We start from the raw sequence: 57671 nt of genomic DNA, 5'->3' as shown, positions 1-57671 counted from the left end.
GTTTTATATCACTCCAAGCCCATTGTTTTATTGGCTCATAAGTGATGTAAAACAACCATGAACCACATCCTATTAACAATGCTAATATTGCTAATGATGTTGTATCTTCCGTCATGCTGACACCCCCTTTTCTAACCAATTAAAGAATGCATCCCTTGGAACCACCTTCTTACGCCCGATTTTCACTAACGGGAATCCTTTTTGATCCATAATTTCGTAAGCTGTCCTTTTCGCTACTCCCAATATTTCTTCTAAGTGTGTTACGTTTAACATAATTGGATAATCTGTACTATCACTAGTAACTGGAATACTATCTAACTTTTCTGCAGTTGTTTGCCTTTCATCTTCTTTATTGAATTGAAGTAACTCAATAGCCTCCCAAAACTCTTCATCCTTCCAACCCTTTTGAGCTGAAAACTTTGTAATTGCCAACGCGATTTGAACTGTAGAATTTTTCATTTTTTTATATCTCCCTTTCTTTTTATAAAATTTTAATTTTATCTATTAAGAAATATAATCATCTAAAATATTTGGCCGCTCAGATGGATACCATCCTGCGATAAATCGCATAGCATTTTGATAATATTTTCGTGGGATTTTATCGTATTTAGCTACACCGAAATGTCTTTTTAGCGCCCCATAGATTCCTTGATACGATGCATTATCATAACCTTCTTCTTTTAGTTCAAATACACGACGTTTTACTTTTCGTTGCACAGCTTCCTTGTTTTGCTCAGTAAGCCAAATCTCATTATCTACAAGATGTTTCACTTTATTCATTTCTTCTTCAGCTTGATCCTGACGTAATTTAAGTTGTTTTAGTTCTGTCATGCTGTGTATCACTGCATCTTCAATACTAATTGGTTGTTGCTGAATTTTTTGGATATGTTCTTTCATCCGTTTGAATTCATTTAGAAACTTAATTTTCATTTTCATTGCCTCTGGCGTTATGTAGCTCATTGCAACAATCGCAAATGCATCTTCTGTAAGATTGAACTTTGGATACCATTGTTTATTTTGATAATGCTGGTATTGGGTGTGCTCAAAGTTGAGCTGCCCCCATTCAGTTTCATTTGCTTCATTCAATTTTTCTAACTGGACCTCAACATCTCGAATTACATTTTTATGTTCTTTTCCAAACATTTGAGCCATCGTTAAACTATCTGTAACCACTTGATTTCCTTCCATAAAAACAAACTCACTTACTGGATGTTGCACATCATGTAATTGATTCATTTTTTCCTCCTTTATTTAAATGATAAATTTTTTATCATTAAATGCCGAAAAATAATCAGGAAACAATTCTTTAACACTTATGTTAAATACATCCTGATACTTAACCATTATATCTGGTCTTGGTATATATCCACCTTCAATCTTTCGAACATAAACCGTTGATATACCAATCTTTTCAGCTAATTGCCTTTGTGTGAATTTCATCTTTTTTCTTTCGTTTCTCAAGATGTTATTCATTTAACCACCTTCCATTTCAACTCGCGTTTCTTTGTTGACTTCAGTATAAATGATAATTTTTTTATCGTCAACAGATTTTATAAATTTTTTATCATTTTTACAAAAAAGGGTTTAAAGTGATAAAAATTGTATCTATAATATAATTAAGGATTTACTGAGAGGGGAAAATTTAAAATGACTTTTGGAGAAAAACTAAAACAACTGAGGGGCAAGCGTACACAAGGCGATGTAGCTAACCTGTTAAACATATCAAGAGCAACATACTCACACTTAGAAAATAACAGAATTGAACCTAGTATGACTGTATTGAACTCCATTGCAGATCTTTTTTGTGTTTCAACCGATTACTTATTAGGAAGATCTTCAGACCCACGTTTAACTGAACAACAAGATAAGAAAGCTGATGAAATGGCTAGAAGATTTATGGAATTGGTAGCTGACCTACCTAAAGAAGAACAAGAAAACGCATGGAAACAAGCGGCCATGTACGTGAATTTCACTAAAAATCAAAAATAATGTACATCATAAAAGAAGCTAACTACTCAGTTAGCTTCTTTTAATTTCTCTTCTTCATATGTATGAGAAGTGATTGCTTCTAAAATCTCTTCTGGGTTAGTTCCCTTGTTTTCTAAAAGCCACTTCACCATTAATTCTTTTGCTATTTTCTCTTTAATCATTTCAAATTCCCCCTACATCCCTTTAATAATTGTATTTTTTTGGGATTAATTCTGTTTTTATAAATTCTACAAAAAACAGAATATCTCCAGAAACCACGAATGCGACCACCCTTTGAAGGATGATCGCATTCTTTATATCATATATTTAATATCCAAGTATTACCAGCCACCTGGGTCCTGAGAATATAAAGCTATAGTTTGTTTAGCTTCTGTTTCCGTTTGTTTTTTTGCTCATTTGGCACATTAGAAGAGTTTAATAAAAATCCTCCTAATATAGCTAACATAGGTATAATCTTTAAAAGTTTTTTCAATTGTAATTCACCTACCTTTAATGATAATTATACCATTTTTTCAAGATAAGCCCAAGTATTGTTTTGGTATTTGGGCATAAAAATGATCACCTTTAGAGATCATAATATCTAAAGCTTCTTTCATTATCGTAATTCTATCACTTTCATTATCTTGTGCTAAAGCTAAGTAAACAGTTTGTATTCCAGACAGGAATCCATTTTTTTCCTTTAACTTGATTAACATTAATTTACCTTCTTGTTTATATCCTTGTTTTATTTTTAAAAAGGCAATTTCAGCTTCATCTATTTCAACAATGGAAAATAACTCTTTCATGTTATAAATCTTCAAAAATGCTATATTTCGAAGAATCATTTCTCTTTTCTCTTTAATACCATGAAAATCACCTAAACCGCTCAAAGTTTCATATGCCTTAAGAAGATACTGTTTAGATGTTTCATAATTATTAGAATCCAATATATAAGATTCTCCTAATTTAAAGTAAGCAATAGCTTTAGGTAAAATGAAAAATGAATTTTTTTCACATTCATCTAATATCTCATAACATAGCTTACGCGCTTTTTCGATTTCATTATTACGAAGACTCAATACAGCATGAGCTTCTTTATATCTTACACCAAGTGTACTTTGAAAAAAATTATTGGTAATTGCTAAAATATTCGAATCAATTTCAGACATTTTCTCAGCAATTAATTCATGGTTTCCTGATTGATATAATGTTTGACAGAGTATTAAATCTACTAATGTTTTCATTTCTGTACATGTTGTTTTTTTATTTTTCTCTCTCATTAGATTATAAAATTCTAATAGCTTTATATCTTTAGTAAATCTTTGATGAATAAGTTCATAAATTGTTGAAAATTCCTTATTAAGGGATGTTTTGGAATTCCCCTCTTCATCCACCAGGATTTTCAATGTACCAAAATCACCCTTTAAAGTTAAATATTCCATAATTTCTCGCTTGCTTTTAGGTTTAGGATTAGCAGCTCTCATATATTCACATACAAATTTTCTCTCTGTTTTAGTACCTCGATTTAATAAGGATAGCGATTTAGTAAGGTAAGAAAAACGCATTTTTCTTTTACCTTTAAAAATCGCTGTAACACCACTTGGAGAAATTCCCCATGACAAGGCAAGTTGCGTGTTATTAATTCCAGCAGAGTACAATTCTTTCTTTAAAACATTAAGAAAATCATTCATTTCATTTGTCCTCCTTATGGACAAAAAGACACGTAAACCCCATTTTGTTACATATAAAGGAAAACGCGCCACTGTTAATCTAAGATGTGTTATAATTATGTAAGAGATCCGCGACAATGTTCCCTAGTCAGGTAGGGGCAGTGTAAGAAAGTGTTCCTAGCACTACTTACACCGTGGGTCTTTTTTACGTCCGTTTTATTATTATTATTATCATAATATCACAAAAATTAGTAAATTCAGTCATATAGTTATCAGACAATTATTGAGAAAGTCGAGAAACTGTTCTGTAACAACGTTTTTTATGTTCAACAGAATGAAATATGCAATTTTACATAACACCAAACAAATTCCCTATATGAATATTTTACCACCAAACAAACGTTTGTCTATATATTTTTTAAAAGTTTGTAAAAATACCGATTACAAAATTAAAGGTCAGGATATCGACCAATTATGGTATAGTAATAAGGCGATTATTATACTCAAACTATGAAAACTACAGTCGGACAAAACATTAAACGTTTACGTAGGTCTTTTGATTTAACGCAAGAGCAATTATCTGAGCGAACAGGTTTATCACGCGGACAAATCAAGAATTGGGAAACCGACCGTCATGAACCTGACCTTGAAAGTTTAAAGATACTTGCATCGTATTTTAACACATCCACAGACACTCTTCTTAATTTTGAGAACAGAAAAGAAGATGCGTTATTGGAATTATTATTCAATGATATCCAAAGAGCTTATGAGGAGCTTGATGGGCGTCAACAAGGTCGTTTTGCAAAACAGGTTTCATTATACGTGAAAATGTTACAAAACAATAAAGACATACTATGATTTGATTTCATCATAAAAGAAATCATTTCCAATTTCAAATTGTAAAATATTCATCTTTTTACAATTTGAGTAAGAGGGCAATTTGCTCTCTTTTTTTATTTGTCCATTCGACATAATATGACAATGACTTGATATTAAATTTGATATGCTGACCTTGGAAATCTTATATTTTATTTAATTGGAGGATATTCATTATGAAGAAACAGTTCTATAAACATTGGTGGTTTTGGCTAGTGGCTATTCTTGTTATAGTTATCTTTATAAATATCGTTGCAAATAATAGTAAAATTAAATCTGTCAGCCAAGACGCTAAAGTAAATGAATCTGATGAAGAAGTAAGCAAAATTATAGATGCTGGAAATTACAGATTACATAACGCGGATAACGAAACACGATTTATTTATTATGATGACGCTTCATTTAGTGACAACTTTGATGGATTTAAATTCACACTAAATCCACTTGCCGTTTCTAACAAGATGAAAACTGATAATGGGACCGATGTAGGATCTGTAGGAACTGCATTTGTAATTGACAATACTTCCAAATCAAAATTTATCTTTGATACAAATAAAATTAAAGTTTCAACCAGTCAAGACAACATACTTAGAATACCAGTTAAAGGGAATTTTATTAATCAAACCGAATTTATGCCTGGAGATAAAATAACAGATCCTACTAAAGGAGTTATTTCATTCTTTGATTCTTCCCAAAGAAATTTAGAATCTATTCAATGGGTAATATTCTCATTTGAGATTTCAAAAAAAGATGATAATAACAAAACTCTGAAAACAAAGCAATACCATATTAAATTTAATATAAATAACCATTACAATGACCCGAATTCAGAGAAGAAAAATACTAGTTCCACATTATCTAGCAAAGGGAATCGTTCTAATCCGATACCTATTAATGAAGTAGCAACAATTAATGATTTAATCCTAAATAGTGATGGTGGCACCTTCAAAAAATTTAATACAAAAGTAGAATTATCCATACTTGAAGTTATTCGAGGCGATCAAGCTTATCAAATATTAAAAAAAGAAAATCAATTCAATAAACCTGCACCTGAAGGAAAAGAATGGGCATTAGTAAAGGTTAAAGGAAAAGTTGTTGATTCAGAAACTCAAGATTATGAATACTTCTTATCTGACATGAATGTAAATTTAGTCTCCAATGATGGTCGAGTATACAATCGCGAATTATCTGCCGTTACTCCTAATCAATTACATCAAAAATTATATAAAGGCGCTGAGGGAGAAGGATACATTTCACAAGTAGTTGATGTTGGGGATGATTTCAAAATTCAATTTAACACTCATGACAGTAAGAAAATATTCTTTAATTCTAAATAACTTTTAACAACATATTGATTTGATTCATATTTCTCAACAAACTGTATAGATAAATATGGTAAAATTATATTTGCGAGATACATATTATTAAAATTAAAGTGGTTATCAAGTCGTATGAGGGCACCTTAGGGTGTCTTTTTTTTGTTAAAATACTGATTTTATTGAATAACATTAAACATACAACTTACAACATAATAATTCAACACTCCTATTATTAAACTCAAGCTGGTTTAAGTTCGTGGAAGAAGGTACTTTATAGGTACCTTTTCTTTTTTGTACATATAGAAAGAATGCCACTAAAAACTACTAACATCGTATTTATAAAACATTATTTTGTAAGACAAAATCGAGAAAAATTGGTAGACTTAGTATAATAGCTGTCAAATAACTGAAAGGAAACATAGTATGGGGAAAAAGGTTATATTGAATTTCGATGAATCAGGCAATATGGGGCGAAAAGGTAGATATTTTACTATTGCTTGTGTAGAGATGGAAAGCTCTACAAAACCCTTAACTAACGTTATGAAAAGAGCAGTATTGAAAACAAAAAAGACCTTTTCAGAATATCAAAATGTAAACGAAGTTAAGGCAAGTGATTCTACGCCAATAATAAAAGATTATATCTTACAGAAAATAGCCTCCAAAGATATAAAGATAAGGTATATAGTTGCAGATTTACTGCATGTAAAACAAGAATTAAAAGATGATGAGAATTTACTTTATAATTATTTGTTGCAATTTGTCATTTTAGGTGTAGTAAAAGGACAATCAGAATCTCTAAGCGAATTGGAAATAAATCTTGATAAGAGAACTATTAAGGTAAAGTCTACAAATTCTTTCGCAGAATATATTAAGACCAAATTAAATTACGAAATGGATTTAGGATTGAAAATTTCAGTTAATTATATTGAATCCCAAAATTCTTATGCCATTCAAGCTGCTGATTTTGTAGCAAATGCAATTAGTACAAAATATGAATACCAATATTGTTACTATTATGACCTATTAACAGAAAAAATTGAGCAAAGTGAAAAATTCCCAAGAGTAAATTTTGGTCGAGAAAAAATTATATAATGCTAAATAATATTGAATCAAGATTGTTTACAAAAATATATAAATGCGGTATATTATAAGCAACAATATAACTTAAGTGCGCGTAAACCCTCTAATTACGTGTAACAACATCTTATACATAAACTACCTGTAGTGGTAGTCGTGTTAAAGGTAGCGCACTACCCATTGACTACAAGAGACCTGCATAAACAAGGTCTTTTTTGCATATAATAAGACTGACAGTGTAAACCCTGTAAAAACGTGCGCAAAGACAAGGCGCATAAACTATTTGTAAAATAGTCGTTTTATGGGTAGCTGTCATTAAAAAACAAAAAACGGAAAAACCCTACATATACAATGTATTTAATTTATAATTCATCACAAAGGCACTCATTTGAGTGCCTTTTCTCTTTCTAATACTGGAATTATTTATGTCATTGAAATACTATTAATCCAAGGAGGTATGAATGATGAAAGGATATTTTAGAAAACGTGGTGAAAAGTGGTCATTTACAATTGATATTGGACGCGATCCGCTCACAGGTAAAAGAAAACAAAAAACAGTATCAGGCTTTAAAACAAAGAAAGAAGCCGAAAGAGCATGTAATGAGCTTATTCATCAATTTAATACCGGGAGTCTAGTTGATGATAAAAATCTTACTCTTAGTGAATATTTACAGGAGTGGCTTGAAAACACAGCTAAACAACGAGTGAGAGATACTACATTTATCAATTATAGACGAGCTGTGAACAGTAGGATTATTCCTGTAATTGGTTCGCACAAACTGAAAGATTTAAAACCTCTACATGGACAACGATTTGTCAAATCACTAATCGATGAAGAATTATCTCCTAAATATATTGAATATATTTTTATCGTTTTAAAAGGGGCATTAGAAGATGCTGTTAAATGGGAACTTTTATATAAAAACCCGTTTGAACATGTAGAAATCCCTCGTCCACGAAAAGTGGTCAATAATACGTGGTCAATTGAGGAGACAAAAACATTCTTAACATATGCTAAATTTGACAATCCTATTTACTATCATTTATTTTTACTTGCACTTAATACTGGCATGCGTAGAGGTGAATTACTAGGTTTAAAGTGGAAAAATGTAGATTTAGTTGAAGGTAAGATCAGTGTGACGGAAACTCTAATTTACGATGAATTAGGATTTCGATTTACAGAACCAAAAACATCGGGTTCTAAACGATTAATTTCCATTGACCAAAGCTTATGTAAAGAGTTGAAAAGTTATAAAGCAAAACAAAATGAGTTTAAATTAGCTATCGGTAAAGCTTATGAAGATAATGACTTAGTTTTCAGTAGAGAAGATGGTCGACCAATCTATCCAAGAACACTAACTACTGTCTTTGAAAGGTTTATAAAAACAGCACAAGTGCCTAAAATTAGATTCCATGACTTACGACATACTCATGCTACACTTCTTCTTAAATTAGGTATTAATCCGAAAATCGTAAGCGAACGATTAGGACATAATTCCATTAAGACCACATTGGACACCTATAGTCACGTTACGTTAGATATGCAAGAAAGTGCCACTATAGCACTAAGTGAGGCGTTAAAATCATAAAAAAATTGTTGATGTGGTCAAATTGTGGTCAACCCCATCAACAATTACTATCAAACCCCTATATATTAAGCTTTAACCAAGCTACACACTCCACATGCGTCGTATGCGGGAACATATCAACAGGTTGTACTTCCTGTGTTTTATATCCGCCTTCTTCTAATACTTTTAAGTCACGCGCTAATGTTGCTGGGTTACATGATACGTATACGACGCGGTTTGGCTTCATGTCAATGATTGTGTTTAGTAATGCTTCGTCACAGCCTTTACGCGGTGGGTCTACGACCATTGTGTCAGCAATTACGCCTTCTTTGTACCATTTTGGAATGACTACTTCTGCTTCTCCTACGCCAAATTCAGCGTTTGTCATGTTGTTTAGTGCTGCATTTCGGTTTGCGTCTTCAATTGCTTCTGGAACGATTTCAACGCCGTACACTTTTTTCGCTTTTTGCGCTAGGAATAACGAGATTGATCCGATTCCGCAATAGGCATCGATTATTGTTTCGTTACCATTTAATTTTGCGTATTCTAACGTTTTATCGTATAGCACTTTCGTTTGTTCTGGGTTTACTTGATAGAATGAACGTGCTGAAATCGCAAATTTAATGTCACCGATAAAGTCATAAATATATTCTGATCCGTACAGTACTGTCGTTTTATCTCCGAAAATTACATTCGTACGCTTCGTATTTACGTTTTGAACAATCGATTTTACTTCTGGGAATTTCGCTGCAATTTCTTCAATAATTGCTTTTTTGTTTGGTAGTTCTGCTGTACGTGTAATGAAGACAAGCATAATTTCCCCTGTTACTTGTCCGTAACGAGCCATTACGTGACGAAGTGTTCCTTTGTTACGCTCTTCGTTGTACGCAGTGATACCGTGCTTTTCACAAATACGTTTTACTTCTTGAATTAATGTATCGTTTTCTTCTGCCTGAATTAAGCATGATTCCATATTAATGATGTCATGCGTTCCTTGACGATAGAAACCAGCTACAAGCCCACCTTCACGTTCTCCGATTGGTACTTGTGCTTTATTGCGGTATACCCACGGGTTCTTCATACCAAGTACAGGATGAACAGGAACATCGCCTAGTCCTCCGATGCGCTGCATAACGTCACGTACTTGCTTTTCTTTCGCCTGTAATTGTCCTTCATAAGTTAAGTGCTGAAGCTGACAACCGCCGCACTGGTTATATACCGGGCACTCTGCATCTTTACGATATGGACTTTCTGTATGAAGCTTCATTAAACGACCAAATGCAAAGTTTTTCTTCACTTTAATAATTTTAATTTGCGCTTCTTCACCTGGTAATCCGTTTTTAACGAAAATAGGATAGCCCTTTACTTTCGCAACACCGGCACCATCATGTGTTAAATCTTCAAATACTACATCTATAAACTCGTTTTTCTCAACTGGTGGCGTCATTTTAGTACTCATTTTCCGACCTCTCTTTTTCATAACACTGCGTTACATTTTATCATACTTATATGGTCTTTTTCTATTGGAAGAAAAAAAGCTATTGACGATACTTCTCTGTTAATGTTACGCTACTACTAATTTAATACGGACGATGTTACCTCATATATACTTGATAATATGGATCGAGAGTTTCTACCCGGCAACCTTAAATTGCTGGACTATGGGGAAAACTAATGAATATTAGCCTATGCGTAAAAAAGGACTCATATTGATTAGCTTTCTCTCATAGATGAAAGTGAATCCATATGGGTCTTTTTTTATTTTTATTTTTCTAAAAGGTCAGACATCTTACGTATGACATAAAACCTCGTTCTTTTATTTTTAGTAATATAACGAACGTTTTATGTACAAACTTTATACGAACTTCTGAAAGGGGCAACTACATGCAATATGTAATGAGCATTATCGGTATTCTTGCCGTGTTAGGTTTATGTTTTGCTTTGTCAAACAACAAAAGTAAAATCAACTTCCGTGCAATTGCAATTATGATTGGTTTCCAAATTTTAATCGGTTGGTTTATGTTTGCTACAAAGATTGGTCAACAAATCATTATTTTCATTAGTAAAGTTTTCAACAAACTAATTAAACTTGGTACGACAGGTGTCGATTTTCTCTTTAATGGAATTCACAGAGATTTTGTCTTTTTCTTAAACGTATTATTAATTATCGTATTTTTCTCAGCACTACTTTCAATCTTTAGTTATTTAGGTGTTTTACCATTCATCGTTCGTGTTGTCGGCGGTGCAATTTCAAAAATTACTGGTTTGCCACGCGTTGAGTCATTCCACGCAGTAAACTCTGTATTCTTCGGTTCAAGTGAAGCGTTAATCGTCATTAAAAACGATTTACAGCATTTCAATAAAAATCGTATGTTTATCATTTGTTGTTCTGCGATGAGCTCCGTTTCTGCTTCTGTTACAGCATCATACGTAATGATGTTAGATGCAAAATACGTACTAGCAGCTCTTCCGCTAAACTTATTCTCAAGCTTAATCGTTTGTTCGTTATTAACACCAGTTGATACGAAAAAAGAAGATGAAGTGATTCAAAAATTTGATAGAACTCTATTCGGAGACAGCTTTATCGGCGCAATGATTAACGGTGCGCTTGATGGTTTAAAAGTAGCTGGTATCGTCGCCGCATTAATGATCGCCTTTATCGGTGTGATGGAAGTTGTAAACTACGTAATTAGTGCAGCTTCAGGCGCAATGGGACATGCTGTTACTTTACAACAAATCTTCGGTTACGTACTTTCTCCATTCGCATTCTTAATGGGTATTCCAACTCAAGATATTATCCCAGCTGGTGGTATTATGGGTACGAAGATTGTTTTAAACGAGTTTGTAGCAATCCTTGATTTAAAAGACACAGCTACAACATTAGCTCCACGTACAGTTGGAATCGTTACAGTATTCTTAATTAGCTTCGCAAGTATTAGCCAAATTGGTGCAATCGTTGGTACAATCCGTGCCCTTTCTGAAAAACAAGGAAGCGTTGTTTCTAAATTTGGTTGGAAAATGCTATTTGCATCAACACTTGCTTCTATTTTATCTGCAACAATCGCTGGATTGTTTATTTAATAAAAAATCACCTTACTTTAACGAGTAAGGTGATTTTTTTGATTCTTTATGAAATCGAACGGAATTCGACTACTTCCTCGTTACTAATAAGTTTTCCTTCGTGTATGCCTTTTACTGAAATAACCATAACAGATTTATCTTCTCCTTCAAGCTTTCCTAAAGAGAATAAATAGATTAAATTTTCTTTTTGTAACATCCATTGTTTGCCATTTACTCGACCTAATATTCTTTTTTCTGAAGATGGCTTTATTTCTCCAACATACTGACATTCTCCAAAAGAAGTTTTTATTATATTCTTCTCTGTATCAATTACTAGATGCTGGAATAGTTCTAGGTTTCTACTTGAAACAATTTCAATTTCATGGTTACTTTTTTGCTTAAATTGAAGTTTTCCATCACTTGTATTAGATAAACTACTATTCTCAACGGCGTTTCTAAAAAAGTTATATTCTTCTTCTGTAATACCAAAGTTAGGATGATACGGCTTCACCTGTTTATCTATATGCCCTGATATATAGTTTACGTACCACTCTTTATCATTCTTTACATGATCACTCATCTTTTTAGTAATAACCTCTACTTTTTTACGTGTATCACGATCCATCTCTAGTGTCATAATATCCGCCGTCACTTCCGCATTCATAAGATGCGATGGAATATACTCTTCCACACTATTTGCTTTACTCACTTCACTTTGACAACCAACTATAAATAGCGATATGAAAAAGATATATATTATTTTTTTATATTTCATTTCTATTCTCCACTCCATACATTATTCTTACTTAGTTTTATAGCGGTTTTTATTATAGTATAAAATCTTTATATTTTAATAAAATCCATATCTGTATGCAAAATTGCATATCAATAAGTCTTCTTCTTACTTTAAAATTAGCTTAAATTACTTTCCAAATTATACAAATAACAAGTCTAAAATGTTATAATTTTCAAAAAACATTGGAGGATATTATGAAAGCCCACGCAATTTTCGATTTCTTACATTTACTAGTCTTAACCCTAAAAAGCTATTATGTATGGGGAATGCCTATCTATGTCTTTATTATTCCTCTTATCTTTGTAGTCGGTTATATTATTATTAATTCTAATAAGAAACAAAAAAATACATCTATTCAAAGTCACTAATCTATTACCTTAATAGCCTCCTAAAAATCATATTCCCCTCATTTTCTTCAAATGATATGATGAACAAGGGTATATCCCCACCACTCTTATAGCGGTGGGGATTTTAATGTCAATATGCAACATACTACACAATAGAAGGTGATTTTCATGAGAAAATACGCAGCAATTGCTTTATGTACGTCTGCCATTCTAGCAGGCTGTAATACTAACAATGTAAGTCCAGAACCTAAAAAAGAGAAAACGGCTCAAGGGATTAAGAAACAAGAAGAGACTGTGCAAGAACAAGGTAAAGTCTCATATAATGCAATTACACACGAATCTACAAACACAAGTATTCATATTACAGACATAAAAGATTCTTTAAATGAAGTACAATATAAAATTTGGCGCACAGCTGATGGAAAGGAACGTGCTAAACCTTTTTCTTCTAAAGAAAAGGAGGAACAATTTACACTTCCTTTTGATATCAAGGAATTTGAAGGAAAACGCGGTGAGTTCCAAATTGAAGCAACAGGAATGAAGGAAGATGGGGAAACAATCCCGCTTACGAAATCTACTATTACTTTCGAACAAAAGGTTCCTGTTCTTATGTATCACGCAATTGATGATTATCATGGTCAAGGTATTAAAGACTTATTCGTATCACCAGCTAACTTTGAAGCACAAATGAAACATTTAAAGGACAATGGTTATACGCTGTTAACGTTTGAACGCTGGGGCGATATAAATAAAGTAAATAAGCCGATTTTCGTTACATTTGATGACGGTATGAAAAATAATATGAATGCATTTCGCGTTTTACAAAAGCTAAAAGATGATACTTTTAAACCGGCAGCAACAGAATATATGATTGTTGATAACGTTGATGTAGAAGGAGCATTGTCTACTTCTGAAATAAAAGAAATGGTTGATTCCGGCATTTTCTCAGTACAATCTCATACTGCAACACATGCAGACTTGCCGAAAATTACAAACTATGAGGAAGAGTTAAAAGGTTCAAAAGAAAAGCTAGAAAAAATAACAGGTAAGCCTGTTATGGCGATTGCTTATCCATTCGGTCATGTAGATGATAAGGTTGTTGCAGAAACGAAGAAGTATTATCAATTTGCGACGACGACAAAGCCTGGGCAATTCATTACGAAGGGTGAACCTGATGAATTGTTAAAGATGAAGCGCGTTCGTATACACCATACAACGACTGTAGAGCAGTTTGCTTCTTCAATTAAGTAAATGTAAGAGCTCAATACATTTTGAGCTCTCTTTTTACTTTATATTTATATATATTTTTAGAATTTTCTTGTATTATATATAGTAAGAAATCTTTCAAATTAAAGGAGATTATACATATGTCATTTGAACAAACGTTAGAGAAATATGCTGCTCTTGCAGTTAATGTTGGTGTTAATATTCAACCTGGACAAACTTTATCAATTAGTGCACCTCTTGAAGCTGTACAATTTGTACGCCTCGTTACAGAGAAAGCATATAAATCTGGTGCAAAACACGTATATGTGGATTGGAATGATGAGACGTTAACACGCTTAAAGTTCGATCTAGCTCCTGAAGAAGCTTTCTCTGAATTCCCTTCTTGGAAAGCACATGCTCGTGAAGAATTAGCAAAAGAAGGCGCTGCATTTATGTCTATCTATGCAGAAAACCCTGATTTATTAAAAGGTGTAGAAGCAACACGTATCGCAACAGCTCATAAAGTAGCTGGAGAAGCGATGAAAGTATACCGTGATTACGTACAAGCCGATAAAGTAAGCTGGTGTGTAATTTCTGTTCCTACGAAAGAATGGGCTGCGAAAGTATTCCCTGACGTAGCGCCAGAAGAACAAGAAGCAAAGTTATGGGATGCTATTTTCAAAGCTACTCGCGCTGATTTAGAAAATCCTGTAGAAGCATGGAAAGAACATGATGAAACATTACATACAAAAGTGGATTACTTAAACGAAAAGCATTATAAAGCTCTTCACTATACAGGTCCTGGAACAGATTTAACAATCGAACTTCCAGAAAAACATGTATGGGCTGGTGCTGGTAGCTTAAATGAAAAGAACGTACCATTTATGGCTAATATTCCAACTGAAGAAGTATTTACAATGCCACTTAAAACAGGTGTAAACGGCCAAGTTTCTAGTACAAAACCGTTAGTATTTGCAGGTAATATTATCGATAATTTCACGTTAACATTTGAAAACGGACGTATCGTAGACTATAAAGCTGAAGCTGGTGAAGAAGCTTTAAAACATTTAGTAGAAACAGATGAAGGTTCTCACTTCTTAGGAGAAGTAGCTTTAGTACCTCATGACTCACCAATTTCAAACACAAATGTTTTATTCTACAATACACTATTTGACGAAAATGCATCTTGCCACCTTGCAATCGGAAATGCTTATGCATTTAACTTAGTTGGCGGAAAAACAATGTCTAAAGAAGAACTTGCTGAAAACGGCGCAAACGCTAGTATTACACACAACGACTTCATGATTGGATCCGCTGAGCTTGATATCGATGGTATTACAGCTGATGGCAGACATGAGCCTATCTTCCGTAAAGGTAACTGGGCGTTTTAATAAAGTGAAACTTTAATCAGCCCTCACCAATTGGACTTTTACGGGCAGCCCGATCCCCCACCTAACTTCTTTGCTTTCGCTGAATTTTGAGGTAGGGGTCTTACTGCCCGGAAAATAGCGGGATAAAATTAAAAGGCTATCTTCCACACAGGAAGATAGCCTTTTATGATGCCGATGAAACCTTAAGACCAATGACACCCAAAACAATAAAAAGAATACAAAATGCTTGGAATAAGCTAATGTGCTCTTTAAAAAAATACACACTAATAATTGTAATAAGTAATGTTCCAACGCCAGACCAAATTGCATAAGCAATACTTAAATGAATCTTTTTAACAACGATAGCAAATACACTAAAACAAATACCATAGAATACAAAAATCAGTACACTCGGAACGAGCTTTGTTAAACCATTTGATAGTTTCATTGCGATTGTTCCAGCTACTTCAAAAATAATTGTAACAAATAATAATAGCCAATATACCATACTAGAATCTCCTTCTCTGTTACCTTATAGAGATTCTAGTATACTACTTATAGTCCTAATGAAATATATTTAATTTCTAAATATTCCTCGATGCCGAAATGGCCTCCTTCACGGCCGATACCACTTTCTTTAAAGCCACCGAATGGTGCTTGTGCAACTGATGGAAGACCGTCATTTAGACCAATAATACCGTACTCTAGCGCTTCACTAATTTGGAATGCTTGGCTAATGTCTTTCGTGAAAATATACGCAGCTAAACCGTATGGTGTATTATTTGCACGTTCGATTACTTCATCAACTTTTTTAAATTTCGCAACTGGTGCCACTGGCCCAAATGTTTCTTCGTTCATACAAAGCATCGTATCATTTGCCAACCCAATTACAGTCGGTTGAATGAAATGTCCCTCTAACTCTGCGACCTTTTGACCACCATATAAAACTTTTCCACCTTTTTGAATAGCATCTTCAATATGTTCTTGTACTTTTGAAACTGCATTCTCATCAATAAGTGGTCCGACAGTCGTTCCGTCACCGAAACCGTCTCCTACTTTCAACTGCCCTACTGCCTTTTGGAACTTCTCTACAAATACTTCGTATACTTCTTCTTGAACGAATACTCGGTTTGTACATATACACGTTTGTCCTGCGTTACGGAATTTCGAACCAATCACCGCTTCTACTGCTTTATCTAAATCTGCATCATTCATTACGATAAACGGAGCGTGACCACCTAACTCAAGTGAAACCTTTTTCATCGTTTGCGCCGCACTAGCCATTAACTCTTTTCCGATTTCCGTTGACCCTGTAAAGGACACTTTTCGCACACGACCATCTTCCATCCACGTATCAGCAATTGCTTTTGCACTACCTGTTACGATATTAATTACACCCTTTGGAATATCCGCTTCATGTGCTAATTCAGCTAATTTTAATGCAGTTAGTGGTGTTTGACTTGCAGGTTTTACAACTGCTGTACAGCCTGCTGCAAGCGCTGGAGCAACCTTTCTCGTAATCATCGCTGCTGGGAAGTTCCAAGGTGTAATAGCTGCCGTAACGCCAACTGGTTGCTTCATAACTAAAATGCGCTTATTCGGATGAGAAGCAGGAATCATTTCACCATATACACGTTTCCCCTCTTCTGCATACCATTCAACAAAGCTATTTGCATAATTTACTTCACCAAGCGCTTCTGCAAACGGCTTTCCTTGTTCCTTCGTCATAATCGCTGCGATTTCTTCCTTATTTTCATCAATAAGTGTGAACCACTTTTTTAATTTCGCTGCACGATCCGCTGCTGTTAACTTAGACCACGTTTTAAAAGCTTCATGTGCAGCATCAACAGCTTGCTTTGCCTCTGTTACTCCGCCTTTTGGTACAGTTGCAAATATTTCCTTCGTCGCAGGATTATTTACTTCAATTTGTTCTTGTAGTGTAATCCACTCACCATTTATATACATCGCCTTTTTATCTATACTTACGAAAGTCGCCTTTTTATCCAATGTTTTCTTCCTCCTCTATGAACTTCTTAATTTTCCTAGTAGCAGCAGATTGACTAATTTGCAAAAACTCAGCCACTTTATAACTTGATCCATACGTTTTATACGCTTTAAGAATAATATTTCTCTCTACCTCTTCCAGCATTTTATAAAGGCTTTGCCCCGATTGTTCAACTGCAGCCTCTTGCATAGAGAGTGGCAAATCCTCTACCGTTACAACATCATCGACAGTAATAACAATTCTCTCAATTACATTCTCTATTTCTCTATTGTTTCCTTCCCACGGATATCCAACAAACATTTGTAACGTACTCGGCGCTAGTTTCACATCACGTCCGTACTTTTTATTAAAGTGCTGCAAGTAATGATAAATAAGCGGCAAAATATCTTCTGTTCTCTCCCTAAGCGGGGGAATTGCAATTGGAATGACATTCAGACGATAGTATAAATCTTTCCGAAATGTTCCTTGTTTCACCATCTCGCTTAAATCTCTATTTGTTGCCGCCACAATTCGAACATCCACTTTTTTTAATTCTCTTCCGCCTATAGGACGAAATGTTTTTTCTTGCAATACTTGCAAAAGCTTCGCTTGAATTTCAATCGGCATTTCACCGATTTCATCTAAAAAAAGAGTTCCTTTATGCGCGGATTCTAATAGTCCCTTTTTCCCTTCACGATTCGCACCTGTAAAAGATCCACCTGAATATCCAAAAAGCTCCGATTCAATTAAATTAGTTGGCAATGCCGCACAATTAATTTCATAGAAACTTTCATTCTTACGGTGACTCACTTCATGTAAATGGCGTACTAATCGACTTTTTCCTACTCCAGTCTCGCCTAAAACGAGAACAGTACTATCCACTACAGATACTTTTTTGATTGTATCGACTATTTTTTGCATAGCTAGACTTTTAAAAATAAGTCCTTCATGCTCATATGTTTCTCTTAATTCTTTTTTATATGTTTTTAGCTGATTATCCATTTCCTCTACCTTTTGACGTAATTGATAGAGTTCAGTAAGGTCCCGAGAATAACTAATCACTCTTCTTAAATTTCCCTCATCATCAAAAACAGGCCTTGTACGAACGTGTAAATACTCTCCTGATTTTGTAGTTTGAACGAGTTCAATTGGCCTCTTTTTTTCAATCACTTCTAATGTCGCTGATGGATAAAAGATTCCATCCTTTTGTAGTTCTTTTACATGCTTACCAACTAACTCTTCTGCAGCTAGTTGATAGTGCCTTTCACATGTACTATTTACACGCACAACGATCCCTTGCTCATCTGTAACAAAAATTTCGTCAAACGCATATTCAAATACATCTTTTAAATCCATTAACACTCGTTCCTTTTCTGCAACCATCCTAGCCACCCCTAACTTCAAATCCATCGATCCACTTCACTACCTTTATTATAAAGTGAATTTTCTGCATTTAATATAGAGTCAGCTAGAATGTTTGCTATTTATACTTCAGTTTTTAAACGCGAGCGATGTTTGTTTGCTTATAACAAGCTTGCAACGATTCTTCAATTATTGTTAATCCTTCTTCAAGTTGCTCATCTGTAATAATTAAAGGCATTAACACACGGATAACATTTCCATACGTTCCTGCTGATAATAAAAGTAACCCACGCTTATTTGCTTCTGCACATAGATTAGCCGTTAACGTTTTGTCAGGTGCTTTCGTCTTACGATCTTGAACGACCTCAAATGCACACATTGCTCCTAACCCACGCACATCACCGATGCAATGATATTTATTTTTCATCTCTTCGAATCGATTCATTACGACTTTTCCTAATTCTATCGCTCTATCATTTAATTTCTCATTTTCTATTACATCGAGAACAGCTAAGGCAGCCGCACATCCTAATGGACTTCCTGCATACGTTCCACCGAGTTCACCTGGTGCAGACTCATTCATAATTTCTTTACGTCCAATGACACCACTTATCGGTACACCAGCCCCTAATGATTTAGACACTGTAATTAAATCTGGAACGACATCATAATGATCAATTGCAAAATATTTTCCTGTACGACTAAAGCCTGTTTGTATTTCATCCGCTACAAATAAGATGCCATTCTCTGAACAAATGCGGCGTACTTCTTGAACAAATTTCTTACTTGGGACGATAAATCCACCTTCCCCTTGAACAGGTTCCATTACAACAGCTGCAATTGTTTCTGGCGCTACTTCCGATATGAAGAAGTTCTTAAACTCTTCAATAATAAAATCATCATACTGCTCTTCCGTTAATCCCTCTGGGCGACGGTATTCGTATGGAAATGGCGCTTTATATACTTCTGGAGCAAAGGGACCAAACCCAAATTTATATGGCTTCACTTTACTTGTCATCGTCATTGTCATTAATGTACGCCCGTGGAAACCTTTAGAAAATGCGATAATACCGGGTCTCTTCGTATATTTACGAGCGATTTTCACCGCGTTCTCAACTGCTTCTGCACCACTATTTAAAAAGAGGACTTGCTTATCGAAACTTCCTGGTGCCAATGCCGCAAGTTTTTCCGCTAATTCAATATATGGCTCATACATCATGACGTTAAATCCAGTATGAATGTATTGATCGACTTGTTTATGGAGCGCTTCTTTAACCGTTGGATGACAATGCCCTACGTTAATTGTCCCGATTGCTCCTGCAAAATCAATGTACTGATTGCCATCAACATCTGTTACAAGAGCACCATTTGCAGATTGTACAAACGTTGGGATGCCGTTACTTACTCCTTTTGGTACTATATTTTGACGGCGTTCTAATAAAGATGCCGCTTTCGGTCCTGGAATTTGTTCATTTACTTTAGCAAATTTTTTTGTGTTCATTGCGTACCCCATCCTTTTCTTTACATTGTTTTCTCTTTTTATTGCAAAATGTATGCCAACTTTCTTTTCTAGCATTTATCCTATATTCTTTGTATCCAGGCATAAAAAATAAGTCTATAAAGACTCATTAAGAGTCTTTATAGACTTATTTTCCTTACACATTAGACTTTTCTTTCTCCCAGAAAAACTCACCCGATTGAGAAATAAACTCTTCAACAGAATCTAACACTAAATCAGCAAGTGGTTCTAATGTTGGACGGTCTCCCGTACCAGATAGCACCCCAATTGCATAGCAATCGCCATTTTTAGCTAAATGTAAATCAGTTGGCGTATCTCCAACAACCGCAACCTCACATGATTCTAAATTAAATTTCTCACAAAACACTTCTATAATCTTTTTATCTGGTTTTTGCACAGGGAATGTATCCGAGGCTATAATATAATCAAAAAAGTTCTCCAACTTATATTGTTTTAAAAATAATTCTGTTGGTGCAAAATCATCCGCCGTGACAACCCCTAATATAAATCCTTTATCTTTTAATGCCTGTAACACTTTCGGTAAATTCGCTGTCATTTTCATATGCGAACGATGCTCATACATAAGGGAAAATAACTTCTCACTTACCCAATGATGCATCTCTTCTTCTCTAGCAGACTCAATATAATTACAAAGCCCCTTCGCTACATCAAGGCTTGTTCCAGCAGCTATTGCACTCCTCGGATTAACAAATGCTCCCTCTACACCAATCTCTTCTAATAAGGTCTGCCGTATTGTATTTGGTAAATGATATAAACTTATACATTCAGCTACAAGTTCTTCAGCTACTTTTATCCATATTGAATGAAAATCCATTAATGTCCCATCTTTATCAAATAATATCGCCTTTATCTTCTCCATAGCATCCTACCTCTCATTTCTTATCTCTTCCAGTGTATCAATAAAGTATGGATGTAAAATAAAAGAATTGTAAAAATACCATAAAAATCAAACTAACTCCCAATTTACAATTCATTTTAACAAAGTAAAAAAGGATGCCTTTACAAGGCATCCTCTTGATGTTCAGGAACAAATAGTTCTAAACAATGATATATATTTTCGAATTCCATCGGTGCATCTCCACCATACTCACCATCTAAATTAATCATTAGTTTATCTGGTGAATGTACTTTAATTCGGTTCGCTTGTGTGTATAACACTTTTGGATTGTTAATATGTTCACCACGTTGTGCTTGTGTTGCTGCTTTAATTAAATCAGCGATAGAACCTTTTTTCAGTACTAATAGGTCAAATAACCCATCGTTAATAGATGCATACGGTGCTACCTTTTCAAATCCACCTACTGAACGAGTATTCGTAATTAAAAACATTGTAATTTCTTCTTGTAGTAACTTTCCATCATACTCAATTTCAACATATGTCGGATGCAATGATGGTAACATCTCGATACCTTTTAGGTAATAAGCAAGTTGTCCTAATACTGTCTTTAACTTACTCGGTACTTCGTATGTTAATTCTGTAATACGACCGCCACCAGCGATGTTAATAAAATATGTATCGTTCGCTCTACCGAGGTCTAATGGCACTGTTTTTCCTTCGCAAATAATATCTGCTGCCTCTTCAATAGAACGAGGTACACCAATCGCACGTGCAAAGTCATTTGTCGTTCCAACTGGAATAATTCCAAATTTCGGGCGGAATTCATGTCCAACTAAACCGTTTACTACTTCATTTAATGTACCGTCGCCACCAGCGGCAATAACAACATCAAACTTACGATCCGCAGCTTGCCTCGCCGCCACAGTAGCGTCTCCAGGACCCGTTGTCGCATGACAAGATGTCTCATAGCCAGCTTGTTCTAATTTTTGTAATACTTCTGGTAAGCTCTTCTTAAATAGCTCACGCCCAGAAGTAGGATTATAAATAATTCTTGCTCGCTTCATCATTTATTAGCACAGGAAATTTCTTTATGCATCGAAAAAGAACATACCGAACTTCTATTCAGTATTCCCATGCCTACCTCCTCTCATCTTGCTATCCTTCTTTTATCCCGCTCAAACAGGCAGTAAGAACCCGATTCGTGTAGTCCATCAAAAGTAAATATTCATTTCAATGGTTTTGTTTTATTTGACCAAAAAATTTATCCCGCTATTTGCGGGCAGTAAATGCCCGATTGGTGTGGGCTAATAATCAGTTGGGGATGAACCTCCCACTGATTAAAGTTTCACTTTATTTCTATCCATTCTTCCATAAAAATTTACATATAACGAATAATAACTATCTATTATTTCATGAGATGAAAAAAAACCTCTATGTTTAGATTTATCATTATTCCCACCTTTTTGCAACTATCATACCATAGTTGCTATACAAACATTTTTCCACTTTTGACAGTTAATCAAACGTTTGTTTAAACGATTTTGTCTCATTTAAACAAACGTTTGATTAACCTAGAAAAACACCCATGTACGGGTGTTTTTCTGCTTAATCTTTAAAAGTCACTACTATTATCGCTTATTAATCTCTTCAAGTAAGATTTTGTTAACAAGCGGTGGATTTGCTTGTCCTTTTGTAGCTTTCATAATTTGACCAACTAAGAACCCAATTGCACGGTCTTTACCGTTTTTAAAGTCTTCGATAGATTGCTCATTATTATCAAGAATTTCTGTTACAACTTTACGAAGTGTACCCTCGTCAGAAATTTGAACAAGACCTTTCGCTTTAACGATTTCTTCTGGGTCTCCACCTTTTTCGATTAATTCATTAAATACTTTCTTCGCGATTTTAGAAGAAATTGTACCTTTTTCAATTAATTGAACCATTTTAGATAAACCAGCAGGCGTTAATGCAACGTCTTTTAATTCTTTTTGTTGTTTGTTTAAGTATGCAAGTACTTCACCCATTAACCAGTTCGATGTTAATTTCGCATCAGCACCGTCTGCAACAGTTGCTTCAAAGAAATCAGACATTTCTTTCGTTAATGTTAATACGTGTGCATCATAAGCTGGTAAGCCAATTTCTGCAACGTAGCGAGCTTTACGCGCATCTGGAAGTTCTGGAATAGAAGCTCGAACTGCTTCTTTCCACTCATCGTCGATGTAAAGTTCAACTAAGTCTGGCTCAGGGAAGTAACGGTAATCGTCAGATCCTTCTTTCACACGCATTAAGATTGTTTTCTTCGTTGCTTCATCATAACGACGTGTTTCTTGTTGGATGATACCACCAGATAACAGTTCTTTTTCTTGGCGCACTTGCTCGTGCTCAAGACCTTTTTGTACGTAAGTGAATGAGTTTAAGTTTTTCAGTTCCGCTTTTGTACCAAACTTCTCTTGTCCAACTGGACGAAGAGAAATGTTCGCATCACAACGCAGAGAACCTTCTTCCATCTTACAATCAGATACACCAGTATATTGAATGATTGATTTTAACTTCTCTAAGTATGCATATGCTTCTTCTGGCGTACGCATATCTGGCTCAGATACGATCTCGATTAAAGGCATACCTTGACGGTTGTAGTCTACTAATGAACCATCAGCTGTATGCGTTGATTTACCAGCATCTTCTTCTAAATGAAGACGTGTAATACCGATACGTTTCTTTTTACCGTCTACTTCGATTTCAATCCAACCATTTTCACCAATTGGCTTATCAAATTGAGAAATTTGGTAAGCTTTCGGATTATCTGGATAAAAATAGTTTTTACGGTCGAACTTCGTTTCCGTTGCGATCTCACAGTTTAATGCCATTGCAGCTTTCATTGCAAAGTTAACTGCTTCTTTATTTAAAGTAGGAAGTACCCCTGGGTATCCTAAGTCAATTACACTTGTTTGTGTATTTGGCTCCGCTCCGAATTCTGTTGGACTCGCAGAGAAAATTTTCGAATTTGTTTTTAACTCAACGTGAACCTCTAAACCAATAATTGTTTCTAAATTCATCTATGCTCGCCTCCTTACAGACTTGCTTTTTTTGTATGATAGTCTGTTGCTTGCTCAAACGCATGTGCAACGCGGTAAATTGTCGCTTCATCGAAGTGTTTACCAATGATTTGTAGACCAAGTGGCATGTTGTTAGCACCGAATCCACATGGAACTGAAATCGCTGGAACACCCGCTAAGTTTACTGGGATTGTTAAAATGTCATTTGCATACATTGTCATTGGATCGTCAATTTTTTCTCCAACTTTAAATGCCGGAGTTGGTGTTGTTGGTCCAATAATAACATCATAGTTAGCAAATACATTTTCAAAGTCGTTTTTAATTAATGTACGTACTTGTTGTGCTTTTTTGTAATATGCATCATAGTAACCAGAGCTAAGGGCAAATGTACCAAGCATAATACGACGTTTAACTTCATCACCGAAACCTTCACTACGTGTGTTTTTGTAAAGATCTAATAAGTTATTTACATTATCAGAACGAACACCGTAACGCACGCCATCAAAGCGTGAAAGGTTAGCAGATGCTTCAGAAGAAGATAATAAGTAATACGTTGCTAGAGCGTATTTAGAGTGCGGAAGAGATACTTCCTCCCAAGTTGCGCCCATACCTTCTAATACTTTTAAAGCAGCTAGTACTGACTCACGAGCTTCTTCGCCAACACCTTCGCCTAAGTATTCTTTCGGTACAGCAATGCGTAAACCTTTAACATCGCCTGTTAAACCAGCTAAATAGTTTCCAACTTCAACATTTGCAGAAGTTGCATCCATGCGGTCAATACCTGAAATAGCTTGTAATAAGTATGCATTGTCTTCTACTGTACGTGTAATCGGTCCGATTTGGTCAAGTGAAGATGCGAATGCTACTAATCCGTAACGAGATACGCGTCCGTAAGTTGGTTTTAAACCTACAACACCGCAATATGCAGCCGGCTGACGGATAGAACCACCCGTATCAGAACCTAGAGAGAATAGTACTTCTCCTGCTGCTACAGCTGCTGCAGAACCACCACTAGATCCGCCCGGAACGTAATCTAAGTTCCATGGGTTTTTCGTAGCGTAGAATCCTGAGTTTTCATTTGAAGAACCCATTGCAAACTCGTCCATGTTTAATTTACCGATTGTAATCGTGTCAGCAGCTTTTAGCTTTTGCACAACTGTCGCATCATAAATTGGATCGAAGTTTGCTAACATTTTACTCGCACAAGTTGTACGAAGGCCGTTAGTTACAATGTTATCTTTTACACCAATTGGCATACCGAATAATAAACCATTATCTTCAGCGCCGATTTTTGCATCTAATTCTTTCGCTTTTGCGCGTGCATTTTCTTCATCTAATGTAAGAAAAGCTTTTACGTTATCTTCAACATCCGCAATACGTTTGTAAGATTCTTCTACTAAATCCGTAACGGAAATTTCTTTGTTGTTTAATTTCTTATGTAACTCTGATACTGAATGATCAAATAATGACATCGAAATTCCCCTCCTCTATTCTAATACTGCTGGAACACGGATTTGATTATCTTTGTGATCCGGTGCATTTTTTAATACTTCTTCGACTGGTAAACCTTTTTCTGGTACATCTTCACGCATAACATTTTTCATAGTTAATACATGAGTTGTTGGTTTTACATCTGTTGTATCTAATTCATTTAACTGTTCTGCAAATGTAACAATTGCATCTAGTTGTTTTTGAAATTTTTCAGCTTCTTGATCAGTAATTGCAAGACGTGCTAAATGTGCTACGTGCTTTACATTCTCAACGGAAATTCTTGACACGGCTAGGCCACCTCCATAATATATCGTTCAATCTACAATACTATTGATGATACCAAATTTTCAGTACTTCAAGCAAGTCAACACACGGCACTTACGCCATTTTCACATAAAAAAAGAAAGGCAAATGCCTTTCTTTACAATTTACTCTTTATCTAACGGTTTATTTTTCGGAAATCTCTCGTTATCTTCTTCATTATCACGAATTGTTTTTTGTAACACAAAACAAGACATCGTTAAAAATAGTGTTCCAATTAAATAGTATCCTTTTACACTAAGCGTTTCATCTAACGTATAAATCCCAATTAGCATACCTGAAAGCGCACAAACAAATGAAGTCCATGCTAAAAATGTGAACGCTTGCGTATTACGTCTTCTCATCGTTCTCCCCCTCGTTAGCTGTATACCCATTATAGATAAGTATATTTACCATGATGGATTTTTATGTAAATTCTAGTTTTATATTTATAAATCTATCATAAAAGAATACTATTTTAAAGATAGTTTTCTTTTTAATCTGAAAAATCAATTAAAAACATTGACAATTATTTCTATTCTACATAAAATAAAAATAAATATTACGAACCTCGAAATATACGGGAGTGGAATTAATTGTTGCAATATGAACATTTTTTAGACTTACTGCTAGATAACGCCAAGAAACTTTTCTATCCTGAAGAATGGGTAAGCCTAGATTTAACACTTTCTAAAACAGAAGTATTTTGTTTACTTTGGATGGAACGAAATACAGATATTACAATGACGAAAATTGCTGATCTTCTTGATATACCGATGAGTACAACGACGGGCGTTGTAAATCGCCTTGTAAAAAAGGGATATATTGAACGCTACCGTGATCAAAACGACCGACGTATTGTATTAATTCAGTTAACAGAAAACGGCGTAATGCTCGTTCAAGAAGTAAAACAAAATGCGGCCCATTACTTTAGCTTAGTAACAGAAGCATTATCAGAAGAAGAAAAAGCATTCTTACTACAAATCTTCCAAAAGATCATGAATCACATTGCTACGTCACAGCAAAAAACAGAAGAAAAAGTTTCTACACCTAAAATGAAAAACATTCCGATTGAATAAAACCCTATCTGGGTTTTTATTCAACTATTTACTTCGACACTCGTAATATTCGACATTCGAAACAAAGGGGATATTAATGATGAGAATTATCTTGTATACAGGTAAAGGCGGCGTAGGAAAAACTAGCATTTCAGCAGCAACAGCAATTCAAAGTGCGCGACAAGGATTAAAAACATTAGTAATGAGCACAGATCCTGCTCATAGTTTAGGAGATTCATTTGGTATAAAGCTATCTTCTGAGCCATTAGAAGTTCGTAAAAATTTGTGGGCACAAGAAATTAATACGATTTATGAGATGGAAAAAGGATGGGGAAAATTACAGAAATATATTACACTGCTCTTTACTTCCAAAGCAGCCGATGATATTACAACAGAAGAATTAACGATGTTTCCTGGTATGGAAGATTTAATTAGCCTACTTCGCGTACTCGATTATTATAAACAAAACACATATGATGTTATCATTATTGATTGTGCCCCAACAGGAGAAACATTAGCAATGCTAAGTTTTCCAGACATGCTCGGCTGGTGGATGGAAAAATTGTTTCCTATTAAAAGAAAAGTTTTAAAAGTCGTTCGCCCTGTAGCTCAACCACTCCTTGGTGTCCCTCTTCCAACCGACGATATTATGGACGAATTAACAAGTACACTTGAACAGCTCGGAAAAATGAGAGATATTTTATCAAATCGAGAAGTAACAAGTATCCGCATCGTTGTAAATCCTGAAAAAATGGTCATTAAAGAAGCTCAGCGCAGCTTTACTTATTTGAATTTATACGATTATAACGTAGATGCCATTATGATTAATCGCGTCATCCCTAACACCGTCACCGATCCTTATTTTCAAGCATGGAAAGATACGCAAAAGAAATATAAAACATTAATTCAAAATAGTTTTGATCCACTTCCTATTTACGAAGCTCCAATGTTTGAACAAGAAGTTGTTGGTTTACCTATGTTAGAGCGTGTAGGAGATGCTTTATTTAAAACTGATCATTGTCCTACTGAAGTGAAATTTAACGGCCGCACACAATATGTAAAAAAAGATGGCGATGATTATATTTTCATTCTTTCTATTCCCTTCTCAAATAAAAGTGAACTTTCATTAAATCAAAAAGGTGATGAACTTATTATTCGAGCCGGTTCTGTTAAACGGAACATCACGTTACCAAAAACATTAACACACCTTTCTATTCAAGGAGCAAAATTTGAAGAAGATGTACTAAATATTCGCTTTGGAGGTGTAGTACATGCATGAGGAATTACTACGAAGGGTAATTCGTACAAAAGTAAAAGTCGGGATGCATATATTAGAAGAGCTACCTAATCCAATCCAGCAATCAGCTAAGCAAATATTAAATATTTTACAAGAGGAACTAGCTGCTTATCCGAAAGAACGAGAGCATCATGATGTTAATTTAAAAAATATCATAATTGAATAACTATCTCTGTATAGAGGGCCTTTTTTAGGCTTTCTATACTTTATTGGAGTGATGTAAGTTGATGAAAAAGCATTCCACTACTATACTCTGGATCATTCCCTTATTATTTTTCATTCATAACCTTGAAGAAGCTTTCCAAATGCCACAATATCTTGCTAATCAATTTTCAATCCGTATTATAACTAGCCAACAATTCTTCATTGCCATTTCCGTATTAACAATCTTTGTATTACTTATCGTCTTTCTATATCAACTTAACTTCTTGTCTTCTATATGCTGGATTATTTTTATACAAGGGGCCATCTTCTTTAACTCTGTTCAACATATTATTTTGTTTTTCATTTATCGCTCCTATAACCCCGGCGTAATATCAGCAGTTTTCATTACTCTCTTTTCTATTTTCTTTTTTTTATCAAAAAAACACTTAATTCATCAAAAGCAATTCGTAATTACACTCCTTTTCAGCTTATTTTCTTATCCCATTATAATTTGGATTACCTTACTGTTCGCTATCTACTTTCATTCATAAAAAAAGACCAGGAAAACTCCTGGTCCATTACTCTACTTAACAAACATTGGATTCTACGTTATACAAAATTGGAAGGTACAGAATTAGGGTTTGTTTGTTAAGTTTATATGTTGAACGAACTAACAGCGGAGGGGTTCCTTCTGTTAGTCCATTAAACCCAATAATTATTTTACGATTTTTTCAAGCTCCTCAAGTGAAAGATCTACTGAAATGGAGCCATCATTTGTTTCTTTCTTAATTGCATCTGTTACTTCTTTTGAATGATATAGTTCAATTACTTTTTTCAGTGTTGGATCATCTTTATCTTTTGTACGAGCTGCGAAAATATTAATATATGGCTTCGCATTTTCATTCTTTGGATCTTCTAAGAAAATAGGATCCTTCGCTGGATCTAATCCAGCTTGACCAGCAACACCGTTATTAATAACTGAAGCTGCTACATCTTTTAATACACGAGGTGTTTGCTGTGCGATAACCGGCGTGATTTTTAATTTCTTCGGATTTTCAGCAATGCCGCTTGGATCTCCAAATAAGCCAAAATCTTTTTTAAGCTTTAATAATCCAGCTGCATCAAGAAGTTTTAATGCACGTGCTTGGTTCGTTGGATCGTTTGGAATTGCAATTTCTGAACCATCTGGGATTTCATTTGCTTTCTTATATTTTTCAGAGTATAAACCCATTGGTGCAATTTGCGTTGTACCAACAGCTGTAATATCTAACTTATGCTCTTTTTTAAATTGCTCTAAGAAAGCAATATGCTGGAATGAGTTTAATTCAATATCTCCATCAGCTAACGCTTTATTTGGCGTTGTGTAATCAGAGAACTCAATCAGTTTAACTTTAATCCCTTCTTTTTCAGCTTTTTTCTTCAAAATTTCCCAAGCGTCTCCATCCGTTCCAGTTACACCGACGCGAACTACTTTTTCTTTCGCTCCTGCACCCGTGTCTCCACTTGAGCAGCCGCTTAATGCTGAGATTCCTACAATCGCTGATAATGCAAATGCTAAAATTTTCTTCATTTTCTTTTCCTCTCTTCCTTTTTATGATCTGCGTAACAAGACTTTCGCAAAGTAGTTTCCTAAATTTTGAGCTATCTGTACGAGAATAATAAGTAAAACAACCGTTACGAACATAACCGATGTATCAAAACGTTGATAACCATATGTCATTGCCAAGTCACCAAGACCGCCACCACCGACAAGCCCAGCAACTGCAGAAAATTCAATTAAACCAACTGTCATAAACGTGACACCTAAGATTAATGGTGCTAACGCTTCTGGTACAAGGATTTCAAAAACGATTCTAATTGGCGAGGCGCCCATTGCTTGTGCTGCTTCAATTACTCCTTTCGGAACGGAAACAAGATTTGTTTCAACCATTCTAGCAATACCAATTGATGCGACTAACGTCATCGGGAAAATTGCCGCTGCTGTTCCAATCGTCGTTCCAATAACGCTTCTTGTTAGTGGGCTTAAAGCTACTAAAAAGATAATGAATGGTACCGGACGAATTGTATTAATTATGATGTTAAGAATAGAAAAGACCCATTTATTTTCTAAAAAGTTTCCTTTTCTCGTTACATATAAAAGTAAACCTAGAGGTATACCCAGAATTGTAGCGAATATAAGTGTTACAATTACCATTAAGAGGGTATCTCCCGTCGCATCTAGTATGCGCGGCCAAAATATACTCCAATCAACTCGCATGAGCTTCTACCTCCTTCAGCTGCACTTGCAGTCTTAGATGTTGTAATGCTTTTTGAATTTCCCTCTGCTCACCTTGCAATTCTATAAGAAGATTTCCAAATAGCACATTTTGAAGTTCAATAATATTTCCGTACAGTACATTTACATCAACGTTATAGTTTTTTGCGATATATGATAGTACCGGCTGTCCTGTCTCCTCACCAGTAAATGTTAGACGATAAATTTGACCACCATTTTGAATTTTCGCTAGAACACTTTCTGGTAAATGATCATTAATAACAGAACGTACAAAGTTTTGAGTCGTCTTTGTTTTTGGTTGCGTGAAAACATCAAACAGTTTTCCTTCTTCAATAACTTTTCCCTTCTCCATTACAGCTACACGGTGACAAATTTCTTTCACAACATGCATTTCATGTGTAATAAGAAGAATTGTTAAATTGTATTCTCGATTTACCTTCTTTAATAAGTTTAGAATTTCTGTCGTTGTTTCTGGATCTAAGGCTGATGTTGCCTCGTCACATATAAGAATATCTGGCGATGTCGCAAGTGCTCTAGCAATACCAACACGCTGCTTTTGTCCACCTGATAGCTGTTCTGGATAATAGTTTGCTTTATCTTCTAGCCCTACAAACCTTAGCAGTTCATTTACTCTTTCTTTTATCTCATTCTTTGGTACTTTCGCTAACTTTAATGGATAAGCAATATTTCCAAATACTGTTCTTGAATTAAATAAATTAAAACTTTGAAAAATCATTCCAATTCTTTGTCTTAGTTTACGTAATTCTTTCGTCGATAATGATGTAATATCTTTATCATCTATTGAAATCGTTCCTGCCGTCGGTCTCTCTAACATATTTACTAGGCGTAATAACGTACTCTTTCCAGCGCCACTAAAACCAATAATGCCAAAAATTTCGCCTTTCTCAACTGATAATGTTACATCCTCCACCGCATGAACAGATTGCCCAGCTGATTCATACACTTTACTTACATTGTTAAAAGAAATCATTTTTCCCCCTCCTATATGCTGTAAAAACTTGAAGTAGAGCTTTCGAGGTAAAATAAAAAGTGCTCTCCTTCTTATCAACCATAAAGATTAAGAAGGAGAGCACTTATATGTACTCGTTCACATCTTCTCATCTTCCAAGCCTTTATATGGCTTGCTGGAGTTAGCACGGTATTAAAAAACCCGTTGCTGAGGTATCGTAGGGCCAGTCCCTCCACCTCTCTGGATAAGAATGTATCGATTTAATTGTCGTTTAATTAATTCTCATTATAGAACTCAGAATAATAAGAGTCAATACATTTTTTAGAAAAATATTAATTATTCCTTTATCGAAATTTTCAGATGAACATTCATAAGAAAATAGTAACTTTCAAGGTTATTTAAAATTCTTCTTCCTCATATTTTTAAACAGGAGAATCCTCTCTACGAATTGAATAAATTTATTTGAATATGAAACTCGGAGGAAGATAAATATATGAAAACAGCTCTTTTACTCGTCGATATTCAAAACGATTATTTTCCAAATGGAAAGATGGAATTGCGTAATCCAGTAGAAGCAAGCGAATATGCTAATCAGTTATTACAACACTTTAGAACAAACAGCGAACCTATTTTTCATATCCAACACGTAGCTATAAAAGATGACACTACTTTTTTCCTACCTAATACAGAAGGTGTACATATTCACGAAAGCGTACGTCCACTTAGAGAAGAAACAGTTATACTCAAACATTATCCAAATAGCTTCCGAGAAACTAATCTTCTAGAGCAATTAAAACGTTTAAATATTGAACATGTCGTTGTATGCGGGATGATGACTCATATGTGTATTGATGCAACAGTAAGGGCTGCATTCGATTTTGGCTTTCAATGTACCGTTATACATGATGCTTGTGCTACAAAAGACCTTTCTTTTAAGAACGCTACTATACCAGCTGTTTATATTCACAATACAATTTTAGCTAGTTTAAATGGCGTATATGCAAATGTAATAAGCACGCAAGAATTTTTAGCTACATAAAAAAACACTCCTTTCAGTGAGCAAAACTGAAAGGAGTGTTCCTTGTCGAACCATAGATTTTCTTTCAAATTGTATTATACAGGAAATTCTCAAAATGAATACTAAAAAATATGACTAATAAGTCAACTTTTCTCATCATTTTATTTCTGTTCACATGTTTATCCCGCTATTAATAGGTTTTAGCTCATTCCCTTCGAACGATGGTAATATACGGGATTTCAATTTTAAAAGGAGCTCTTCACATTCTGTGAAGAGCTCCTTTACTATTTCTTATAAAGTTTCAGAAGTAGTTTTTGCTTGCATGTGAAGTGCTAAGTAGTCAGGGCCACCAGCTTTAGAGTCTGTACCAGACATGTTAAAGCCACCGAATGGTTGGTAACCTACGATTGCACCAGTACATCCACGGTTGAAGTATAAGTTACCCACATGGAATTCTTCACGTGCTTTTTCAATATGGTCACGGTTATTAGTAACAACAGCACCTGTTAAACCGTATTCTGTATTGTTTGCAATTGCAAGTGCATGATCAAAGTCTTTCGCTTTACAGAATGCTACTACTGGTCCGAAGATTTCTTCTTTCATTAAGCGAGCATCTTCTGCAACGTCAGCAACGATTGTTGGTTGGATGAACCAGCCTTTAGAATCGTCTCCTTCGCCACCTGCTAAGATTCTACCTTCTTCTTTACCAATTGCAACATAGCTCATTACTTTATCGAATGCAGCTTGGTCATTAACAGGGCCCATGTTTGTACCTAATACAGCTGGGTTAGCAACTGTTAATTCTTTCGTTAATTCAACAGCACGATTTAATACGTGATCGTATACGTCTTCATGGATTACTGCACGAGAACATGCAGAACATTTTTGTCCTGAGAACCCGAATGCTGATGCAACGATAGACTTAGCTGCTAATTCAAGATCTGCTTCTTTATCAACAACGATTGTATCTTTACCGCCCATTTCAGCAATAACGCGTTTTAACCAAATTTGGCCTGGGTTTACTTTCGCTGCACGCTCATAGATACGGATACCTACATCACGAGATCCAGTGAAGCTTACGAAACGTGTACGAGGGTGATCTACTAAGTAGTCACCAACTTCAGAACCATTACCTGGAACGAAGTTTACTACACCAGCTGGTAAGCCAGCTTCTTCTAATACTTCCATAAATTTCGCTGCTACTACAGGAGTTGTACTAGCTGGTTTTAGTAATACTGTGTTACCAGAAACTAAAGCAGCTGTTGTCATACCTGCCATAATTGCGAATGGGAAGTTCCAAGGAGAAATGATAACACCTACTCCTAATGGAATGTAAGAGAAACGATTATATTCAATTGGACGGCTTTCTACTGGAATACCGTCTTTTAATTTTAACATTTGACGACCATAATATTCCATAAAGTCGATTGCTTCTGCTGTATCAGCATCTGCCTCATTCCATGGCTTACCTGCTTCTTTTACAAGAATAGCAGAGAATTCATGTTTTCTGCGACGAACGATTGCTGCAGCACGGAATAAAATGTCTGCACGCATTTCTGGCTTTGATTTTCTCCAAGTTTGGAATGTTTCATCCGCTACTTGCATTGCTTTTTCAGCTAACTCACGGCTTGCTTTTGAAACACGACCAACAAGTTCCTCTTTATTTGCAGGGTTTACAGAAACAATTTTGTCTTCTGTAGTGATTTTTTCTCCCCCAATAATTAATGGATAGTCTTGTCCAAGATAAGATTCTACTTTCTTTAAACCTTCTTCAAACGCTAATTTGTTAGCCTCCACTGAAAAATCTGTAAATGGCTCATGTTTGTATGCTACTACCATTTTTTTTAGCCTCCCCTTAGAAAAACGTTTACATTTTACAACATTATTCTACACGATAATTTAGATTTATTCAAATATTCCTAGACTTATATTTTAAAAATTAATAAATTTTTAAAATATAATAAAAAAAGAGATTCATACATGCGTATGAATCTACAAAATATGAGTATATTCCAAAACATTTTTCCCAATCAATAATATAGTAACTAATAAAAATAAAGTCCTTACATATCCAACGCCTTTTTGAATCGCAAACTTCGATCCAAAATAAGCACCTAAGATCATTGATAATCCCATGATAATACCGTATTCAAAATGAATTATGTCTAAAAATAAAAAAGTAATTAAAGATACAATATTACTAACAAAGTTCAAAAGTTTTCCAGATGCTGCCGCTTGAATAAAATCCAAACCAATTAATAAAAATGCAAAAATTAAAAATGACCCTGTCCCCGGTCCAAAAAACCCATCATAAAATCCTATCATTAAAATAACAAAGAAAAATATTAATGTTTTTCTTTGCGTCATCTTCTTATAGGTAGACACACTTCCCCAATTCTTTTTTGCAATAATATAAATAGCAATAAATACCAACATTACAAGTACTAATGGGCGTAAAATATCCGATGGAATAAATTTTACTACTAAAGCACCTGCAACAGCTCCAACAATAGTTAACGGGATTAACTTTCCTACAATTTTAAAATCAACTTTTCCTGATCGAATGAAATACATCGCACTCGTAAACGTCCCCATCGTTGCTGCTAATTTATTCGTTGCAATTGCCGAAGCTGGCGATAAGCCAACAAACATAAGTGCAGGAAGCGAAATTAACCCTCCTCCTCCAACAACGGAATCAATAAAAGCTGCTAAAAAACCGAATGCAATTAATAAAATAATGACTTGAAAACTTAATTCTTCCATGAGCTTTACCCCTTACCCCTATTTTTTACAACATTTTAAATTATAACAAAATTACATAAGAAAAAAAGCTGTTCCATAGAGGAACAGCCTTCATATTTAATCTAAAATCTTCACAAGTGGTTCATCTTGTTTTGCTTCACGTATAATAATAGCTTCTGGGCGTTCTACAGATTTAATCGTTACTTGTACTTTCATATAATTCGGGAAGTATTCCATAACAAGCCCTGCCACATATTGTGTAAAACCAACTATTTCAGCTTTTCCATTAAATTGGACAGGAATATCAAGCTTCATTTCTCTTAATTCATCATCTCTATACATACCAGTACCAATAACAGCTGTATAGTCGCCTTGGAAATAATCGCTTAGTTTTGCCTTAAAGTTGGATACTCTTGCAAGATCTTCACGTTTATTATCTGTTTTCGCTTGCTCAGATGGGAACAAATAATATTTTTCATTAATTTGTTTCCAATCTTCAACCGTTTCACTACCTTTTTCAACATTGGCATAAGAAACAAAGTTACCTGGCACAAGTGAAGCCTTCGGAGCCTGACGATAAATTGCAAATGTTATCGGAAGGTTTTTTGTTGCAGGATCTTTTTGATGCATAAACTTCAAGACTTCTTGCGCCATTTTTTTCCCTTCAGCTAACATTTTTTCATTCGAGATTGTAGCTTCACGCGGGTAACCATGTTCTTCATTATAATAATGCACTGAATTCATTGCTAATCCAACTACAATGCCGCTACGCTCATCTTTGTCGCCGTTTTTCACATAATAATCATGCTCTAAAATATTGGAAATATATATTGGATTTTTTTTGTTTTTTTCTTCTAGTATTTCGGATCCTTCACCTAAAGCTGGATTTAATCCTATGTTTGGAAATTTAACTGCATCTTTTTTTAACGTGTCTTCTAGTTCTTTCTGTTCAGCATTTGTACGCTTTCTTTTGACAAGCATTTGTACATATTGAGCCTCTAGAGTATCTCCGCCTTTAAAGAAATAATCTTTCGTACTAAATGATTCCTTCGCAATACGCATTAATCCTGTTTCAAATTCATCTATATCAAGACGATTATTTACTCCTTGCACGACTAAACCACGTGCCTTTCCACCATCAAATGGAATAGTCGTCTTATAATATTCATCCGACATAGCGTATTTTGGAACAACTGATTGTTCTTTTGCTTTCCCCGATTTCTCAGCCACTTTTTCATCTTTTTCGGCACCTGTACTACACCCACTTATAAGTAGGCCAAGGCTTAATACCGCTAATGCTATTTTTTTCATGGTAAGTTTGCACCTCTTACTTATTTAGCTCTTGTAAGAACCTCTCTTCATTCCAAACCTCAACATTATGTTTCTCCGCTTGTGCTAATTTCGAACCAGCCGCTTCACCTGCAACAACCAAATCTGTACTCTTACTAACACTTCCTGTTACTTTTCCACCTAATGCCTCAATCTTCTTCTTCGCTTCACTTCGTCCCATAACTTCTAGCTTACCTGTTAAAACAACCGTTTTTCCTGCGAAGTAAGATTCAACATTTTGTAAATCTGCAATTTTTATACCTTTGTATGTCATATTCACGCCATACTCTTTAAACTGCTGTAATAACTCTAATACATCTTCATTATCAAAATATGTCACAACAGATTGAGCCATTTTTTCGCCAATTTCATTAATTGCTTTTAGTTCTTCTTCTGTTGCTTTTACAAGCTCATCCATCGTTTCAAAGTGCTCTGCAAATGTACGTGCTGCTTTCGCTCCAACGTGGCGAATTCCAAGACCAAATAATAATCGCTCTAACGAGTTTTCTTTAGAATTTTCAATTGCCTGTATTAAGTTTGTTGCTGATTTTTCACCAAAACGTTCTAACTGTAATAATTGCTCTTTCGTCAATGCATATAAATCAGCAAATGTACGAATATAATCTGCATCAAAGAGTTGTGTAATGACACGTTCTCCAAGTCCATCAATATTCATCGCATTTCTTGAAACGAAATGGATTAATCCCTCTCGAATTTGAGCCGGACAAGTCGGATTTATACATCGAAGTGCTACTTCTTCTTCTAAACGAACAAGTTCACTCTCACATGCTGGACAATGCGTTGGCATGCGGTATTCTTCTTCCTCACCAGTACGCTTATCAAAAATAACGTTCACAACTTCAGGAATAATATCTCCAGCCTTCTTCACAACAACGTAGTCACCAATTCGAATGTCTTTTTCACGAATTAAATCTTCGTTATGTAAAGAAGCACGGCGAACAATCGTACCAGCAACTCTCACTGGCTCTAGCTCTGCAGTCGGTGTTACAACCCCTGTTCGGCCAACACTTAATTCAATGCCTGTTAATCTCGTTACAACTTCTTCAGCTGGGAATTTATAAGCAATCGCCCATCTTGGACTCTTCGCTGTAGTTCCTAGACTTTCTTGAAGAGCAACATCATCTACTTTTATAACGATTCCATCAATCTCATAATCAAGATGCGGACGTTTTTCTTGCCATTCTTCTACATAAGCTATAACCTCTTCGATTGTTTCACATGTACGGCGATTTGGATTTGTCTTAAATCCGAGTTCACCTAAGAAATCAAGCGATTCACTGTGCGATGGAATTGTTTTTTCTTCTACATTCGCAAGACCGTACACAAACATAGATAAGTTACGCTTCGCTGCAATTTTCGGATCAAGTTGACGTATTGAACCTGCTGCTGCATTACGCGGATTCGCAAATACATCTTCCCCATTTTGCTCTTTTTCTTCATTTAGTTTAACGAATGAATGCTTCGGCATATAAGCTTCGCCTCGTGCCTCTAACGTTACTTCTTCATTTAAACGCAGTGGGATAGCTTTAATCGTTTTTAAATTTTGAGTAATATCTTCACCCGTTACACCATCACCACGTGTCGCCCCTTGAATGAAGCGTCCTTTTTCATAATGAAGCGAAACGGCAAGCCCGTCAATTTTTAATTCACATATATATCTTACATTCGCACCATCAATTCCTTGACGTACTCTTCTGTCGAAATCACGTAAATCCCCTTCGTTAAATGCATTTCCTAAACTTAACATTGGTGACTTATGTGTTACTTTTTCAAATATATCAAGAATAGTTTCCCCAACGCGAACGGAGGGAGAATCTTCACTCATAAACTCAGGGTTCTCTGCTTCTAATTTTATAAGCTCCTGCATATCACGGTCATATTCCGCATCAGAAACAGAAGGATTGTCTAATACGTGATATTGATAGTTAAATGTATTTAACAAATCACGCAGTTCTTCTATACGTTTTTTTGCTATCTCTTTTGACATATCCTCATTCCTTTCTATTGTTTCGTCACAGGTGCAAATTTTGCTAACAAACGTTTAACACCAATCGGGCTTGGGAACGCAATATCTAATTCTTTTGCATCACCTTCACCTTTTACACTTACAACTGTACCGATTCCCCATTTTTGGTGGGAAGCTTTATCGCCTACTGCCCAGCCAATTTGCTCACCGCCTGTCGTCTTAGCTGCAGGACGCGCGAAAGCTGAACGAGAGCGTGTTGTGGTTGTCGTTGTCATTTTACTACTACTTGCTGTTCTGCCTTTTGCACCAAACGAATTTTCACGCTTCGGCGCTGTTTCATTTAATGATTCCACTAGTTCTGCCGGGATTTCTGTAATGAAGCGAGACGCAGCGTTCATACTTGTTCTACCAAATAAAGTACGCATTTGCGCATTAGATAAATATAGCTCTTCTTCTGCACGAGTAATACCTACATAAGCAAGACGACGTTCTTCTTGCATTTCATCCTCTTCCATAAGAGAACGAGTATGAGGGAATATCCCTTCCTCTAAACCAACAATAAAGACAACCGGGAACTCTAATCCTTTTGCTGAGTGCATCGTCATTAAAATAACTTCTTCACCAGCAGTTGGGTCTTCATCTACACGATCAATATCAGCAACAAGTGCTAAATCTGTTAAGAATGCAACAAGGCTCTTATCTTCGCTTTGAGATTCAAATGTTTGCGTAACAGATAAGAACTCGTCTAAGTTTTCTAAACGACCTTCCGCTTCTAAAGAACGCTCATTTTTCAACATATCGCGATAGCCTGTTTTTTCAATAACTTCTTCTACTAATTCTGTAACAGATAAATACTCTTGCATATTTACCCAGTTGTGTAATAAACTTGCGAATTCTTTTACTGCCTTTGTAATTTTTGCACTTACTCCAACATGCTCAATCTCATCAAATACAGCAGTTAATGAAATTCCGTTTTGCACACCATAATTAATAATTTTATCAATAGAAGTCGCACCAATACCACGCTTTGGCATGTTAATAATACGTGCAAAACTAATTTCATCATCTGGATTACCGATTAAACGTAAGTATGCCAAAATATCTTTAATCTCTTTACGGTCGTAGAACTTCGTACCCCCGACAATTTTGTAAGGAATGTTAGATTTAAGGAAAATCTCCTCGACCATACGAGACTGAGCATTCGTACGATATAGTACTGCAAAATCAGTATATTTTCGTTTCCCCATTTGAAGATTGTCACGAATTTTTTTCGCAACAAAATATGCTTCGTCCTTTTCAGTTGCAGCACGATAATACGAAATTTTGCTTCCAACTTGATTGTCCGTCCATAATTTCTTCGGTTTACGATTCGTATTTTTTTCAATAACAGCATTCGCTGCATTTAAAATATTTTGTGACGAACGATAGTTTTGTTCTAACAAAATTACTTGTGCATTCTCATAATCTTTTTCAAATGACAAAATGTTAGAAATATCTGCACCACGCCAGCGATAAATAGACTGGTCAGAGTCACCTACAACGCAAAGATTTTTAAAACGTGCTGCCAAATGTTTAACAAGAAGATATTGCGCTTTATTCGTATCTTGATACTCATCCACGTGAATATATTGGAACTTACGCTGATAAAACTCCAATACTTCTGGAACACGTTCAAATAGCTGAATCGTCGTCATAATTAAATCATCAAAGTCTAATGAATTATTTTTCAAAAGACGTTTTTGATACTCTGTGTATACATCGCTCGTTAATTTTTCATATGGATCAGCCATTGTAATTTTTTTTGCATATTTATCCGCAGATAACAGTTCATTTTTGGCATTACTAATACCCGCTAAAATAGAGCGCGGCTCAAATTTCTTCGGATCAATATTGCGCTCTTTCATAATTTTTTTGACTACAGTTAGCTGATCACCTGAATCTAAGATTGTAAAGTTACGATTAATACCAATACGATCGATATCGCGTCGTAAAATACGTACACACATAGAGTGGAACGTCGAAATCCAAATATCTTCTGCTTCTGGTCCCACAAGTGTATCAATACGCTCGCGCATTTCACGAGCTGCTTTATTTGTGAAGGTAATAGCTAGTACATTCCATGGTGCTACACCTTTTTCACCAAGCAAATACGCAATACGGTGTGTTAACACACGTGTTTTACCACTACCTGCACCTGCCATTAATAGAAGTGGTCCATTCGTTGTTTGTACCGCTTTTTGTTGCTGTGGATTTAAACCGTTTAATAACTTATCTGTCATACTCATATACGCCTGCACCTACTCTCCTTTTACTGCTTTAACTGTTTTTAACGCCGATTTTATATCATCATAAATAATATTTCCAACAACTACTGTATCAGCATACTGTGCCATTTCTTTCGCCTGTTCTGCATTAGAAATACCGCCGCCATAGTATAACTTAGCTTGTTTCAATTCTGCTTTTACATTTTTAACAAGTTCAACTTCTCCATACGTACCGCTATATTCTAAATAAAATATCGGTAAATGTAATAACTTGTCTGCTAAACGCGCATATGCAATAACGTCATCTTCTGTTAAATCACATTTTGCATCTGTAAGCTCGGCTACTTTCGCTTCTCGATTTAAAACACAATAACCTTCCATAAAAATTTCGTCCCAGTCCATAATATCCCCAAATTCTTTCAATGCCTCATGATGAACACCTGTTACCCATTCTACTTTTCGGCTATTTAACACACTTGGGATGTAATAAAAATCAAATCCTGGTGTAATTGCTTCTACATCAGAGACCTCTAATACACAAGGAACAGCATATCTACGAATGCTAACTAGCATGTGTAATACGTTATCAATTGTAACCCCATCACTTCCGCCTACAATAACCGCATCAGTTCCAGACTCACAAATCATTTCTAAATGTTCATCGCTTAACTCCTTATTTGGATCAAGCTTAAATACATGTTTCCATCCGGAAATATCGTACATGAAAACACCCTTCCTTTTCTCTAGTTATATCTATAGTTCTGTTTAAAATAACAGTTAGTTTTCATCTTGTTTTTTTTAAATAACTATTAAATATTTTTCAAAAAGAATGATTTAATTTCATCTTCTTTTTATGCATTCTTTCATTATAACAAAAAAAGCTACTGACACACACGCCCATTCCAACATCTTTTTCAACGTCAAATGTTGGATTACATATCCCGAAAATCACACGGGATACTAATAAGAGAAGTAGTATTTACTATTTCAATTTTCATAAAAAGGAGTGTTTTTCTAATGAAGCAAAACATCGGGACAATAAACGCTCTAATTCGAATTACACTTGGGCTTGTCCTCTTCGGGTGTAGTGCAACTAAACTTGTACGCAAGCCATGGTGCACTTGGTCTAACATTTTTCTATGGATTGGTGCAATGAAAGTTGCAGAGGGAATTGTTCGCTTCTGCCCTATTGTTGAAGCGTGGAAGTTTGGAAAATACATGAATATGGGTGCATTTAAAATGCCTAGCATGAATTTTACTGAAAAAGGACATGCTAAAGAAGAAGTAAATCAAACTTCCTCTCATGACAAGCCAAAGTCAAAAGGAAGTTATGACGCTTCTGACAAAGAGATTGAGTCAGCGATTGAAGAAATAATCCTGGCAAAACCGCTTTGAATCATTTGTCACAATGCAAGATGCTCTCAAAGGGACTTAGCTGCTGCAGTGGGCGGTTAAGTCTTCTTTATTTTACCATAAAAACAGAACGTACATTCCCTTTTTTAAGCTTAAAATGTACATAAAAGATATCAATCAATAAAATTCAGAAAATTAGGTGCATACCTCTTGCTTAAAATGATATAAAAGTGATATCATTTTTATATCAGGAGGCGATTATATGAAAGAAAAACAAGTATTTTATGTAAATGGTTTTCTCGGTATTATTGGAATTTTGATTTTAGCGGCTATCGGTGTATTTTTCCTTGCACAAGAAATTTTTATAGGAGCAGCACTAACTATTGTATTAGCCGCAATTCTCGCTACGGGTATCGGGATTGTTCAACCGAATCAAGCGAAAGTTATTACGTTCTTTGGTAATTATTTAGGAACAATTCGTCAAAACGGTTTATTTTTAACGATTCCGTTCGCATTCCGTCAAACTGTATCGTTACGTGTTGAAAACTTTAATAGTAAGAAATTAAAAGTAAACGATGTTGAGGGAAATCCGATTGAAATTGCAGCTGTTATCGTATATAAAGTAGTTGATTCTGCAAAAGCAATGTTCGGTGTTGAACATTACGATCGATTTGTAGAAATTCAAAGCGAAACGGCAATCCGCCACGTCGCAACAAAATATCCTTATGACAATTTCCAAGATGAAACTTGCATTACGTTACGCGGAAATACTGAAGAAATCTCTGAAGAATTAAAACGTGAGTTAGAGGCACGTCTTGAAATTGCTGGTGTAGAAGTATTGGAAACTCGTTTAACGCATTTAGCTTACGCAACAGAAATTGCCCATGCAATGCTACAACGTCAACAAGCAAAAGCAGTATTAGCTGCTAGAAAAGAAATTGTTGAAGGTGCTGTGAAGATGGCCAAAGATTCAATCCATATGTTAGATGAAGAAGGCGTACTGGAACTCGATGACGAGCGTAAAGCAAATATGGTAAACAACTTATTAGTTGCCATCGTTTCAGATAAAGGTGCGCAACCCGTTATTAATACAGGAAGCCTATACTAAGGGCTATAAGTAATTATGGCTAAAAAGAAAAGCTTTCCATTACGTATTGATCCTGAATTACACGCAGTCATCGAAAAATGGGCAAATGATGAGTTTCGTAGCGTCAATGCACACATCGAGTATTTACTTCGAGAAATGGCAAAGCAAAAAGGGAAATTAAAAAAAGATAAAGATGAATAAAAAATCCCGCTGATTCCTCAGCGGGATTTTTACATATTAACTTCTCGTCATCTCATGCCCAATTGCACGATATCCTATATCACTTCGATAAAATAGACCATCACTCTCAATTTTACCGATTTCTTTATATACTTTATCTTTTGCTTCTTGTAAACTATTTGCCTTACAAGCAACAAATAATACACGGCCACCGTTCGTTACAAAGTCCCCATGTTTCATTGCTGTACCTGCATGGAAAACAATCACATCTTGCAGTGCATCTAGTCCGCTAATAATATCACCTTTTTTATATGCTTCTGGGTATCCTTTAGAAGCAAGTACAACACCAATTACCGCTTTTTCTGACCATTGTAACGTTATCTCACTCTCATCTAATACAGCGTTACATACATCAACTAAATCGTTTTCTAAGCGAGGTAATACAACTTCTGTTTCAGGATCACCAAAGCGTGCATTAAATTCAATTACCTTTGGACCATCATTTGTTAAAATAAGACCTGCATATAAAATGCCTGTAAATGAACGATTTTCTTCAATCATCGCTTTAGCAGTTGGATGTAATACTGTTTCAATCGCTTCTTGAACTGCTGATTCTGGAATTTGTGGTACTGGAGAATATGCACCCATTCCGCCCGTATTTGGACCTTTATCACCATCAAAAGCTCTTTTATGATCTTGGGCGATTACCATTGGATGTACAGTTGTTCCATTCACGAATGCCATTAATGAAAATTCTTGTCCATCTAAAAACTCTTCAATAACGACCTTCTTACTTGCCGCGCCGAATTTCACATCTTGCAGCATTTCTTTCACAGCTTGTAATGCCTCTTCAAGCGTCATTGCTACTGTTACCCCTTTACCAGCAGCTAAGCCGTCAGCTTTAATAACGATTGGTGCACCAACTTTTTGAATGTACTGTACTGCTTCTTCATAATCTGTAAAAGTTTCGTACGCCGCAGTTGGAATATCATACTTTTTCATAAGCTCTTTTGTAAAAGCTTTACTACCTTCAATAACAGCAGCCGCTTTATTCGGACCAAATACACGAAGTCCCTCTTCTTTAAAACGATCAACAATTCCATTCATAAGTGGAATTTCTGGCCCAACGAAAGTTAATTCCACATTATTCTCTTTTGCAAATAAGACTAATGCATCAAAATCATTTTCATCAATATCAACTGGTGTTGCAACATCTCGCATACCTTCATTACCTGGTGCTACATACACCTTTTCTACTTTTTCAGATTGTGCAAACTTCCAAGCTAAAGCATGCTCACGCCCACCGCGGCCAATTACTAAAACATTCATATTTCATCCCCCAATAATTAAATAAGTACAAACTAGAAGCTATGCTCCTAGTTTGCTTTTTCATATCAATAAAAGGTTATCTTGACCGGACTTTTTAAACATCCATCTCAATAAAGGTTTAAAAAGGAGGATTAAGAGAACCGAGCAGGTCTAGGCGCATTTGCCAGGAGGACACGGAGTGTAGCTTTCCTACATGAGTACCGCGCTGGCATTGCAACGACGACATGCGAAGGTTATCTTAAAAATCCTCTATTAGTGTTTGAAATGACGTACGCCAGTGAACACCATAGCAATCCCATACGTATCTGCCACTTTAATAGAATCTTCATCACGGATTGATCCGCCTGGTTGAATGATTGCTGTAATTCCCGCTTTTGCTGCTTCTTCTAATGTATCTGGCATTGGGAAGAAAGCATCAGATGCAAGCGCGCTACCTTGTGCTTTTTCACCAGCTTGTGTAATCGCGATTTTTGCAGAACCTACACGGTTCATCTGTCCCGCACCGACACCAATTGTCATGTCATCTTTCGCTAAAACAATTGCATTTGATTTCACATGTTTTACAACTTTCCAAGCTAGTTTTAAATCTTTCCATTCTTGCTCTGAAGGTTCACGTTTCGTTGGAATTGAAATTGTACTTTCATCTAATGATAACGTATCTTCCTCTTGAACGAGAAGTCCACCTTGTACAGAAGTTAGTTTTTTGCTTGCACTTTTCGCTTTTTCAATATTTACAGTTAGTAAGCGTAAGTTCTTCTTACTTTGCAACACTTCTAAAGCTTCTTGCGAGAACGAAGGTGCGATAACAATTTCTAAGAAAATTTCATGTAACTTTTCTGCTGTAGCTTTATCAATTTCACGATTTGCTGCAATAATACCGCCGAAGATTGATATTGGATCTGCTTCATAAGCACGAGTATATGCTTCGTGAATATCAGTTCCTACTCCAACACCACATGGATTCATATGTTTTACCGCTACTACTGCTGGTTCTGTAAATTCTTTTACGATGCTAAGCGCTGCGTCTGCATCATTAATATTGTTATACGATAATTCTTTACCGTGTAATTGTTCTGCGTATGCAACAGAAGAAGTTGCTGCGAATGGCGCTTTATAGAAAGTTGCTTTTTGATGTGGGTTCTCGCCATAACGTAAGTCTTGCTTTTTCTCAAATGTCACAGTTAATGTTTCTGGACTTTCTTCACCCATTTGCTCTGTTAAGTAGTTAGAAATTAACGCATCATACGCTGCTGTATGACGGAATACTTTCGCTGCTAGTTTACGTTTCGTTTCCTCTGCTACTTCATCGTTCTCTTTCAGTTCTGCTAACACAATATCATAATCTACTGGATCTACAATTACAGATACGAATTTATGATTTTTCGCAGCAGAGCGAATCATTGTCGGGCCACCGATATCAATATTTTCAATTGCATCAGCAAATGTTACATCAGGCTTAGCGATTGTTTCTTTAAATGGGTATAAGTTAACAACAACAAAATCAATTGCTTGAATACCTAATTCATTCATTTGCGCTACATGTGTTTCATTATCACGAACTGCTAATAGACCACCATGAATATTTGGATGTAAAGTTTTCACACGACCATCCATAATTTCAGGGAAACCAGTTACTTCAGAAATACCAATTACTTGTAAGCCGTTTTCTTCTAGTAACTTTTTCGTACCACCTGTTGAAATAACTTCAATCCCTTGCTCTAGTAACCCTTTAACAAATTCTACTACTCCTGTTTTATCTGAAACACTTACTAATGCACGCTTTTTCATTTATCCTTCACCCCTGGTTGTATGTTAGTTAACAGTTGCTTCTTTCACAGACTGAACAATTTGATTCACTGTATTTACGTATAATTTATGTTCAACTTGTTGAATTTTCTTTTGTAAGCTTTCTCTCGTATCCCCTTCAGAAACAACCACTGCTTCTTGCGCAATAATTGGCCCTGTATCCATACCTGCATCTACATAATGAATTGTTACTCCAGTTACTTTCACACCTGCTTCTAACGCTTGACCGACAGCATCTTTACCCGGAAAGCTCGGTAGTAATGATGGATGAATATTAATAATCTTTCCGCTGTATGCTTCTAGTAACGTCGGCCCAATTAAACGCATATATCCAGCTAAAAGAATATAATCAATTTCATATTCTTCTAGCTTCTTTAATATCTCTTTTTCAAACGCTTCTTTGGACTCATATGCTTTCGCTGAAAAAGCGAAACACGGAATATGATGATAATTTGCCCGTCCAACAGCGCGTGCTTCTGGTTTATCACATACTAATAAACTAATTTCTGCATCCAATCTTTTTTCTTCTACCGCATTAACGAGAGATTGAAAGTTAGATCCGCTTCCAGAAGCAAAAACTGCTAATCTACTCATAGTGCTGTGCCCCCATTAAAAGTAACGCCAGCTCCTTGTATAGTACGTCCAATAATACGAGCCGTTTCTCCTTGCTCTTCAAGAAGACGAACAACATCTTTTGCATCTTCTTCCTTCACTGCTACTACCATACCAATACCCATGTTAAAAATATTGAACATTTCTTTCTCTTCCAGTTTCCCAACTTCTTGAAGCAAATGGAAGATCGGCTGAATTTTCCAAGATCCTAGTTCAATCTCAGCACCAATTCCTTCTGGCAACATACGTGGGATATTTTCAATAAATCCGCCCCCTGTAATATGCGCCATACCGTATACTTCATGCTTCTTCAATAGTTCTAAAATAGGTTTGACATAAATTTTCGTTGGTTTTAATAATTCTTCACCAAGAGGTAGTTCTAAGCGTCCATAAATACGCTCTAAAGATAGTTCTCCATCTTCTAGTAACACTTTTCGTACTAAAGAGTAACCATTGCTATGAATACCGCTAGATGCTAAGCCAATTAGCACGTGACCAGCTTCAATCTTTTCACCTGTTACAATTTTCTTTTTATCAACAATCCCAACTGTAAAACCAGCTAAATCATATTCTTCCGTAGAATACATTCCTGGCATTTCAGCTGTTTCTCCACCGATTAATGCACAACCAGCTTGGCGACAGCCCTCTGATATACCTTTGACGATGTTTTCAATTTTACTAGGTTCAGCTTTACCACAAGCAATATAATCAAGGAAGAAAAGCGGCTCTGCTCCTTGGACAACAATATCATTTACACACATTGCTACTGCATCAATACCAATTGTGTCATGTTTATCTGCCATAAAAGCGAGCATCAATTTCGTTCCCACGCCATCTGTTCCAGATACTAATACAGGTTCTTCTAATGCAAATTTTGATAGATCAAACATACCTCCAAAACCGCCTAAACCGCCTAGTACTTCTTTTCTCATAGTTGTTTGTACGTGTTTTTTCATGCGAGATACCGCTTCATATCCAGCTTCAATATCTACTCCTGCTTGCTTATATGCATTCGCCATCGTTATTTACACCTCGTCTTTTAATTTCTCCCCATCCAGGGCGGGCTATTTTAAGAAAGGAGCTAGCTTCTACATCAAAAGAAGTAGAAGCTTTTTTCACTTTTCTTATTTCATACTTTCTAAAAGCTCTTGCTCATAATCATAAAGAGCTGTTGGATAGTCCCCATTAAAGTAAGCCATACATAGACCGCCATATTTCCCTTCATATGGACGCCCAATTGCATCTACTAATCCATCTTCGCTTAAAAATGTTAAAGAATCTGCTCCGATCATTTCACGGATTTCTTCTACTGTATTATTTGCTGCAATTAATTCTTTTCTCGTTTGAATATCAATGCCATAGAAACATGGATACTTAAGAGGTGGTGAAGCGATTCTTACGTGAACTTCTGTCGCTCCAGCTTCACGAAGCATACGAACAATTCGTTTACTTGTCGTTCCTCTTACGATAGAGTCATCAATCATAACAACTCGTTTCCCCTCAACCACACCTCTTACTGCGGAAAGCTTCATCTTAACCCCTTGCTCACGCAGTTCTTGAGAAGGCTGGATAAAAGTACGTCCAACGTAACGATTTTTTATTAATCCTAATTCATACGGAATGCCTGTTGCCTCCGCATAGCCAATCGCAGCTGAAATACTAGAGTCTGGTACACCAGTAACAACATCCGCTTCAATAGGAGCTTCCGCTGCTAAACGTTTTCCCATATTTTTACGCGCTGCATGAACGTTAACACCAGCAATATTAGAATCTGGTCGTGCAAAGTAAATATATTCCATACTACAAATCGCATGTTCTACATCGTTTGTGAAACGATCTACGTGAATTCCTTCATCATTAATGATAAGTAATTCACCAGGTTCTACATCGCGAATGTATGTTGCACCTACTACATCAAAAGCACATGTTTCAGATGCTACAACGTAAGCATCCCCCATCTTTCCAATTGAAAGCGGACGGAATCCATTTGGATCTAACGCAACGATCATTTCATTTCCAGTTAGTAAAAGATACGCAAACGCACCTTTCACTTTATTCAGAGCCTCTTTTACACTTTCAATTAAAGAGTTTTTCGTACTACGTTTAATAAGATGTAAAAGTACTTCTGTATCTGAACTAGTTTGAAAAATACTTCCCTCTGCTTCTAATTCACGACGAAGCATTTTTGCGTTAATTAAATTTCCGTTATGAGCTAACGCCATACTATGATCGGAAAAACGGAACAACAATGGTTGAACGTTAGCAACTTCACTTCCACCAGCTGTTGCATATCGTACATGTCCGATTGCTGATTTTCCATTTAATCCTTCTAACTCACCTCTTGAAAACACTTCTGATATTAAACCTAACCCCTTGTGACCGACGATTTTTTCCCCATTATTTACGACAATGCCTGCGCCTTCTTGCCCACGGTGCTGTAAACTGTGCAATCCGTAGTATGAAACTTGTGCTGCATTTTCATGCCCCCAAATTCCGAAAACGCCACATTCTTCGTTTAACCCCTTTATTTCAGCAAGCATGGGATTGCCCCTTTCCAAGCCTTTCTCATTTCATCTACATTTGCTGTAAGTAATACTTCATTTTCTTCATTATGAATTGTTACTTCATTTGTACTTGTTACTTCTCCAACTTGGGTTGCTTCTACCGCTTTCTCAAACGCCTCTTTATTTTCACGTTTTACAGTTATCACGAAGCGAGACTGTGATTCAGCGAATAATGCTGCTGTTGCTTCTCCATCTAATTTCACAGTAGCACCTAAGCCGTTAGCACCAATTGCACTTTCTGAAATTGCAACTGCTAAACCACCCTCAGCAACATCATGTGCAGATTGAACAAGACCAGCTTGAATTGCTTCTAATACTTGTTTTTGGCGTTTTAATTCTACATCTAGATCGATACTTGGTGATTGACCGAAAATTTTGCCGTGAATCATTTTCTGTAATTCACTTCCGCCAAACTCGGCTTTCGTCTCACCAATTACATACACTAAATCACCAGCTTGCTTAAACTCTTGTGTTGTTACATGTTTTAAGTCATGCACAAGTCCGACCATCCCAACAGTTGGTGTTGGATATACAGCTTCACCACTACGCTCGTTATACATCGATACGTTTCCGCCGATAACTGGTGTTTGTAATGTGCGACAAGCTTCACTCATACCGTCTACTGATTTCTCAATCTGCCAGAAGATTTCTGGTTTTTCTGGGTTCCCGAAGTTTAAGCAATCTGTAATTGCAAGTGGCTCTCCGCCAGAACATACGATATTACGCGCTGCCTCTGCTACTGCAATTTTACCGCCCATCTCTGGGTCTAGATAAATGTAGCGAGAGTTACAATCTGTCGTCATTGCTAATCCTTTTTCTGTACCGCGTACACGTACAACTGCAGCATCTGAACCTGGCGTAACAACTGTGCTTGTGCGAACTTGGTAATCGTATTGATCGTATACCCACTCTTTACTTGCAATTGTTGGTTGCTGTAATAAAGCGAATAACGTTTCTTTATAATTTTCTACTTTTGGCGTTTCCATTTTCATTGCTTGGAATTCAGCAAAGTATGCTGCTTCTTTTGATGGCTTATGATAAATTGGTGCTTCTTCTGCTAAAGCATCTGCTGGAACTTCAGCTACCTTTTCACCTTTATGGAATAAACGAAGCATTTTATCTTCTGTTACTTTCCCCATCGTAACCGCTGCAAGACCATACTTCTCAAATAAATCTACTATTTCTTGTTCTCTACCTTTTTTCACGACAATTAACATACGCTCTTGTGATTCAGATAGCATCATTTCATATGGTGTCATTCCTGTTTCACGCTGTGGTACATCATCTAAGTACATTTCAATACCCATTCCTGCTTTACTTGCCATTTCTGCAGATGATGATGTTAAACCAGCCGCACCCATATCTTGAATTCCAACAAGTGCATCGGATTGAATTAATTCTAAACACGCTTCAATAAGAAGTTTTTCCATAAATGGATCCCCTACTTGAACCGCTGGACGTTTCGCTTCTGAGCTTTCAGATAGTTCTTCCGACGCGAATGTTGCACCGTGAATACCGTCACGACCAGTTGATGCTCCTACGTACATTACTGTGTTACCAGCACCGTGCGCTTGCCCTTTTTTAATGTCTTCGTGGTTAATCAAACCTACGCACATTGCATTTACAAGTGGATTTCCTTCATAACATGGATCAAATTGTACTTCGCCGCCAACAGTCGGAATACCGATGCAGTTACCGTATCCTGCAATTCCTGCTACTACTTCTTCGAATAAATATTTCACACGTGGTGACTGTAATTCACCGAAACGAAGTGAGTTTAATAGAGCTACCGGGCGTGCTCCCATAGAGAATACGTCACGAATAATACCACCAACACCTGTTGCAGCTCCTTGATATGGTTCAATAGCTGAAGGATGGTTATGACTTTCCATTTTAAATACAACTGCTTGATTATCACCGATATCTACAATTCCAGCACCTTCTCCAGGTCCTTGCAGAACGCGCTCACCTGTAGTTGGAAACTTACGAAGAACTGGTTTCGAATTTTTATAACTACAATGTTCAGACCACATTACAGAGAATAACCCTGTTTCTGTATAATTTGGCAGACGACCTAAAATCTTTTCAACCATGGCAAACTCTTCGTCTGTTAGCCCCATTTCCGCATATATACGCTCTTCTTTAATTTGTGTTGGATTTGGTTCAAGCATTAACGACATATGTTTCCCTCCACTGTTTTAAGATAGATTGAAAGACTTTTAACCCTTCAGCACCGCCAAGTAATTCATCTACAGCACGCTCTGGGTGTGGCATCATACCAAGTACATTTCCTTTTTCATTTACAATACCAGCAATATCTGAAACGCTACCGTTAGGGTTTTCTACGTAACGGAATGCGATTTGATTGTTCTCTTCTAATTGTTTAAGCGTCGCTTCATCACAATAGTAATTCCCCTCACCATGCGCGATTGGAATATTAATTACTTCATCTTTTCCATATTGTGATGTAAACATCGTTTCATTATTTTCAACACGCAACTGAACAGTGCGACACATAAATTTTAAGTTTTCGTTTCTCATTAACGCTCCTGGTAGTAATCCTGATTCAACAAGAATCTGGAATCCATTACATACACCTAAAATCGGCTTTCCTTGCTCAGCAGCTTTTTGCACTGCTTTCATTGCATTAGCAAAGCGAGAGATAGCACCGCAGCGTAAGTAGTCACCATAAGAAAATCCACCTGGTAGTAGAATTGCATCATATTCATCTAGATTCTCTGTATCGTGCCAAACGTAATCTACTTCTTCGCCAAGCTCATCTTTAATTGCATGGAACATATCGACATCACAGTTCGAACCCGGAAATACTATTACGGCAAATTTCACTGTGCGACAACCTCCTCAACTTCATAACGGAAGTCTTCCATTACAACGTTCGCTAATAGTTTTTCACACATTTCCTTTACCTTGCTATCTAAATCAGATACAGATTTATCAATTGTTAGTTCCATGTACTTTCCGATTCGAACATCTTGTACTTCTGTGAATGAAAGACTATGAAGTGCTCCTTTTACTGCTGTTCCTTGTGGATCTAATACGCTTTCTCTTAATGTTACATATACCTTAACTTTATACATGTGAAATTCCCCCTAAACGTTTTAAAATCTCTTCATAAGCATCTGTTAAATTTCCAAGATCGCGACGGAATACGTCTTTATCAAACTTTTCATTGCTCGTTTCATCCCATAAACGGCAAGTATCTGGTGAAATTTCATCCGCTAAAATGATTTCTCCTTCTTCCGTTACACCAAACTCTAATTTGAAATCTACTAATCTTACACGACAGCTTGCGAAATGATCAATCAACACTTGATTGATTTGTAGAGCCATATCTCGTAATACGCTTACTTGCTCTGGCGATGCAACATTTAATACACGAATATGATCTTCCGTTACAAGCGGATCTCCTAAATCATCATCTTTGAAGTAAAATTCTACGATTGGTTCTGCAAGTACAGTTCCCTCTTCCATTCCTAATCGTTTTGAAAGACTTCCTGCAATTACATTTCTTGTGACAACTTCTAAAGGAATAATACTCACTTTTTTAACAAGTTGTTCTGTTTCAGATAACTTCTCAACAAAATGTGTTTTAATTCCTACTTCTTGTAACTTTCTGAACAATAAAGTTGTAATTTCATTGTTCAAACGACCTTTTCCTGTAATCGTCTCTTTTTTCTCCCCATTGAAAGCAGTCGCACTATCTTTGTACTCTACCCAAACCATATCTGCTGATTCTGTACGATAAATTCTTTTTGCCTTACCTTCATACAGCAATTCTAGCTTTTGCATTTCGCAAGCCCCCTGTAGTTTGAAAAATGTGAATAATGTTTTTATAAAGAATGGCACAGAATGACTCTATTCTGTGCCATATGAAATTTTACGCTTCGTTTAATCCAAGGCGTTCAAAGATTGTATCAACGTGTTGCATATGATGCTCATAGTTGAAGCATTCATTAATTTCTTCTTGTGTTAACTTGCTTGTAATACGCTCATCAGCTTCTACAAGCTCTTTAAATTGTACTTGTGTTTCCCAAGCTTCCATCGCTTTAGGCTGTACGATATCATAAGCTTCTTCACGTACCATACCTTTGTCGATTAGTGTAAGCATTACGCGCTGAGAATAAATTAAGCCGTATGTTCTTGTCATATTGCGTTTCATATTCTCTGGGTATACAGTTAAGTTTTTAACGATATTACCAAAGCGATTTAACATGTAATTTAATGCGATTGTAGCATCTGGTAAAATTACGCGTTCTGCTGAAGAGTGAGAAATGTCACGCTCATGCCACAATGGAACATTCTCATAAGCTGTCATCATATAACCGCGGATAACACGAGCTAAACCAGTCATATTTTCAGATCCAATTGGATTACGCTTATGTGGCATTGCAGAAGAACCTTTTTGGCCTTTTGCGAAAGCTTCTTCAACTTCACGTGTTTCACTCTTTTGTAAGCCACGAATCTCAACTGCCATCTTTTCGATAGATGTTGCGATTAATGCAAGTGCTGACATGTAGTGTGCGTGACGATCACGTTGCAATGTTTGTGTTGAAATTGATGCTGCTTCTAATCCTAGATTTTCACAAACATATTTTTCTACGAATGGATCGATATTTGCATATGTACCAACCGCACCAGATAGTTTACCAACACGAACTGTATCAGCAGCTTGTTTGAAACGCTCTACGTTACGTTTCATCTCTTCATACCAAAGACCAAGTTTTAAACCGAATGTTGTTGGTTCTGCATGAACACCGTGTGTTCTTCCCATCATGATTGTGTATTTATGCTCTTTCGCTTTGTTAGCTAAAATGCTTACAAAGTTCTCTAAGTCTTTTAATATAATTTCATTCGCTTGTTTTAAGATGTAAGATAATGCTGTATCTACTACATCTGTAGATGTTAAACCGTAATGAACCCATTTACGTTCTTCGCCTAGTGCTGGCGTTTCTGATACAGCACGAGTGAATGCAACTACGTCATGACGTGTTTCTTTTTCAATTTCATAAATACGATCAATATCAAATGATGCATGTTCACGAATTTTTTTAACATCTTCTTTTGGAATATCGCCAAGCTCAGCCCATGCTTCACAAGCTAAAATCTCAACTTCTAACCACGCTTTAAATTTGTTCTCTTCCGTCCAAATCGCACCCATTTCAGGGCGTGTATAACGACTAATCATCTTTTTCCCTCCAACAGTTGTTCTTGATGGTCCCAAATATGCAAACTCTTCGCTTTTTCTAGAGCGACTTCAATATTATCATTTAAAATATTAACATGCCCCATTTTTCGCTGTGCTTTTGCTTCTTCTTTTCCATACAAGTGTAAATAGCACCCGGTTAATCTATTCACTTGTCTTAGGACCCCTTCTATATGTTCGCCTAAAATGTTTACCATGACAACTGGTTTTAACAAATTTGTTTCTCCTAGAGGTAAATTACAGATTGCTCGAATATGTTGACCAAATTGGCTCGTTTCACATGCATCCTGTGTATAGTGTCCTGAATTGTGAGGTCTTGGTGCTAATTCATTAATGTAAATCTCACCATTAGCTGTAGCAAACATCTCTACAGCTAGTGTTCCCACAAGTTTTAATTCATCCGCAAGTACCTTTGCATAAGCAATTGCTTTTTGAGAAAGCTCTTCTGTAATACGAGCTGGAACGATAGATTCATGCAAAATGTTATTTACATGAATGTTTTCCGCTACCGGAAATACTTTCGTTTCACCACTTACACTACGAATCACAATAACGGATACTTCTTTTTCAAAAGGCACCCATTTCTCTAAAATACACTCTGCTTTATCCACAAGATCTCTTGCTGTCTCAACATCAGCCTCACTTCTTAAAACAACTTGCCCTTTCCCATCATATCCACCTGTCGTCGTTTTTAAGACGGAAGGGAATGATAACTCAGCAATTGCTACTGTAAGCTGATCTTGATTTTGAACTAATCTATACGTTGCTACTGGTAACCCAGCCTTCTCAATTGCATTCTTTTCTGTAAAACGATTTTGCGTTTTATTTAACAACTGACTACCTTGTGGCAAGTAAGCATGTTTTTCAAGCCATTGTAAACATCTATAATCAATATTCTCAAATTCATATGTGACAACATCACTTATCTCTGCTAAATGCTGAATTGCCTTTAAATCGTCATACGGTGCAACAATTTCAATATCAGCAACTTGTGCACATGGTGAATGCTTTGTAGGATCTAAAACAGCAATTTTATATCCCATCTCCTTGGCTGCCAATGCCATCATTCTTCCTAGCTGGCCGCCTCCAATAATGCCGATTGTTTTTCCAGGTAAAATGATTCTCGTCATACTAGCTCACTACCTTCACGCACATCTTTTTCAATCGCTTCTCGTCTCAATTCTAATGCATCATGTATATCATCATGAAATGATCCAAGTATTTGTGCAGCAAGTAATCCAGCATTCGTTGAACCGGCTTTACCAATTGCAACAGTTGCAACTGGAACACCTCCTGGCATTTGGACGATGGATAATAATGAATCTAAGCCGTTTAATGCTTTTGATTGAACTGGAACTCCAATTACAGGAAGATTTGTCTTCGCTGCAACCATTCCTGGTAAATGTGCTGCTCCACCAGCTCCAGCAATAATAACTTTCAATCCACGTTCACGAGCCGTCTCTGCATATTCAAACATATAATCCGGAGTCCGATGAGCGGATACAACTTTTTTCTCATACGGTATATTTAATTCATCTAAAATGTCACAAGCATATTTCATTGTTTCCCAGTCTGATGTACTTCCCATTATGACTCCAACTAGTGATTTCATATTAGAATCCCCCCGATTCAAATAAAAAAAGCCTGAAATAGAACAGTTTCTCTTTTACTATGAGAGAAAGCGCTCTACTCAGGCATACGTATCCCTTGTGAATAGAAAAATACCGAGTGACTTTCCCTCATAGTCTAACGAATAACGGTCGTTAGGTAGAGACTTGCAGGCCATATCCCCGCGATTATATGAGGTCTTATATTATTGTTTCTATGGCTATATTAACAATATTTCATAAACGATGTCAATAAATAATCGAATGTTTTTTTATTAGTAGTCAATAACGTTCGTGTTTTAGTTATATTCAAAAGAAGAATTGCAACTATATGCAAGAAGAAAAGGGAATTAGAATATATATTTCTAGAGATCTATTTACTTATAATCATTTATATAGTACTTCAGTATGTTTTAAATCACAATATGTACAATCTTGTATTCTACACATCAATAGAACTTTTATTATAACGATTTAATTTCTAAGGAGGATAAACGTGAAAGAAAGAACTACGCTATTATCCTATTTATTTTTTCTATCGCAGTAATTGTTGTAATTATTTAATACTTATTTATAGCATCTCATTATTTAAAATATATACTTATGATAGAAATAATGTGTCCTATTTTAAGTATTACTTTAGCGGCATTAGGAAAATCCGGAACACAAAAAATCATTGCTATTATTTTAAACAGTCTCTATTTCATTCTTTTTTCGTCTTTAGCGTTATTAAATTTATGGATTATAACATTCGGTAAATAAAAATAAACACAAAAAAACCTAAGTCGAAACGACTTAGGTTTTTGCTTGGCGACGTCCTACTCTCACAGGGACAAGGTCCCAACTACCATCGGCGCTAGAGAGCTTAACTTCCGTGTTCGGTATGGGAACGGGTGTGACCTCTCTGCCATCATCACCAAACTATTGAAGGCATATTCCTTCAAAACTAGATAACATTTGCTACATATTATATGGTTAAGTCCTCGATCTATTAGTA

General features: G+C 35.9%; 53 protein-coding genes, 1 rRNA gene, 3 pseudogenes and 3 riboswitches (1 of these 60 cut by a window edge). Of the genes and pseudogenes, 17 read left to right on the top strand and 40 right to left on the bottom strand.

The window, feature by feature from the left end:
- The 4 genes in view from JFU02_RS21065 to JFU02_RS21050 are tightly spaced (at most 45 nt apart) and all read right to left on the bottom strand, a layout consistent with a single transcriptional unit that may run on beyond the window.
- On the bottom strand, positions 1-115 hold the 5' portion of the coding sequence (locus tag JFU02_RS21065) for a hypothetical protein (protein WP_016111344.1). 53 nt of this gene lie to the left of the window's left edge; 115 of the gene's 168 nt are visible here — the first part of the coding sequence; the start codon lies at positions 113-115; the stop codon falls past the left edge of the window.
- The gene (locus JFU02_RS21060; protein ID WP_201071561.1) at positions 112-459 is read right to left on the bottom strand and encodes a helix-turn-helix domain-containing protein; all 348 of its coding nucleotides are present in this window, start codon (positions 457-459) and stop codon (positions 112-114) included. The genes JFU02_RS21065 and JFU02_RS21060 overlap by 4 nt, the downstream gene beginning before the upstream one ends.
- A gap of 45 nt (positions 460-504) precedes the next feature.
- Complete coding sequence (locus JFU02_RS21055) at positions 505-1236, bottom strand: Rha family transcriptional regulator (protein WP_046945304.1); 732 nt, start codon at positions 1234-1236, stop codon at positions 505-507.
- Between the two features lie 15 nt (positions 1237-1251).
- Positions 1252-1473, bottom strand: coding sequence for a helix-turn-helix domain-containing protein (locus JFU02_RS21050; protein WP_046945305.1), 222 nt, complete (start codon positions 1471-1473; stop codon positions 1252-1254).
- A gap of 174 nt (positions 1474-1647) precedes the next feature.
- Here JFU02_RS21050 and JFU02_RS21045 point away from each other — a divergent pair, with 174 nt between their 5' ends.
- Positions 1648-1989: a helix-turn-helix domain-containing protein gene (locus JFU02_RS21045; protein WP_046945306.1), complete on the top strand. Its 342-nt coding sequence runs from the start codon at positions 1648-1650 to the stop codon at positions 1987-1989.
- Between the two features lie 26 nt (positions 1990-2015).
- Here the strand turns inward: JFU02_RS21045 and JFU02_RS32495 are convergent, their stop codons facing one another.
- Both JFU02_RS32495 and JFU02_RS21040 read right to left on the bottom strand, forming a co-directional pair.
- Positions 2016-2150, bottom strand: a complete 135-nt coding sequence (locus tag JFU02_RS32495; protein WP_080345667.1) for a hypothetical protein — start codon at positions 2148-2150, stop codon at positions 2016-2018.
- 351 nt (positions 2151-2501) lie between these two features.
- A complete protein-coding gene (locus tag JFU02_RS21040) occupies positions 2502-3659 on the bottom strand; it encodes an AimR family lysis-lysogeny pheromone receptor (protein WP_201071559.1) in 1158 nt (385 codons plus the stop codon).
- A gap of 489 nt (positions 3660-4148) precedes the next feature.
- On the opposite strand from JFU02_RS21040, the gene JFU02_RS21035 reads away from it, so the two are divergent.
- The 4 genes and pseudogenes from JFU02_RS21035 to JFU02_RS21020 all read left to right on the top strand — a co-directional run bounded on the left by JFU02_RS21035 (position 4149) and on the right by JFU02_RS21020 (position 8499).
- Entirely contained in the window at positions 4149-4496 is a 348-nt protein-coding gene (locus JFU02_RS21035) for a helix-turn-helix transcriptional regulator (RefSeq protein ID WP_046945621.1), read from the top strand.
- Positions 4497-5356: 860 nt separating this feature from the next.
- A pseudogene (locus tag JFU02_RS32630) lies at positions 5357-5851 on the top strand (hypothetical protein); the annotation flags it as partial.
- Between the two features lie 405 nt (positions 5852-6256).
- Positions 6257-6925 carry a DUF3800 domain-containing protein gene (locus JFU02_RS21025; RefSeq protein ID WP_201071558.1) on the top strand — a complete coding sequence of 223 codons (669 nt, stop codon included), beginning with the start codon at positions 6257-6259 and terminating at the stop codon, positions 6923-6925.
- 449 nt (positions 6926-7374) lie between these two features.
- Positions 7375-8499, top strand: a complete 1125-nt coding sequence (locus tag JFU02_RS21020; RefSeq protein WP_201072165.1) for a tyrosine-type recombinase/integrase — start codon at positions 7375-7377, stop codon at positions 8497-8499.
- Between the two features lie 58 nt (positions 8500-8557).
- Here the strand turns inward: JFU02_RS21020 and rlmD are convergent, their stop codons facing one another.
- Positions 8558-9937: a 23S rRNA (uracil(1939)-C(5))-methyltransferase RlmD gene (gene rlmD, locus JFU02_RS21015; RefSeq protein WP_201071557.1), complete on the bottom strand. Its 1380-nt coding sequence runs from the start codon at positions 9935-9937 to the stop codon at positions 8558-8560.
- A gap of 121 nt (positions 9938-10058) precedes the next feature.
- A riboswitch (purine riboswitch) is annotated at positions 10059-10160 on the top strand.
- Between the two features lie 202 nt (positions 10161-10362).
- Between rlmD and JFU02_RS21010 the strand changes: the two genes are divergently transcribed.
- The gene (locus JFU02_RS21010) at positions 10363-11559 is read left to right on the top strand and encodes a NupC/NupG family nucleoside CNT transporter (RefSeq protein ID WP_001200491.1); all 1197 of its coding nucleotides are present in this window, start codon (positions 10363-10365) and stop codon (positions 11557-11559) included.
- A 46-nt stretch (positions 11560-11605) separates the two neighbouring features.
- Here the strand turns inward: JFU02_RS21010 and JFU02_RS21005 are convergent, their stop codons facing one another.
- On the bottom strand, positions 11606-12313 hold the full coding sequence (locus JFU02_RS21005) for a hypothetical protein (RefSeq protein WP_000875605.1): 708 nt from the start codon (positions 12311-12313) through the stop codon (positions 11606-11608).
- Between the two features lie 536 nt (positions 12314-12849).
- Here JFU02_RS21005 and JFU02_RS21000 point away from each other — a divergent pair.
- Entirely contained in the window at positions 12850-13932 is a 1083-nt protein-coding gene (locus JFU02_RS21000) for a polysaccharide deacetylase family protein (RefSeq protein WP_086406720.1), read from the top strand.
- Positions 13933-14048: 116 nt separating this feature from the next.
- Positions 14049-15278 (top strand): aminopeptidase, encoded by a 1230-nt coding sequence (locus tag JFU02_RS20995; RefSeq protein ID WP_000007372.1) that lies wholly within the window; start codon positions 14049-14051, stop codon positions 15276-15278.
- A gap of 163 nt (positions 15279-15441) precedes the next feature.
- Here the strand turns inward: JFU02_RS20995 and JFU02_RS20990 are convergent, their stop codons facing one another.
- From JFU02_RS20990 to JFU02_RS20945, 10 genes are all read right to left on the bottom strand, one after another.
- Positions 15442-15765: a DMT family transporter gene (locus tag JFU02_RS20990; RefSeq protein ID WP_201071555.1), complete on the bottom strand. Its 324-nt coding sequence runs from the start codon at positions 15763-15765 to the stop codon at positions 15442-15444.
- Positions 15766-15812: 47 nt separating this feature from the next.
- Entirely contained in the window at positions 15813-17264 is a 1452-nt protein-coding gene (gene gabD, locus JFU02_RS20985) for an NADP-dependent succinate-semialdehyde dehydrogenase (RefSeq protein WP_201071553.1), read from the bottom strand.
- Positions 17257-18624 (bottom strand): sigma-54 interaction domain-containing protein, encoded by a 1368-nt coding sequence (locus tag JFU02_RS20980; RefSeq protein WP_000225140.1) that lies wholly within the window; start codon positions 18622-18624, stop codon positions 17257-17259. Before JFU02_RS20980 ends, gabD begins: the two co-directional genes overlap by 8 nt.
- A gap of 115 nt (positions 18625-18739) precedes the next feature.
- The gene (gabT, locus tag JFU02_RS20975; protein WP_042973203.1) at positions 18740-20104 is read right to left on the bottom strand and encodes a 4-aminobutyrate--2-oxoglutarate transaminase; all 1365 of its coding nucleotides are present in this window, start codon (positions 20102-20104) and stop codon (positions 18740-18742) included.
- A 154-nt stretch (positions 20105-20258) separates the two neighbouring features.
- Positions 20259-21002, bottom strand: a complete 744-nt coding sequence (locus JFU02_RS20970; protein ID WP_061666176.1) for an HAD family hydrolase — start codon at positions 21000-21002, stop codon at positions 20259-20261.
- 140 nt (positions 21003-21142) lie between these two features.
- A complete protein-coding gene (locus tag JFU02_RS20965) occupies positions 21143-22048 on the bottom strand; it encodes a diacylglycerol kinase (protein WP_000977679.1) in 906 nt (301 codons plus the stop codon).
- Between the two features lie 561 nt (positions 22049-22609).
- On the bottom strand, positions 22610-24037 hold the full coding sequence (gene gatB / locus JFU02_RS20960) for an Asp-tRNA(Asn)/Glu-tRNA(Gln) amidotransferase subunit GatB (RefSeq protein WP_001047683.1): 1428 nt from the start codon (positions 24035-24037) through the stop codon (positions 22610-22612).
- Positions 24038-24051: 14 nt separating this feature from the next.
- Positions 24052-25509, bottom strand: a complete 1458-nt coding sequence (gatA, locus tag JFU02_RS20955; RefSeq protein ID WP_000051440.1) for an Asp-tRNA(Asn)/Glu-tRNA(Gln) amidotransferase subunit GatA — start codon at positions 25507-25509, stop codon at positions 24052-24054.
- Positions 25510-25524: 15 nt separating this feature from the next.
- Positions 25525-25815 (bottom strand): Asp-tRNA(Asn)/Glu-tRNA(Gln) amidotransferase subunit GatC, encoded by a 291-nt coding sequence (gatC, locus tag JFU02_RS20950; RefSeq protein WP_000086999.1) that lies wholly within the window; start codon positions 25813-25815, stop codon positions 25525-25527.
- Positions 25816-25956: 141 nt separating this feature from the next.
- Positions 25957-26193 carry a YiaA/YiaB family inner membrane protein gene (locus JFU02_RS20945; RefSeq protein WP_001254393.1) on the bottom strand — a complete coding sequence of 79 codons (237 nt, stop codon included), beginning with the start codon at positions 26191-26193 and terminating at the stop codon, positions 25957-25959.
- A gap of 231 nt (positions 26194-26424) precedes the next feature.
- On the opposite strand from JFU02_RS20945, the gene JFU02_RS20940 reads away from it, so the two are divergent.
- The 4 genes from JFU02_RS20940 (at position 26425) to JFU02_RS20925 (ending at position 28878) form a co-directional block, all read left to right on the top strand.
- Positions 26425-26907, top strand: coding sequence for a MarR family winged helix-turn-helix transcriptional regulator (locus JFU02_RS20940; protein WP_000942490.1), 483 nt, complete (start codon positions 26425-26427; stop codon positions 26905-26907).
- Between the two features lie 76 nt (positions 26908-26983).
- Positions 26984-28165, top strand: coding sequence for an ArsA family ATPase (locus JFU02_RS20935; RefSeq protein WP_098316740.1), 1182 nt, complete (start codon positions 26984-26986; stop codon positions 28163-28165).
- Positions 28158-28349, top strand: coding sequence for a DUF3926 domain-containing protein (locus JFU02_RS20930; protein WP_000544107.1), 192 nt, complete (start codon positions 28158-28160; stop codon positions 28347-28349). The genes JFU02_RS20935 and JFU02_RS20930 overlap by 8 nt, the downstream gene beginning before the upstream one ends.
- A 61-nt stretch (positions 28350-28410) precedes the next feature.
- Positions 28411-28878 (top strand): HXXEE domain-containing protein, encoded by a 468-nt coding sequence (locus JFU02_RS20925; protein WP_141528131.1) that lies wholly within the window; start codon positions 28411-28413, stop codon positions 28876-28878.
- Positions 28879-29042: 164 nt separating this feature from the next.
- Here JFU02_RS20925 and JFU02_RS20920 read toward each other — a convergent pair whose 3' ends face one another.
- From JFU02_RS20920 to JFU02_RS20910, 3 genes are read right to left on the bottom strand one after another with little or no spacing between them, the layout of a single operon-like run.
- Entirely contained in the window at positions 29043-29897 is an 855-nt protein-coding gene (locus tag JFU02_RS20920; protein WP_000721588.1) for a MetQ/NlpA family ABC transporter substrate-binding protein, read from the bottom strand.
- 21 nt (positions 29898-29918) lie between these two features.
- Positions 29919-30584 (bottom strand): methionine ABC transporter permease, encoded by a 666-nt coding sequence (locus tag JFU02_RS20915; RefSeq protein WP_001261865.1) that lies wholly within the window; start codon positions 30582-30584, stop codon positions 29919-29921.
- A complete protein-coding gene (locus JFU02_RS20910; RefSeq protein WP_000622971.1) occupies positions 30574-31593 on the bottom strand; it encodes a methionine ABC transporter ATP-binding protein in 1020 nt (339 codons plus the stop codon). The genes JFU02_RS20915 and JFU02_RS20910 overlap by 11 nt, the downstream gene beginning before the upstream one ends.
- A gap of 124 nt (positions 31594-31717) precedes the next feature.
- Positions 31718-31823: riboswitch (SAM riboswitch) on the bottom strand.
- A gap of 242 nt (positions 31824-32065) precedes the next feature.
- Between JFU02_RS20910 and JFU02_RS20905 the strand changes: the two are divergent.
- Positions 32066-32631, top strand: a pseudogene (locus tag JFU02_RS20905) (cysteine hydrolase family protein).
- A gap of 250 nt (positions 32632-32881) precedes the next feature.
- On the opposite strand, the gene pruA reads toward JFU02_RS20905, so the two are convergent.
- The 6 genes from pruA to pcrB form a co-directional block, all read right to left on the bottom strand.
- Positions 32882-34429 (bottom strand): L-glutamate gamma-semialdehyde dehydrogenase, encoded by a 1548-nt coding sequence (gene pruA / locus JFU02_RS20900; protein ID WP_000259556.1) that lies wholly within the window; start codon positions 34427-34429, stop codon positions 32882-32884.
- Between the two features lie 153 nt (positions 34430-34582).
- Positions 34583-35353, bottom strand: coding sequence for a TSUP family transporter (locus JFU02_RS20895; protein WP_000391978.1), 771 nt, complete (start codon positions 35351-35353; stop codon positions 34583-34585).
- A gap of 96 nt (positions 35354-35449) precedes the next feature.
- Entirely contained in the window at positions 35450-36643 is a 1194-nt protein-coding gene (locus tag JFU02_RS20890) for a CamS family sex pheromone protein (protein ID WP_000717021.1), read from the bottom strand.
- A gap of 16 nt (positions 36644-36659) precedes the next feature.
- Complete coding sequence (gene ligA / locus JFU02_RS20885; RefSeq protein ID WP_201071551.1) at positions 36660-38669, bottom strand: NAD-dependent DNA ligase LigA; 2010 nt, start codon at positions 38667-38669, stop codon at positions 36660-36662.
- A 14-nt stretch (positions 38670-38683) separates the two neighbouring features.
- On the bottom strand, positions 38684-40933 hold the full coding sequence (gene pcrA / locus JFU02_RS20880) for a DNA helicase PcrA (protein ID WP_201071549.1): 2250 nt from the start codon (positions 40931-40933) through the stop codon (positions 38684-38686).
- A 12-nt stretch (positions 40934-40945) separates the two neighbouring features.
- Positions 40946-41635: a heptaprenylglyceryl phosphate synthase gene (gene pcrB / locus JFU02_RS20875; RefSeq protein ID WP_000272105.1), complete on the bottom strand. Its 690-nt coding sequence runs from the start codon at positions 41633-41635 to the stop codon at positions 40946-40948.
- Between the two features lie 294 nt (positions 41636-41929).
- Here pcrB and JFU02_RS20870 point away from each other — a divergent pair, with 294 nt between their 5' ends.
- The 3 genes from JFU02_RS20870 to JFU02_RS20860 all read left to right on the top strand — a co-directional run bounded on the left by JFU02_RS20870 (position 41930) and on the right by JFU02_RS20860 (position 43553).
- Entirely contained in the window at positions 41930-42307 is a 378-nt protein-coding gene (locus tag JFU02_RS20870; RefSeq protein ID WP_000812342.1) for a YgaP family membrane protein, read from the top strand.
- A 220-nt stretch (positions 42308-42527) separates the two neighbouring features.
- Positions 42528-43373, top strand: a complete 846-nt coding sequence (locus tag JFU02_RS20865; RefSeq protein WP_000660674.1) for an SPFH domain-containing protein — start codon at positions 42528-42530, stop codon at positions 43371-43373.
- Between the two features lie 15 nt (positions 43374-43388).
- Positions 43389-43553 (top strand): type II toxin-antitoxin system antitoxin, encoded by a 165-nt coding sequence (locus tag JFU02_RS20860; protein WP_001085172.1) that lies wholly within the window; start codon positions 43389-43391, stop codon positions 43551-43553.
- Positions 43554-43589: 36 nt separating this feature from the next.
- On the opposite strand, the gene purD is transcribed toward JFU02_RS20860, so the two are convergent.
- The 12 genes from purD to purE all read right to left on the bottom strand — a co-directional run bounded on the left by purD (position 43590) and on the right by purE (position 56679).
- Positions 43590-44861: a phosphoribosylamine--glycine ligase gene (gene purD / locus JFU02_RS20855; protein WP_061666175.1), complete on the bottom strand. Its 1272-nt coding sequence runs from the start codon at positions 44859-44861 to the stop codon at positions 43590-43592.
- Positions 44862-45113: 252 nt separating this feature from the next.
- Complete coding sequence (gene purH / locus JFU02_RS20850; RefSeq protein ID WP_097960404.1) at positions 45114-46649, bottom strand: bifunctional phosphoribosylaminoimidazolecarboxamide formyltransferase/IMP cyclohydrolase; 1536 nt, start codon at positions 46647-46649, stop codon at positions 45114-45116.
- A gap of 24 nt (positions 46650-46673) precedes the next feature.
- On the bottom strand, positions 46674-47261 hold the full coding sequence (gene purN / locus JFU02_RS20845) for a phosphoribosylglycinamide formyltransferase (RefSeq protein ID WP_061666173.1): 588 nt from the start codon (positions 47259-47261) through the stop codon (positions 46674-46676).
- Entirely contained in the window at positions 47258-48298 is a 1041-nt protein-coding gene (purM, locus tag JFU02_RS20840; protein ID WP_001262441.1) for a phosphoribosylformylglycinamidine cyclo-ligase, read from the bottom strand. The genes purN and purM overlap by 4 nt, the downstream gene beginning before the upstream one ends.
- Before the next feature lie 105 nt (positions 48299-48403).
- A complete protein-coding gene (purF, locus tag JFU02_RS20835) occupies positions 48404-49819 on the bottom strand; it encodes an amidophosphoribosyltransferase (RefSeq protein ID WP_098223530.1) in 1416 nt (471 codons plus the stop codon).
- Positions 49804-52023 (bottom strand): phosphoribosylformylglycinamidine synthase II, encoded by a 2220-nt coding sequence (gene purL / locus JFU02_RS20830; RefSeq protein WP_098285889.1) that lies wholly within the window; start codon positions 52021-52023, stop codon positions 49804-49806. The genes purF and purL overlap by 16 nt, the downstream gene beginning before the upstream one ends.
- Positions 52007-52690 carry a phosphoribosylformylglycinamidine synthase subunit PurQ gene (purQ, locus tag JFU02_RS20825; protein ID WP_000666787.1) on the bottom strand — a complete coding sequence of 228 codons (684 nt, stop codon included), beginning with the start codon at positions 52688-52690 and terminating at the stop codon, positions 52007-52009. Before purQ ends, purL begins: the two co-directional genes overlap by 17 nt.
- Complete coding sequence (gene purS, locus JFU02_RS20820) at positions 52687-52941, bottom strand: phosphoribosylformylglycinamidine synthase subunit PurS (protein ID WP_000278823.1); 255 nt, start codon at positions 52939-52941, stop codon at positions 52687-52689. The genes purQ and purS overlap by 4 nt, the downstream gene beginning before the upstream one ends.
- Positions 52934-53653 (bottom strand): phosphoribosylaminoimidazolesuccinocarboxamide synthase, encoded by a 720-nt coding sequence (gene purC, locus JFU02_RS20815; protein WP_001170544.1) that lies wholly within the window; start codon positions 53651-53653, stop codon positions 52934-52936. Before purC ends, purS begins: the two co-directional genes overlap by 8 nt.
- An 88-nt stretch (positions 53654-53741) precedes the next feature.
- Entirely contained in the window at positions 53742-55049 is a 1308-nt protein-coding gene (gene purB / locus JFU02_RS20810) for an adenylosuccinate lyase (RefSeq protein WP_201071547.1), read from the bottom strand.
- On the bottom strand, positions 55046-56197 hold the full coding sequence (purK, locus tag JFU02_RS20805; RefSeq protein ID WP_201071544.1) for a 5-(carboxyamino)imidazole ribonucleotide synthase: 1152 nt from the start codon (positions 56195-56197) through the stop codon (positions 55046-55048). The genes purB and purK overlap by 4 nt, the downstream gene beginning before the upstream one ends.
- On the bottom strand, positions 56194-56679 hold the full coding sequence (gene purE, locus JFU02_RS20800) for a 5-(carboxyamino)imidazole ribonucleotide mutase (protein ID WP_000839367.1): 486 nt from the start codon (positions 56677-56679) through the stop codon (positions 56194-56196). Before purE ends, purK begins: the two co-directional genes overlap by 4 nt.
- Positions 56680-56789: 110 nt before the next feature.
- Positions 56790-56891, bottom strand: a riboswitch (purine riboswitch).
- A 279-nt stretch (positions 56892-57170) separates the two neighbouring features.
- Here purE and JFU02_RS32625 point away from each other — a divergent pair.
- Positions 57171-57436: pseudogene (locus JFU02_RS32625) on the top strand (hypothetical protein).
- Between the two features lie 43 nt (positions 57437-57479).
- Here the strand turns inward: JFU02_RS32625 and rrf are convergent.
- Positions 57480-57595: ribosomal RNA gene (gene rrf / locus JFU02_RS20795) — 5S ribosomal RNA — on the bottom strand.
- Between the last annotated feature and the right edge of the window lie 76 nt (positions 57596-57671).

Origin of the sequence: Bacillus sp. TH13 (assembly GCF_016651175.1) — a bacterium.
GTDB lineage: Bacteria > Bacillota > Bacilli > Bacillales > Bacillaceae_G > Bacillus_A > Bacillus_A thuringiensis_S.
The sequence above is the reverse complement of the archived record's forward strand: the minus strand, read 5'-3'. Positions and strand labels throughout refer to the sequence as shown.

Bases quoted from the DNA above. Each gene is read 5' to 3' on its own strand.
- JFU02_RS21045 (WP_046945306.1), top strand. From the start codon at position 1,648: ATGACTTTTGGAGAAAAACTAAAACAACTGAGGGGCAAGCGTACACAA.
- purK (WP_201071544.1), bottom strand. From the start codon at position 56,197: ATGACGAGAATCATTTTACCTGGAAAAACAATCGGCATTATTGGAGGC.
- JFU02_RS21025 (WP_201071558.1), top strand. From the start codon at position 6,257: ATGGGGAAAAAGGTTATATTGAATTTCGATGAATCAGGCAATATGGGG.
- JFU02_RS21040 (WP_201071559.1), bottom strand. From the start codon at position 3,659: ATGAATGATTTTCTTAATGTTTTAAAGAAAGAATTGTACTCTGCTGGA.
- JFU02_RS20990 (WP_201071555.1), bottom strand. From the start codon at position 15,765: ATGGTATATTGGCTATTATTATTTGTTACAATTATTTTTGAAGTAGCT.
- JFU02_RS20970 (WP_061666176.1), bottom strand. From the start codon at position 21,002: ATGGAGAAGATAAAGGCGATATTATTTGATAAAGATGGGACATTAATG.
- JFU02_RS20965 (WP_000977679.1), bottom strand. From the start codon at position 22,048: ATGATGAAGCGAGCAAGAATTATTTATAATCCTACTTCTGGGCGTGAG.
- purF (WP_098223530.1), bottom strand. From the start codon at position 49,819: ATGCTTGCTGAAATAAAGGGGTTAAACGAAGAATGTGGCGTTTTCGGA.
- purL (WP_098285889.1), bottom strand. From the start codon at position 52,023: ATGTCGTTAATGCTTGAACCAAATCCAACACAAATTAAAGAAGAGCGT.
- purN (WP_061666173.1), bottom strand. From the start codon at position 47,261: ATGAGTAGATTAGCAGTTTTTGCTTCTGGAAGCGGATCTAACTTTCAA.
- JFU02_RS21035 (WP_046945621.1), top strand. From the start codon at position 4,149: ATGAAAACTACAGTCGGACAAAACATTAAACGTTTACGTAGGTCTTTT.
- JFU02_RS20915 (WP_001261865.1), bottom strand. From the start codon at position 30,584: ATGCGAGTTGATTGGAGTATATTTTGGCCGCGCATACTAGATGCGACG.
- JFU02_RS20980 (WP_000225140.1), bottom strand. From the start codon at position 18,624: ATGGTTGCAGAAAAGGAACGAGTGTTAATGGATTTAAAAGATGTATTT.
- JFU02_RS32495 (WP_080345667.1), bottom strand. From the start codon at position 2,150: ATGATTAAAGAGAAAATAGCAAAAGAATTAATGGTGAAGTGGCTTTTA.
- JFU02_RS21010 (WP_001200491.1), top strand. From the start codon at position 10,363: ATGCAATATGTAATGAGCATTATCGGTATTCTTGCCGTGTTAGGTTTA.
- gatB (WP_001047683.1), bottom strand. From the start codon at position 24,037: ATGAATTTAGAAACAATTATTGGTTTAGAGGTTCACGTTGAGTTAAAA.
- JFU02_RS20920 (WP_000721588.1), bottom strand. From the start codon at position 29,897: ATGAAGAAAATTTTAGCATTTGCATTATCAGCGATTGTAGGAATCTCA.
- ligA (WP_201071551.1), bottom strand. From the start codon at position 38,669: ATGTCAAAAGAGATAGCAAAAAAACGTATAGAAGAACTGCGTGATTTG.
- gabT (WP_042973203.1), bottom strand. From the start codon at position 20,104: ATGAACACAAAAAAATTTGCTAAAGTAAATGAACAAATTCCAGGACCG.
- JFU02_RS21020 (WP_201072165.1), top strand. From the start codon at position 7,375: ATGAAAGGATATTTTAGAAAACGTGGTGAAAAGTGGTCATTTACAATT.
- pruA (WP_000259556.1), bottom strand. From the start codon at position 34,429: ATGGTAGTAGCATACAAACATGAGCCATTTACAGATTTTTCAGTGGAG.
- JFU02_RS20930 (WP_000544107.1), top strand. From the start codon at position 28,158: ATGCATGAGGAATTACTACGAAGGGTAATTCGTACAAAAGTAAAAGTC.
- purC (WP_001170544.1), bottom strand. From the start codon at position 53,653: ATGCAAAAGCTAGAATTGCTGTATGAAGGTAAGGCAAAAAGAATTTAT.
- JFU02_RS20995 (WP_000007372.1), top strand. From the start codon at position 14,049: ATGTCATTTGAACAAACGTTAGAGAAATATGCTGCTCTTGCAGTTAAT.
- purE (WP_000839367.1), bottom strand. From the start codon at position 56,679: ATGAAATCACTAGTTGGAGTCATAATGGGAAGTACATCAGACTGGGAA.
- JFU02_RS20945 (WP_001254393.1), bottom strand. From the start codon at position 26,193: ATGAGAAGACGTAATACGCAAGCGTTCACATTTTTAGCATGGACTTCA.
- JFU02_RS20860 (WP_001085172.1), top strand. From the start codon at position 43,389: ATGGCTAAAAAGAAAAGCTTTCCATTACGTATTGATCCTGAATTACAC.
- purM (WP_001262441.1), bottom strand. From the start codon at position 48,298: ATGGCGAATGCATATAAGCAAGCAGGAGTAGATATTGAAGCTGGATAT.
- purD (WP_061666175.1), bottom strand. From the start codon at position 44,861: ATGAATGTTTTAGTAATTGGCCGCGGTGGGCGTGAGCATGCTTTAGCT.
- purB (WP_201071547.1), bottom strand. From the start codon at position 55,049: ATGATTAGTCGTTATACACGCCCTGAAATGGGTGCGATTTGGACGGAA.
- JFU02_RS20870 (WP_000812342.1), top strand. From the start codon at position 41,930: ATGAAGCAAAACATCGGGACAATAAACGCTCTAATTCGAATTACACTT.
- JFU02_RS21055 (WP_046945304.1), bottom strand. From the start codon at position 1,236: ATGAATCAATTACATGATGTGCAACATCCAGTAAGTGAGTTTGTTTTT.
- JFU02_RS20895 (WP_000391978.1), bottom strand. From the start codon at position 35,353: ATGGAAGAATTAAGTTTTCAAGTCATTATTTTATTAATTGCATTCGGT.
- gatA (WP_000051440.1), bottom strand. From the start codon at position 25,509: ATGTCATTATTTGATCATTCAGTATCAGAGTTACATAAGAAATTAAAC.
- JFU02_RS20935 (WP_098316740.1), top strand. From the start codon at position 26,984: ATGATGAGAATTATCTTGTATACAGGTAAAGGCGGCGTAGGAAAAACT.
- JFU02_RS21005 (WP_000875605.1), bottom strand. From the start codon at position 12,313: ATGAAATATAAAAAAATAATATATATCTTTTTCATATCGCTATTTATA.
- JFU02_RS21050 (WP_046945305.1), bottom strand. From the start codon at position 1,473: ATGAATAACATCTTGAGAAACGAAAGAAAAAAGATGAAATTCACACAA.
- JFU02_RS20910 (WP_000622971.1), bottom strand. From the start codon at position 31,593: ATGATTTCTTTTAACAATGTAAGTAAAGTGTATGAATCAGCTGGGCAA.
- JFU02_RS20925 (WP_141528131.1), top strand. From the start codon at position 28,411: ATGAAAAAGCATTCCACTACTATACTCTGGATCATTCCCTTATTATTT.
- JFU02_RS21060 (WP_201071561.1), bottom strand. From the start codon at position 459: ATGAAAAATTCTACAGTTCAAATCGCGTTGGCAATTACAAAGTTTTCA.
- purS (WP_000278823.1), bottom strand. From the start codon at position 52,941: ATGTATAAAGTTAAGGTATATGTAACATTAAGAGAAAGCGTATTAGAT.
- pcrB (WP_000272105.1), bottom strand. From the start codon at position 41,635: ATGTACGATATTTCCGGATGGAAACATGTATTTAAGCTTGATCCAAAT.
- pcrA (WP_201071549.1), bottom strand. From the start codon at position 40,933: ATGAGTATGACAGATAAGTTATTAAACGGTTTAAATCCACAGCAACAA.
- JFU02_RS21000 (WP_086406720.1), top strand. From the start codon at position 12,850: ATGAGAAAATACGCAGCAATTGCTTTATGTACGTCTGCCATTCTAGCA.
- JFU02_RS20865 (WP_000660674.1), top strand. From the start codon at position 42,528: ATGAAAGAAAAACAAGTATTTTATGTAAATGGTTTTCTCGGTATTATT.
- rlmD (WP_201071557.1), bottom strand. From the start codon at position 9,937: ATGAGTACTAAAATGACGCCACCAGTTGAGAAAAACGAGTTTATAGAT.
- JFU02_RS20890 (WP_000717021.1), bottom strand. From the start codon at position 36,643: ATGAAAAAAATAGCATTAGCGGTATTAAGCCTTGGCCTACTTATAAGT.
- purH (WP_097960404.1), bottom strand. From the start codon at position 46,649: ATGAAAAAGCGTGCATTAGTAAGTGTTTCAGATAAAACAGGAGTAGTA.